The organism is Brevundimonas sp. TWP1-3, assembly GCF_049896085.1.
Classification (GTDB): Bacteria; Pseudomonadota; Alphaproteobacteria; order Caulobacterales; family Caulobacteraceae; genus Brevundimonas.
In genome coordinates this window covers 1-53,750 of sequence record NZ_JAFCTP010000001.1, presented here as the reverse complement: position 1 = coordinate 53,750, position 53,750 = coordinate 1, and the positions used below count along the sequence as shown (strand labels likewise).

The 53,750-nt window shown below is 66.3% G+C and carries 58 protein-coding genes and 3 tRNA genes; 35 read left to right on the top strand and 26 right to left on the bottom strand.

Annotated elements, in window-relative coordinates; all coding sequences use genetic code 11:
- The first annotated feature begins 8 nt into the window (after positions 1-8).
- Positions 9-575: a hypothetical protein gene (locus ACP693_RS00305; RefSeq protein ID WP_426016284.1), complete on the top strand. Its 567-nt coding sequence runs from the start codon at positions 9-11 to the stop codon at positions 573-575.
- 3 nt (positions 576-578) lie between these two features.
- Here ACP693_RS00305 and ACP693_RS00300 read toward each other — a convergent pair whose 3' ends face one another.
- The 3 genes from ACP693_RS00300 to rnr are packed head-to-tail and all read right to left on the bottom strand — an operon-like array spanning position 579 to position 4,055.
- Positions 579-992 carry a DUF5990 family protein gene (locus ACP693_RS00300; RefSeq protein WP_426016285.1) on the bottom strand — a complete coding sequence of 138 codons (414 nt, stop codon included), beginning with the start codon at positions 990-992 and terminating at the stop codon, positions 579-581.
- A gap of 1 nt (position 993) precedes the next feature.
- Positions 994-1,698 carry an NUDIX hydrolase gene (locus ACP693_RS00295; protein WP_426016286.1) on the bottom strand — a complete coding sequence of 235 codons (705 nt, stop codon included), beginning with the start codon at positions 1,696-1,698 and terminating at the stop codon, positions 994-996.
- A 41-nt stretch (positions 1,699-1,739) separates the two neighbouring features.
- A complete protein-coding gene (rnr, locus tag ACP693_RS00290) occupies positions 1,740-4,055 on the bottom strand; it encodes a ribonuclease R (RefSeq protein WP_426016288.1) in 2,316 nt (771 codons plus the stop codon).
- A gap of 116 nt (positions 4,056-4,171) precedes the next feature.
- On the opposite strand from rnr, the gene ACP693_RS00285 reads away from it, so the two are divergent.
- On the top strand, positions 4,172-5,572 hold the full coding sequence (locus tag ACP693_RS00285) for a pyridoxal-phosphate dependent enzyme (RefSeq protein WP_426016289.1): 1,401 nt from the start codon (positions 4,172-4,174) through the stop codon (positions 5,570-5,572).
- 4 nt (positions 5,573-5,576) lie between these two features.
- Entirely contained in the window at positions 5,577-6,740 is a 1,164-nt protein-coding gene (locus tag ACP693_RS00280; RefSeq protein WP_426016290.1) for a cystathionine gamma-synthase, read from the top strand.
- Between the two features lie 2 nt (positions 6,741-6,742).
- Here ACP693_RS00280 and ACP693_RS00275 read toward each other — a convergent pair whose 3' ends face one another.
- The 5 genes from ACP693_RS00275 to ACP693_RS00255 all read right to left on the bottom strand — a co-directional run bounded on the left by ACP693_RS00275 (position 6,743) and on the right by ACP693_RS00255 (position 9,311).
- Positions 6,743-7,000, bottom strand: coding sequence for a hypothetical protein (locus tag ACP693_RS00275; protein WP_135195276.1), 258 nt, complete (start codon positions 6,998-7,000; stop codon positions 6,743-6,745).
- A 25-nt stretch (positions 7,001-7,025) separates the two neighbouring features.
- Positions 7,026-7,199 carry a hypothetical protein gene (locus tag ACP693_RS00270; protein WP_409715506.1) on the bottom strand — a complete coding sequence of 58 codons (174 nt, stop codon included), beginning with the start codon at positions 7,197-7,199 and terminating at the stop codon, positions 7,026-7,028.
- Positions 7,200-7,241: 42 nt separating this feature from the next.
- The gene (locus ACP693_RS00265) at positions 7,242-7,454 is read right to left on the bottom strand and encodes a cold-shock protein (RefSeq protein WP_008260450.1); all 213 of its coding nucleotides are present in this window, start codon (positions 7,452-7,454) and stop codon (positions 7,242-7,244) included.
- Between the two features lie 175 nt (positions 7,455-7,629).
- Complete coding sequence (locus ACP693_RS00260) at positions 7,630-8,340, bottom strand: TorF family putative porin (protein ID WP_426016292.1); 711 nt, start codon at positions 8,338-8,340, stop codon at positions 7,630-7,632.
- 38 nt (positions 8,341-8,378) lie between these two features.
- Positions 8,379-9,311 (bottom strand): NAD(P)H-dependent flavin oxidoreductase, encoded by a 933-nt coding sequence (locus tag ACP693_RS00255; protein ID WP_426016294.1) that lies wholly within the window; start codon positions 9,309-9,311, stop codon positions 8,379-8,381.
- Positions 9,312-9,820: 509 nt separating this feature from the next.
- Here ACP693_RS00255 and queF point away from each other — a divergent pair.
- Together queF and ACP693_RS00245 are read left to right on the top strand one after the other, a co-directional pair.
- Positions 9,821-10,282: a preQ(1) synthase gene (gene queF, locus ACP693_RS00250; protein ID WP_426016296.1), complete on the top strand. Its 462-nt coding sequence runs from the start codon at positions 9,821-9,823 to the stop codon at positions 10,280-10,282.
- Between the two features lie 164 nt (positions 10,283-10,446).
- A complete protein-coding gene (locus ACP693_RS00245; protein ID WP_426016298.1) occupies positions 10,447-11,334 on the top strand; it encodes a DUF817 domain-containing protein in 888 nt (295 codons plus the stop codon).
- Here the strand turns inward: ACP693_RS00245 and ACP693_RS00240 are convergent.
- On the bottom strand, positions 11,293-12,060 hold the full coding sequence (locus ACP693_RS00240; protein WP_426016299.1) for an EAL domain-containing protein: 768 nt from the start codon (positions 12,058-12,060) through the stop codon (positions 11,293-11,295). The genes ACP693_RS00245 and ACP693_RS00240 overlap by 42 nt on opposite strands.
- A 68-nt stretch (positions 12,061-12,128) precedes the next feature.
- On the bottom strand, positions 12,129-12,722 hold the full coding sequence (locus ACP693_RS00235) for a nitroreductase family protein (protein ID WP_426016301.1): 594 nt from the start codon (positions 12,720-12,722) through the stop codon (positions 12,129-12,131).
- A 45-nt stretch (positions 12,723-12,767) separates the two neighbouring features.
- Here ACP693_RS00235 and ACP693_RS00230 point away from each other — a divergent pair, with 45 nt between their 5' ends.
- On the top strand, positions 12,768-13,394 hold the full coding sequence (locus ACP693_RS00230; RefSeq protein ID WP_426016303.1) for an NUDIX domain-containing protein: 627 nt from the start codon (positions 12,768-12,770) through the stop codon (positions 13,392-13,394).
- Positions 13,395-13,414: 20 nt separating this feature from the next.
- A complete protein-coding gene (cysE, locus tag ACP693_RS00225; protein WP_426016304.1) occupies positions 13,415-14,242 on the top strand; it encodes a serine O-acetyltransferase in 828 nt (275 codons plus the stop codon).
- Positions 14,243-14,251: 9 nt separating this feature from the next.
- On the opposite strand, the gene ACP693_RS00220 is transcribed toward cysE, so the two are convergent.
- Complete coding sequence (locus ACP693_RS00220; protein WP_426016306.1) at positions 14,252-16,327, bottom strand: TonB-dependent receptor; 2,076 nt, start codon at positions 16,325-16,327, stop codon at positions 14,252-14,254.
- A 54-nt stretch (positions 16,328-16,381) separates the two neighbouring features.
- On the opposite strand from ACP693_RS00220, the gene ACP693_RS00215 reads away from it, so the two are divergent.
- The 3 genes from ACP693_RS00215 (at position 16,382) to ACP693_RS00205 (ending at position 18,840) form a co-directional block, all read left to right on the top strand.
- Positions 16,382-17,581, top strand: coding sequence for a DUF1624 domain-containing protein (locus tag ACP693_RS00215; RefSeq protein WP_426016307.1), 1,200 nt, complete (start codon positions 16,382-16,384; stop codon positions 17,579-17,581).
- 84 nt (positions 17,582-17,665) lie between these two features.
- On the top strand, positions 17,666-17,875 hold the full coding sequence (locus tag ACP693_RS00210; protein ID WP_135195287.1) for a DUF3126 family protein: 210 nt from the start codon (positions 17,666-17,668) through the stop codon (positions 17,873-17,875).
- Positions 17,876-18,138: 263 nt separating this feature from the next.
- The gene (locus ACP693_RS00205; RefSeq protein WP_426016310.1) at positions 18,139-18,840 is read left to right on the top strand and encodes an AIM24 family protein; all 702 of its coding nucleotides are present in this window, start codon (positions 18,139-18,141) and stop codon (positions 18,838-18,840) included.
- 98 nt (positions 18,841-18,938) lie between these two features.
- Here the strand turns inward: ACP693_RS00205 and ACP693_RS00200 are convergent, their stop codons facing one another.
- Together ACP693_RS00200 and ACP693_RS00195 are read right to left on the bottom strand one after the other, a co-directional pair.
- Positions 18,939-19,181, bottom strand: a complete 243-nt coding sequence (locus ACP693_RS00200; protein ID WP_426016312.1) for a DUF2164 domain-containing protein — start codon at positions 19,179-19,181, stop codon at positions 18,939-18,941.
- Positions 19,178-21,070, bottom strand: coding sequence for an ABC-F family ATP-binding cassette domain-containing protein (locus tag ACP693_RS00195; protein WP_426016314.1), 1,893 nt, complete (start codon positions 21,068-21,070; stop codon positions 19,178-19,180). The genes ACP693_RS00200 and ACP693_RS00195 overlap by 4 nt, the downstream gene beginning before the upstream one ends.
- A 150-nt stretch (positions 21,071-21,220) precedes the next feature.
- Here ACP693_RS00195 and ndk point away from each other — a divergent pair, with 150 nt between their 5' ends.
- Positions 21,221-21,640: a nucleoside-diphosphate kinase gene (gene ndk, locus ACP693_RS00190; RefSeq protein ID WP_426016316.1), complete on the top strand. Its 420-nt coding sequence runs from the start codon at positions 21,221-21,223 to the stop codon at positions 21,638-21,640.
- A gap of 158 nt (positions 21,641-21,798) precedes the next feature.
- The gene (locus ACP693_RS00185; RefSeq protein WP_135195296.1) at positions 21,799-21,999 is read left to right on the top strand and encodes a hypothetical protein; all 201 of its coding nucleotides are present in this window, start codon (positions 21,799-21,801) and stop codon (positions 21,997-21,999) included.
- Between the two features lie 81 nt (positions 22,000-22,080).
- Here ACP693_RS00185 and ACP693_RS00180 read toward each other — a convergent pair whose 3' ends face one another.
- From ACP693_RS00180 to purM, 4 genes are all read right to left on the bottom strand, one after another.
- Positions 22,081-24,138 carry a M13 family metallopeptidase gene (locus ACP693_RS00180; protein WP_426016318.1) on the bottom strand — a complete coding sequence of 686 codons (2,058 nt, stop codon included), beginning with the start codon at positions 24,136-24,138 and terminating at the stop codon, positions 22,081-22,083.
- A gap of 85 nt (positions 24,139-24,223) precedes the next feature.
- A complete protein-coding gene (gene purN / locus ACP693_RS00175; protein WP_426016319.1) occupies positions 24,224-24,817 on the bottom strand; it encodes a phosphoribosylglycinamide formyltransferase in 594 nt (197 codons plus the stop codon).
- Positions 24,817-26,202, bottom strand: a complete 1,386-nt coding sequence (locus tag ACP693_RS00170; protein WP_426016321.1) for a M20/M25/M40 family metallo-hydrolase — start codon at positions 26,200-26,202, stop codon at positions 24,817-24,819. Before ACP693_RS00170 ends, purN begins: the two co-directional genes overlap by 1 nt.
- A 4-nt stretch (positions 26,203-26,206) precedes the next feature.
- The gene (gene purM / locus ACP693_RS00165) at positions 26,207-27,244 is read right to left on the bottom strand and encodes a phosphoribosylformylglycinamidine cyclo-ligase (RefSeq protein WP_426016322.1); all 1,038 of its coding nucleotides are present in this window, start codon (positions 27,242-27,244) and stop codon (positions 26,207-26,209) included.
- Between the two features lie 79 nt (positions 27,245-27,323).
- Between purM and rnd the strand changes: the two genes are divergently transcribed.
- Positions 27,324-28,472, top strand: coding sequence for a ribonuclease D (gene rnd, locus ACP693_RS00160; RefSeq protein WP_135195300.1), 1,149 nt, complete (start codon positions 27,324-27,326; stop codon positions 28,470-28,472).
- A 163-nt stretch (positions 28,473-28,635) separates the two neighbouring features.
- On the opposite strand, the gene ACP693_RS00155 is transcribed toward rnd, so the two are convergent.
- The 4 genes from ACP693_RS00155 to ACP693_RS00140 all read right to left on the bottom strand — a co-directional run bounded on the left by ACP693_RS00155 (position 28,636) and on the right by ACP693_RS00140 (position 33,461).
- Positions 28,636-30,123 (bottom strand): Ppx/GppA family phosphatase, encoded by a 1,488-nt coding sequence (locus tag ACP693_RS00155; RefSeq protein ID WP_426016324.1) that lies wholly within the window; start codon positions 30,121-30,123, stop codon positions 28,636-28,638.
- Positions 30,123-32,339 carry an RNA degradosome polyphosphate kinase gene (locus tag ACP693_RS00150; RefSeq protein WP_426016326.1) on the bottom strand — a complete coding sequence of 739 codons (2,217 nt, stop codon included), beginning with the start codon at positions 32,337-32,339 and terminating at the stop codon, positions 30,123-30,125. Before ACP693_RS00150 ends, ACP693_RS00155 begins: the two co-directional genes overlap by 1 nt.
- Before the next feature lie 67 nt (positions 32,340-32,406).
- Positions 32,407-33,087 (bottom strand): chromosomal replication initiator DnaA, encoded by a 681-nt coding sequence (locus ACP693_RS00145; protein WP_426016328.1) that lies wholly within the window; start codon positions 33,085-33,087, stop codon positions 32,407-32,409.
- 86 nt (positions 33,088-33,173) lie between these two features.
- Entirely contained in the window at positions 33,174-33,461 is a 288-nt protein-coding gene (locus tag ACP693_RS00140; RefSeq protein ID WP_426016329.1) for a YciI family protein, read from the bottom strand.
- 164 nt (positions 33,462-33,625) lie between these two features.
- Here ACP693_RS00140 and aspS point away from each other — a divergent pair, with 164 nt between their 5' ends.
- From aspS to ACP693_RS00095, 9 genes are all read left to right on the top strand, one after another.
- A complete protein-coding gene (aspS, locus tag ACP693_RS00135) occupies positions 33,626-35,458 on the top strand; it encodes an aspartate--tRNA ligase (RefSeq protein ID WP_426016331.1) in 1,833 nt (610 codons plus the stop codon).
- A 165-nt stretch (positions 35,459-35,623) separates the two neighbouring features.
- Positions 35,624-35,758, top strand: coding sequence for a hypothetical protein (locus ACP693_RS00130; protein WP_426016333.1), 135 nt, complete (start codon positions 35,624-35,626; stop codon positions 35,756-35,758).
- Positions 35,759-35,854: 96 nt separating this feature from the next.
- Positions 35,855-37,189, top strand: coding sequence for a hemolysin family protein (locus ACP693_RS00125; protein WP_426016335.1), 1,335 nt, complete (start codon positions 35,855-35,857; stop codon positions 37,187-37,189).
- Positions 37,190-37,284: 95 nt separating this feature from the next.
- A tRNA-Trp gene (locus ACP693_RS00120) sits at positions 37,285-37,360 on the top strand.
- 70 nt (positions 37,361-37,430) lie between these two features.
- The gene (secE, locus tag ACP693_RS00115; protein ID WP_135193055.1) at positions 37,431-37,745 is read left to right on the top strand and encodes a preprotein translocase subunit SecE; all 315 of its coding nucleotides are present in this window, start codon (positions 37,431-37,433) and stop codon (positions 37,743-37,745) included.
- 13 nt (positions 37,746-37,758) lie between these two features.
- Complete coding sequence (nusG, locus tag ACP693_RS00110) at positions 37,759-38,334, top strand: transcription termination/antitermination protein NusG (protein ID WP_159844899.1); 576 nt, start codon at positions 37,759-37,761, stop codon at positions 38,332-38,334.
- 228 nt (positions 38,335-38,562) lie between these two features.
- Entirely contained in the window at positions 38,563-38,994 is a 432-nt protein-coding gene (gene rplK, locus ACP693_RS00105) for a 50S ribosomal protein L11 (protein ID WP_135193053.1), read from the top strand.
- 3 nt (positions 38,995-38,997) lie between these two features.
- Positions 38,998-39,687 carry a 50S ribosomal protein L1 gene (gene rplA / locus ACP693_RS00100; RefSeq protein ID WP_135193052.1) on the top strand — a complete coding sequence of 230 codons (690 nt, stop codon included), beginning with the start codon at positions 38,998-39,000 and terminating at the stop codon, positions 39,685-39,687.
- 105 nt (positions 39,688-39,792) lie between these two features.
- Positions 39,793-40,335, top strand: coding sequence for a DUF2059 domain-containing protein (locus ACP693_RS00095; protein ID WP_426016336.1), 543 nt, complete (start codon positions 39,793-39,795; stop codon positions 40,333-40,335).
- Positions 40,336-40,338: 3 nt separating this feature from the next.
- On the opposite strand, the gene ACP693_RS00090 is transcribed toward ACP693_RS00095, so the two are convergent.
- Positions 40,339-40,947 (bottom strand): NAD(P)-dependent oxidoreductase, encoded by a 609-nt coding sequence (locus ACP693_RS00090; RefSeq protein ID WP_426016338.1) that lies wholly within the window; start codon positions 40,945-40,947, stop codon positions 40,339-40,341.
- Positions 40,948-41,000: 53 nt separating this feature from the next.
- Here ACP693_RS00090 and ACP693_RS00085 point away from each other — a divergent pair, with 53 nt between their 5' ends.
- The 5 genes from ACP693_RS00085 to rplL all read left to right on the top strand — a co-directional run bounded on the left by ACP693_RS00085 (position 41,001) and on the right by rplL (position 44,442).
- Positions 41,001-41,417 (top strand): winged helix-turn-helix transcriptional regulator, encoded by a 417-nt coding sequence (locus ACP693_RS00085; protein ID WP_409718457.1) that lies wholly within the window; start codon positions 41,001-41,003, stop codon positions 41,415-41,417.
- A gap of 90 nt (positions 41,418-41,507) precedes the next feature.
- Complete coding sequence (locus ACP693_RS00080; RefSeq protein WP_426016340.1) at positions 41,508-42,581, top strand: AI-2E family transporter; 1,074 nt, start codon at positions 41,508-41,510, stop codon at positions 42,579-42,581.
- A gap of 123 nt (positions 42,582-42,704) precedes the next feature.
- The gene (locus ACP693_RS00075) at positions 42,705-43,154 is read left to right on the top strand and encodes an NUDIX hydrolase (protein WP_426016342.1); all 450 of its coding nucleotides are present in this window, start codon (positions 42,705-42,707) and stop codon (positions 43,152-43,154) included.
- 326 nt (positions 43,155-43,480) lie between these two features.
- Positions 43,481-43,996 carry a 50S ribosomal protein L10 gene (gene rplJ, locus ACP693_RS00070; RefSeq protein WP_409718444.1) on the top strand — a complete coding sequence of 172 codons (516 nt, stop codon included), beginning with the start codon at positions 43,481-43,483 and terminating at the stop codon, positions 43,994-43,996.
- A 62-nt stretch (positions 43,997-44,058) separates the two neighbouring features.
- Entirely contained in the window at positions 44,059-44,442 is a 384-nt protein-coding gene (gene rplL / locus ACP693_RS00065) for a 50S ribosomal protein L7/L12 (RefSeq protein WP_292120161.1), read from the top strand.
- A gap of 136 nt (positions 44,443-44,578) precedes the next feature.
- Here the strand turns inward: rplL and ACP693_RS00060 are convergent, their stop codons facing one another.
- Complete coding sequence (locus ACP693_RS00060) at positions 44,579-45,502, bottom strand: alpha/beta hydrolase family esterase (protein ID WP_426016343.1); 924 nt, start codon at positions 45,500-45,502, stop codon at positions 44,579-44,581.
- Positions 45,503-45,621: 119 nt separating this feature from the next.
- Here ACP693_RS00060 and ACP693_RS00055 point away from each other — a divergent pair, with 119 nt between their 5' ends.
- The 5 genes from ACP693_RS00055 (at position 45,622) to ACP693_RS00035 (ending at position 50,931) form a co-directional block, all read left to right on the top strand.
- Complete coding sequence (locus tag ACP693_RS00055; RefSeq protein WP_426016344.1) at positions 45,622-46,302, top strand: type 1 glutamine amidotransferase domain-containing protein; 681 nt, start codon at positions 45,622-45,624, stop codon at positions 46,300-46,302.
- 194 nt (positions 46,303-46,496) lie between these two features.
- A complete protein-coding gene (locus tag ACP693_RS00050; protein ID WP_425984827.1) occupies positions 46,497-46,895 on the top strand; it encodes a DUF1489 family protein in 399 nt (132 codons plus the stop codon).
- 63 nt (positions 46,896-46,958) lie between these two features.
- Positions 46,959-48,296, top strand: a complete 1,338-nt coding sequence (locus ACP693_RS00045) for an MATE family efflux transporter (protein ID WP_426016346.1) — start codon at positions 46,959-46,961, stop codon at positions 48,294-48,296.
- A 196-nt stretch (positions 48,297-48,492) separates the two neighbouring features.
- Positions 48,493-50,196 (top strand): methionine--tRNA ligase, encoded by a 1,704-nt coding sequence (gene metG, locus ACP693_RS00040; RefSeq protein ID WP_426016347.1) that lies wholly within the window; start codon positions 48,493-48,495, stop codon positions 50,194-50,196.
- Positions 50,197-50,217: 21 nt separating this feature from the next.
- Positions 50,218-50,931 (top strand): 2OG-Fe(II) oxygenase, encoded by a 714-nt coding sequence (locus ACP693_RS00035; protein ID WP_426016349.1) that lies wholly within the window; start codon positions 50,218-50,220, stop codon positions 50,929-50,931.
- On the opposite strand, the gene ACP693_RS00030 is transcribed toward ACP693_RS00035, so the two are convergent.
- From ACP693_RS00030 to rlmB, 3 genes are read right to left on the bottom strand one after another with little or no spacing between them, the layout of a single operon-like run.
- Positions 50,932-51,270 (bottom strand): rhodanese-like domain-containing protein, encoded by a 339-nt coding sequence (locus ACP693_RS00030; RefSeq protein WP_426016350.1) that lies wholly within the window; start codon positions 51,268-51,270, stop codon positions 50,932-50,934.
- The gene (locus ACP693_RS00025) at positions 51,267-52,088 is read right to left on the bottom strand and encodes a YjbE family putative metal transport protein (RefSeq protein WP_426016352.1); all 822 of its coding nucleotides are present in this window, start codon (positions 52,086-52,088) and stop codon (positions 51,267-51,269) included. Before ACP693_RS00025 ends, ACP693_RS00030 begins: the two co-directional genes overlap by 4 nt.
- Before the next feature lie 31 nt (positions 52,089-52,119).
- Positions 52,120-53,004, bottom strand: a complete 885-nt coding sequence (gene rlmB, locus ACP693_RS00020; RefSeq protein ID WP_426016353.1) for a 23S rRNA (guanosine(2251)-2'-O)-methyltransferase RlmB — start codon at positions 53,002-53,004, stop codon at positions 52,120-52,122.
- Positions 53,005-53,152: 148 nt separating this feature from the next.
- Here rlmB and ACP693_RS00015 point away from each other — a divergent pair.
- The 3 genes from ACP693_RS00015 to ACP693_RS00005 form a co-directional block, all read left to right on the top strand.
- Positions 53,153-53,236 (top strand) — tRNA-Tyr (locus ACP693_RS00015).
- A gap of 80 nt (positions 53,237-53,316) precedes the next feature.
- Positions 53,317-53,390 (top strand) — tRNA-Gly (locus tag ACP693_RS00010).
- Between the two features lie 52 nt (positions 53,391-53,442).
- Positions 53,443-53,750 (top strand): GTP-binding protein (locus ACP693_RS00005; RefSeq protein ID WP_426050110.1); only part of this gene is annotated, 308 nt, incomplete at its 3' end.

Genomic DNA, 53,750 nt, shown 5'->3' with positions numbered 1-53,750 from the left:
CTGAGCATATGAAAATCGCATCCTTGCTGGCCGCTGCGGCCCTGGTTTCCCTGTCGTCAGCCGGCGTTGCGGCTGCTGCGCCGGATCCTGCGCAAGACGCGTTCCTGGCGCGGCTGAACGCCCTGTGCGGCCAGCGATTCGAAGGCCGGGTCGTCACGACCGACGCCGCCGACGCCAAGTTCGCCCGCGAGCGGCTGATCATGCACGTCCGCAACTGTTCGGCGGACGAGGTGCGCATTCCCTTCGCGGTCGGCGACGACCGCTCTCGCACCTGGGTCGTGACGAAGACGGACACAGGGCTGCGCCTGAAGCACGATCACCGGCATGAGGACGGCACGACCGACGTGCTGCACTGGTATGGCGGCGACACGGCCAACGCGGGCACGGCCGAGCGGCAGGAGTTTCCCGTCGACGCCGAATCGATCGCCCTGTTCAACGCCAATGATGCGGCGGTCTCGACCACCAATGTCTGGGCGATGGAGGTCCATCCCGACCGCATGTTCGCCTATGAACTGCGCCGCCCCAACCGCCATTTCCGCGTCGAGTTCGATCTGACGAAGCCGGTCGCCGACTAAAGGTCAGACGACGCGCCAGGACTGAAGCGGCCGCACGGTGGCGCAGGCCGGGCCGCCATCCTTCGCGCGGCCGGGCAGGACGACCTCCAGCAAGCGCCCCTCACGCGCCTGAACCAGCAGATCGGCGGGGATGTCGTGGACGTCGATCTTGGCGCGTCGGCTCCATTCGCCGGCGTGCTGGCCCGCAGAAGTGCCGATGGCGATATAGACGAACCGCCGCGACGGCCCCTCGCGCCGCACGAACGTGCCGGTCAGTCGTCCGTCGTCGGACAGGGTGATCGGCGCATCGAAGCTGATCGGGCCGTCACCGGCGATGCGCGGCTCGACCGGCATATTGGCCTTGTCCTGCAGGCTGTAGGCGACGCCTGCGACCGGATCGGCGATGGTCAGGCGCAGGGTGATCGTCGATCCGGCCATGTCAGTCCCTGTGTTCGACCGTGTGGCGGCCCCGCACCATCTGCACGAAGGGCAGGGGACGATCCGGGTGTTCCAGTCTCTCCGCCAACTCCCCCAGCACGAAACGGGTGATGGCGGGCAGGTCCAGGCTGCGAGCCTCGTCCAGCGGCAGCCAGGCGATCTCGTCCAGTTCGCCTGACCCGGCGGTCGGTTCCGGGCTCAGCAGAGCCTCGGCCGGCGCCATGAAGAACCGGGCGTCGAACCGCCGTGTGCGGCCCGGCGGCGTGATGGCGCGGGCGATGTAGGACAGGACCGACAGATCGGGCAGGGCGCCCGCCTGACGATACTCCCGCCACGGTCCGGCGACTGAGGCGCTCGGCGCGGGCCGCCCCAGGATCAGCCCGGTCTCCTCAAAGGTCTCGCGCACCGCCGTCAGGGCCAGGGCGCGCGCGCGGCGGGCCGGCAGTTCGCCTTCCAGCCGCCGCACGACATCGGAGGGCAGGTCGCCTGTCGCGGCGGCGGTAAAGTCGCTCCGGTCGATCCGCCCGCCCGGAAACACCCATTTCGACGCCATGAACACATGACCCGGGGCGCGGCGGCCCATCAGCACCTCGGGCCGCGAGCCGCCCCGCGTCAGGATCAGCGTCGCCGCATCTTTCGGCCGCTGGACGCCGCCGACGCGCGGGGCGTCGGCCAGATCCTGTGCGGCGTCGAAGGGAGCGGTCACGACAATCCTCCCCCATCGGGGGAGGATTAGGAGGGCTTTCGTCACTTCCGCTTGCCCTTGCGCACACCCTTCAACCCGCCTGAGGGCCTGCCGCCCTTTGCTGGCTTGGGACCGCCTGGGCGACCCTTGCCGCGCATCGGCGGGCCGTCGCCGCCGCGTCCACGCACGCCGTAGCGCGGGGCCGGGGCGTTAGGATCGCGGGGTTCGGGCTCGCTGAGCATTTCGAACACCAGGCCGCCGGTGACGGGGGTGGCCTCCATCAGCTTGACCTCGACCTTGCGGCCCAGGGTGAACCGTTTGCCGGTGCGTTCGCCGACCAGGGCGTGGGCGCGGTCGTCGTGGGCGAAATATTCGCTGCCCAGGGTCGAGACGGGGACCAGGCCGTCGGCGCCCGTCTCGTCCAGCCGGATGAACAGGCCGAAGCGGGTCACGCCGGTGATCCGTCCGGTGAAGGTCGCGCCGACCCGGTCTTCCAGGAAGGCGGCGATATATCGGTCCATTGCGTCGCGTTCGGCGGCCATGGACCGGCGCTCGGTCATGGTGACGCCCTCGGCGATGGCCGGCAGTTCGGCGATCTCGCGGTCCGTCAGCCCATCCTTGCCCAGGTTCAGCGCCCGGATCAGGCCGCGGTGGACGATCAGGTCGGAATAGCGCCGGATCGGCGAGGTGAAGTGGGCGTAGCGGTCCAAGTTCAGGCCGAAGTGGCCGATGTTCTCGGGGCTGTAGATCGCCTGCATCTGGCTGCGCAGAACCACTTCGTTGACCACGTCAGCGTGTTCAGTGTCGCGCGTCTCGTCCAGCAGTTTGTTGAACCGCTTGGTCGTGCCCGGCTCGCCCTTGTTCCACGGCTTGCCGATGGTCGAGAGGAAGTCGGCCAGGTTGAAGATCTTCTCCTGGCTGGGCGTGTCGTGGATCCGATAGATCAGCGGCGTCTTCTTCTGCTCCAGCGTCTCGGCGGCGCAGACATTGGCTTGGATCATCATCTCCTCGATCAGCCGGTGCGCCTCCAACGAGGCGCGCTTCTCGATAGAGGCGATACCGCCATCCGGAGCCATGCGGATGCGGCGCTCGGCCGATTCGATCTGCAAAGGACTGCGCTTCAGCCGGCCCTTCAGCATGGCGTGGTAGGCGTTCCACAACGGATAGAGGATCGCCTCCATGATCGGGCCGGTGGCGTCATCCGGTTGCCCGTCGATGGCGGCCTGGGCCTGTTCGTAGCTGAGCTTGGCGTGCGACCGCATCAGGCCGCGCACGAACTTGTGGCCGGTCTTTCGGCCGTCCTTGTCGAACACCATCCGCACGGCCAGGCAGGCGCGGTTCTCGCCTTCCTTCAGGCTGCACAGGCCGTTCGACAGCACCTCCGGCAGCATCGGTTCGACACGGTCGGGGAAATAGGTCGAGTTGCCCTTGTCGCGGGCCTCGCGGTCCAGATGGGTTCCAGGGCGGACATAGGCGGCGACATCGGCGATGGCGACCCAGACGATCCAGCCGCCTTCGTTCTTCGGATCCTCGTCGCGGGCCGCATAGACGGCGTCGTCGTGGTCGCGCGCATCGGCGGGGTCGATGGTGATGAAGGGAACCTCGCGCAGGTCCTCGCGCCCCTTCAGCGTCGGCAGGGCCTGATCCTCGGCCTCGCGCTCGACGGCTTCGGAGAAGCCGGTCGGCACACCGTGAGCGTGGATGGCGATCAGGGAGGCGGCGCGGGGATCGTCCTCCTTACCGATATGTTCCAGAATCTTGCCGCGCTTGGGACCATAGCGCTGCTCGCCCTTTTCTATGGCGGCCAGGACCAGGTCGCCGTCACGCAGGTCGCCGGACTGGGCCTGGGGCACCAGCAGCACGTCCTTGGAACGACGATCGACGGGCTCGACGCGGGTCTCGCGCGCCGACTTGCGGATCACGCCCAGGACGCGGTTCGTACCCACATCCAGCTTCTTGATCAGCCGGGCTTCCCAGCCGTCCGCGCCGCGCTGGAACTTGACCAGCACCCGGTCGCCCAGACCGGGCGCGGGGCCGGGCTTGGACTTGTCGGGCATCAGGATGGCGCGGGGCGCATCGGCGCTGGCCTCGACCAGGCGGACATACAGTTCGCCGTCGCCGTCGCGTTCGACCACATCGGCGACGCCGACGGGAGGCAGCGCGCCGGCCTCGGAAAAGCCCTTGCGACCGCGCTTGCCCAGTTTTCCTTCTTCTTCCAGCTCGCGGATCATTTCGCGCAAGGCCCGGCGGTCGCCGCCCTTCAGCCCGAAATGGCGTGCGATATCGGTCTTCTCGGCCGATCCGGCCTCGCGCAGGAAGGCGAGGAGGGTGTCTTTGTCGGGCAGGCCGGCGGGCGGCCTCTTGGATGAATTGGTCATTATGTCTTTCGTAGCGCGGAACCGCGCCCTTGGGTAAATCTTGAGGTCAAATCTTGCGTGAGTTGACCGAGTGAATGCGGGGCTTCAGCTTCCGCCGTCCCCGAATGGAGTCTTCGATGTCCCTGCATGCCCCCGCCCTGAGCGCGACTGTGAAGTCGCCGCTGGATCTGATCGGCAAGACGCCGATGGTGGAGGTGACGAAGATCGACACCGGCAAGTGCCGCCTGCTGCTCAAGCTGGAGTCCCAGAACCCCGGCGGCTCGATCAAGGATCGGATCGCGGTCGAAATGCTGGACGCGGCCGAGAAGGAAGGCTGGCTGAAGGAAGGCGGCACCATCGTCGAGGCGACAGCGGGCAATACGGGCCTGGCGCTGACGCTGGTCGGCCGGGCGCGGGGATATAAGGTGCTGCTGGTCATTCCGGACAAGATGTCGAAGGAAAAGATCCAGCATCTCAGAGCCATGGGCGCCGATGTTCGCCTGACCCGTTCGGACGTGCCGCACGGACACCCCGAATATTACACCGACATGGCCGAGCGTCTGTCCCAGGCCATTCCGGGCGCCTATTACGTCAACCAGTTCGCCAACCAGTCGAACGCCGACGCCCACGTGAAGACGACGGGGCCGGAGATCTGGGAGCAGACGGGCGGCGACATCGACGCCTTCGTCGCTGGCATCGGATCGGGCGGGACCATCACCGGCGTGGCGCGCTATCTGAAGAGCGTCGGCTCCAAAGCTCAGATCATCCTGGCCGACCCGGTGGGTTCGACCCTGGCCGGGATCGTCAACGACGGCGTGCCGGGGCCGGACGGCAGCTATACCGTAGAAGGCATCGGCCAGAACTTCGTGCCCGACACGGCGGACATGAGCCTGATCGACAAGGCCTATTCCATTCCGGATGCGGAGGCGATCGCCACCGCGCGCGAACTGCTGCTGAAGGAAGGCATTCTGGCCGGTTCGTCGTCGGGCACCCTGATCGCCTCGGCCCTGCGCTGGTGCCGCGAGCAGACCGAAGCCAAGACCTGTGTCACCTTCGTCTGCGACACCGGGGCCAAGTATCTGTCCAAGGTCTACAACGACGCCTGGCTGGCCGATCAGGGTTTGGGCGAGCGTGAGCTGCACGGCGACCTGTCGGACCTGATCAACCGCAAATACGAGAAGGGCGACGTGGTAGTGGCCGGACCGGGCGACACCCTGGACACCGCCTTCAAGCGGATGAAGGGCGCCGACGTGTCCCAGTTGCCGATCATCGAGGACGGCCGCCTGGTCGGCATCCTGGACGAAAGCGACCTGATCCAGGTGATGAACACCGACGAGATCACCCGCAAGGAACGGTTCGCCAAGCCGGTGGCCTCGGCCATGACGCGCGATCTGGACACGCTTCAGGTCAAGGAGCCGCTGGACGCCCTGATCCCCGTCTTCGACCGCGACCGCGTGGCCATCGTGCTGGACGGCGAGACGTTCGTCGGCCTGATCACCCGCACCGACCTGATCAACCACCTCAGCCTGAACCGGTAATCCCATGGCCGACAAGAAGAACAGCCAGGGTTTCTCGACCCGCGCCATCCATGCGGGCCAGCATCCCGACCCGACCACGGGCGCGGTGATGACGCCGATCTACGCCACCTCGACCTATGCCCAGGAAAGCCCGGGCGTGAACAAGGGGTATGAGTATGCGCGGGGCAAGAACCCGACGCGCGAGGCGTTCGAGGCCTGTATCGCCGACCTGGAGGGCGGCACGCATGGGTTCGGCTTCGGCTCGGGCATGGCGGCGACCTCGACGGCGCTGGAGTTGCTGGACGCGGGCGATCACATCGTCACCGGCGATGATCTGTACGGCGGCTCTTGGCGGTTGTTCGAGCGGGTGCGTCGGCGCACCATGGGGCTGGACTTCGCCTATGTGGACCTGAGCGACATTGCAGCGGTCGAGGCGGCGATCACGTCCAAGACCAGGATGCTGTGGGTCGAGACCCCGACCAATCCGCTGATGAAGCTGGCCGACATCGCGGCGCTGTCGAAGGTGGCCAAGGCGCATGGCCTGCTGCTGATCGTGGACAACACCTTCGCCACGCCGTTCTGCCAGCAGCCGCTGAGCCTGGGGGCGGACGTGGTCATGCACTCGGCGACAAAATACCTGAACGGCCATTCGGACATCATCGGCGGAGTGCTGGTGACCGCCGACGCCGATCTGGCGACGCGGATCAAGTTCCTGCAGAACTCGGTCGGCGGCATCATGGGGCCGTTCGACGCCTTCCTGGCCAACCGGGGGCTCAAGACCCTGGCGTTGCGGATGAAGGCGCACTGCGAGAACGCCCTGACCGTCGCGCGCTGGCTGGAGACCCGCAAGGGCGTGGCCAAGGTCATCTATCCCGGCCTGATCGCCCATCCGCAGCACGAGCTGGCCGCGCGCCAGATGAGCGGCGGCTACGGCGGCATGGTGACGGTGATTCTGGAAGGCGACCTGGAGCGCACGAAGCGCGTGCTGGAGCGGGTCGAGGTCTTCACCCTGGCGGAGTCGCTGGGCGGGGTCGAGAGCTTGGTGAACCACCCGGCGATCATGACCCACGCGAGCGTGCCCAAGGACGTCCGCGAGGCGGGCGGCGTGACCGACAACCTGATCCGGCTATCGGTCGGGGTCGAGAACGTCGAGGACCTGATCGCGGATCTGGATCAGGCCCTGGGCTGATCTCAGCTGGAGGGAAGGGCGGTCTGGTGGCCGGTGACGGGCGGCAGCTTCTTCTTGGGAGCGGCGCGTTTCACCGGCGCCTTGGCGGCCTTGGGCAGGGCGGCGCGGCGGGCGATCTCGGTGTCGATCACAGGCAGGATATCAGCGGCGGCCATCACCTGAGTGGAGGCGCCGGTTTCGGCCAGTCGCGTGGCGTTGGCGCGCAGGCTGTTGAGGTCGGCGTCGGTCATCGTCGGGATTTTTTCGGCGAGGGTCGTCATGGGTCACGTCCTGATGGAACGGGCTTCAGGGCCGGCGCGCGAGGCGCCAGCCCTTCAGCTGATTGAAGGCGATCTCGACCACGACGCGGTCGCCCAGCACGGATAGGCCTTTAGGCGAACCGAGCGAGGGCAGGACCGAGACGACGTGGCCGTTGTCCAGGCGGACCTTACGGCCGCCCAGAGGCAGGTGCTTCGTCACGACGCCATTGAAAGCGATGGCGTGCGTGTTGAGAAGCGTGTCCTACTCTGCCGCCGTAAGGCGACCAGCGGATTCCTTGCCGGAGCGCGAGTCACGTTCGATTTCGTAGGAAATCTTCTGGCCTTCGTTCAGCGAACCAACGCTCGAAGTTTCGACGGCCGAGGCGTGGACGAAGACGTCCTTGCCGCCGTCATCGGGAGCGATGAAGCCGTAGCCTTTGGTGGGGTTGTACCATTTTACAGTGCCGGTAGCCATTTGGAGACCTCCGTCTGGCGTTGACCGCAGGGAGGGATCCCTGGTCGGCCTGTCGGGTCTGAATGGGATCGGCTTTTGGACCTCGGTGCGTGATGCAAAGGGAGCAGCGGCGTTACGCAGAGAGATCGACAGCCCCTATATGGGCCTCCAGCGCCCTTTGTGCAAGGCGCGGAGCTCAGAACGCGTAGGCGACCTTGGCGACCAAGGCGTCTTCGTACTGTTCGCCGAAGGTGTGGGCGTTGGTGTCGTAGTAGCGCAGGTCCAGCTCGATCGCGTCCGTCAGGGCGTAGGTCGCACCGGCGTTCCAGCCTGTGTAGTCGGGCGCATTGTCCTGCTCGCGCCGGCCCAGCGCGACCGTGCCGTTCAGACGATTGGTGAAGTCCCAGCCCACCCGGCCTTCGATCCAGGTGAAGGCTTCGGTCGAGCCGGCTGCGTCCGGCGAATACTGGATCTGCAGGCGCGCACTGGCCGGGCCGATGGAGCGGCTGGCGTTGCCGGTGAACTCCCAGGCGTCCTCGTCGTAACCCGCCTCGGCGTCGAGGCGGTTCTTGTAGGCGACGTTGAAGTCGAAGCTGTAGCCGAACGCCTCGGGCTGATAGCCGGCGACGAACTCGGCCTCGACGTTGGAACCGCCCGACTGGATCGTTTCGAAGCCGGGGCCGACATAGAACAGGCCGTCCGCGCTTTCCCAGGTCGCCGAGCCGAAGGCGTAGCCGTCGTTGCCGGACTTGGACGCGTTCTTGGAACGGTTGTCCGTCCCGGCGCCCAGTTCGAACGACCAGGAGTCGCGTGCGGACGACGCCGGGGCGGATTGGGCCGCTGCTGGGGTAGCGACAGCGGCGGCCAAGGCGGCGGAAAGGGCGGCGAGGACGGTCGTGCGGATCATGGCGGCTCCAACGCGCGAGATACGGATTGGCGCCGCCTTTAGCGCGCTCCGGCCTTGATGGCGAATTCATCCGTGGCCTGAGCGAACTCTTGTCGCAGGCGCGCGACCAGTTCGGCGGTCGGCAGGATGTCGTGGATGGCGCCCGCGCCCTGGCCGGCGGACCAGACGGTCTTCCAGGCCTTGGCCTCGTCGCCCATGTCCAGCTTGTGTTCGGGTAGGTGCTTCGGATCGATGCCGTTCTCGATCAACGACTTGCTCATGAAGTTGGCCGGGATGCCCGACACCGCCGGGGTATGGACGATGTCGGTCGCGCCGCTGTCGATGACCATCTGCTTGTAGGCGTCGGCGGCCATGGCCTCGGTCGTGTTGATGAAGCGGGTGCCCATATAGGCGAAGTCGGCGCCCAGCATCAGCGCCGCCGCGACATCTTGCCCCGTCGAAAGGGCGCCCGACAGGATGATGGTCCCCTTGAAGAAGCTGCGGACCTCGTTGACCAGGGCGAACGGGTTGATGATGCCCGCATGGCCGCCGGCGCCGTTGGCGACCAGGATCAGGCCGTCGACCCCGGCCTCGGCCGCCTTGCGCGCATGGCGGATGTTGGCGATGTCATGGAAGACCTGACCACCATAGCCATGGACCGCATCCACCACGTCGCGCACGGCGCCCAGCGAGGTGATGATCAGCGGCACCTTCTCCTCGACCGACACCATCATGTCGGCCATCAGCCGGGGATTGGTCGGGTGGACGATGTGGTTGACGCCGAAGGCGGCGGCGTCTGGCTTGAGCCGGCCCTTGATCTCGTGAATCCAGTCGCGATAGCCCTCGGTCGTGCGCTGGTTCAGCGACGGGAAGGTGCCGATCACCCCCGCGTTGCAGGCCTCGACCACCAAATCCGGCCCGGAGACCAGGAACATGGGCGCCGAAATGATCGGCAGGATCAGACCTTTTTGCAGCGAAGCGGGAATGGCCACGGGCGTCTCCTGGAGTTTTCTTTCGCTACGCTTAGCGGGCTGTCGCGGGGGAAGGCAATCGGGAGGATTTCAGACGGTGGGGCAAAAAACAGAGTCTAATTCGTCTAATCTCGGGGGTAAGGGGCATCGGGCAGGGTTGAAATCGGCAAGGGTCCGGCGTTGTCGGAAAACCGGCCATCCTACGACGGTTGTGACGGGTGGTCGGTCGATTGACGCTGGTCGGTGTGAAGGCGTTGAAATCGAAAACGAAGTTTTCGAGAAATAGGATGGGTGGCCAATGCCTTTCCTTCTCCCAGTGGGAGAAGGTGGCCCGAAGGGTCGGATGAGGGTCGGGCGGTGGGCCAAGTGGCACTATCCGACCCTCACCCTTTGGCTGCTTCGCGCCGCCCTACGGGTCGCGCCAGAACGACGGCTTTCGCCGACGTGCGCTCAAGCCCTCTCCCAACGGGAGAGGGGCGCGGACTGCGGGGAGGATTTTCAAGCCGGTCGCAAGCGCCTAAATGCGCCCCATGACCCACTATACCGACAACCTCAGCCAGCTCGGCGCCCAGACCGCCGCCCCGACCAGCCCCGAGACGGCCGTGCTGGAGCGGGTGCCGAACCCACATGCGGACACCCTGTATCTGGCCCGGTTCACGGCGCCCGAGTTCACCAGCCTGTGCCCGGTGACGGGCCAGCCGGACTTCGCCCACATCGTCATCGACTATGCGCCGGGCGAGTGGCTGGTCGAGTCCAAGAGCCTGAAACTGTACCTGACCAGTTTCCGCAACCACGGCGCATTCCACGAGGACTGCACCGTCGCCATCGGCCGGCGACTGGCGGACCTGCTGGAACCGAAGTGGCTGAGGATCGGGGGGTATTGGTATCCGCGCGGGGGGATACCGATCGACGTCTTCTGGCAGACGGGCGTGGCGCCGGAGGGGCTGTGGCTGCCCGATCAGGGCGTGCCGACCTATCGCGGGCGGGGGTGAATGCTTGCGTCCTTCTCCCCTTGCGGGAGAAGGTGGCCGAGCGGAGCGAGGTCGGATGAGGGGTTGTTCGGTCTCGCCGCCTGTTCTCCCATTCCCGTCGAGGTTTGTGTGACCCCTCATCCGTCGGCCTGCGGCCGCCACCTTCTCCCGCAAGGGGAGAAGGAATGAACCACCGCCTACCGCTCGAAGCCTGGGGCCGTCGTCTGATGGCGCGGGCCGAGACCTGGGCCGACCAATCCCGCCCTCGTCTCTACGCCTACGAATTCCTCTGGTTTGGGCTGAAACAGGGGTGGGCGTGTCTGTTCGGGGGGCTGATGCTGGGCTTGATCCTGGCGACCTTCCTGTTCTGGCCGGATCAGGCGCCGATCTCGCGGTATGATTTTCTGGCGGTCGGGGCGGTGGTGATCCAGGCGGCCATGCTGGCGTTCCGGCTGGAGAGCTGGGAGGAGGCGCGGGTGATCTTCCTGTTCCATGTGGCGGGGACGATCATGGAGCTGTTCAAAACCGCGCACGGGTCGTGGATCTATCCCGAGGACAGTCTGCTGAGGCTCGGGGCGGTGCCGCTGTTCTCGGGCTTCATGTATGCGGCGGTGGGCAGCTATATCGCGCGGGTGCAGCGGATCTTCCATATCCGGGTGCGAGGGTATCCGCCGCTGTGGACGACCTGGGTGCTGGCGGCGGCGATCTATGTGAACTTCTTCGCCCATCACTGGCTGCCGGACGTGCGGATCGCGCTGTTTGCGGCGACCGTGCTGCTGTTCGGGCGGGGGTGGTTCTATTTCACGGCGGACCGGCGCAGGCGGTCGATGCCGCTGCTGCTGGGATATGGGCTGGTCGCGCTGTTCATATGGTTCGCGGAGAACCTGGGCACGCTGGGGCGGGCCTGGGTCTATCCGGGACAGGAGGCGGGGTGGGAGATGGTGTCCCTGGCCAAGCTGGGCAGTTGGTTCCTGCTGATGATCATATCCGTGGTGCTGGTGTCGCTGGTCCACCGGCCGGAGGAAGAACCGTCAGGCGGTGTGGGCCAGGGGCTGGGTCGCGCGGGGCCATGAGACGGGCGACAGGGCCTCGACCGCCGGTTTGGCCAGCAGATAGCCCTGCATCAGGGTGACGCCCAGGTCGCGCAGGAAGTCGTGTTCGGCAAGGGTCTCGACGCCTTCGCAGACCGGCTCGACGCCCAGGTCGCGCAGCATGTTCAGGGTGTTGCGCACGATGATGCGTTTGACCGGATCCGTGTCGATGTCGCGGATCAGGGCCATGTCCAGCTTGACGATGTCGGGCTGGAACAGGGCCAGCAGGCCCAGGCCCGCATAGCCGGCGCCGAAGTCGTCGATGGCCGTCTTGAACCCCATGGCCCGATAGGACCGCAGGATGTTCAGGATGTGGGCGGCGTCCATCGCCTCGCTCTCGGTGAACTCGAAGATGATCCGGTCCAGCGGGAAGTTGGTGCGCATCGCCGCCGCCAGGGTGGCGCGGATGCAGGCGCGCGGTTCGTAGACCGCATTGGGCAGGAAGTTGATCGACAGGCTGGCGCCGTCGGCCGTCATGTCCAGACCGGCCGCCAGGTCGATGGCGGTGGTCCGGCAGACTTGGTCGAAGGCGTAGCGATTGTCTGGCGAGACCTGCGACAGAACATGGCCGGCGCCGGCGCCGTCCTTGCCGCGCACCAGGGCCTCGTAGGCGAAGACGGTCTGGTTCGCGACATCGACGATGGGCTGAAACGCCATGGTGATCGGCAGGTCGAACCCGGCCCCGTCTTTACAACCCACACAGGACATCGGCCGCCACGTCTCCAGTCAAGGCGCTGATGTTAGGGAGGAAAGATTAATATCCGCCACTGCTCCGCTTAAGGCAGGCGCGTGACCTTGGCGGCCATGTCGGGGCGGGGACGCTCCAGAGGCGGCTCGGTCAGGGTTCCGATATGGATGAAGCCGGCGACGGTTTCACCGTCTGTCAGGCCGAACAGGGTCGTGGCCTGAGGGTCGTAGCTGTACCAGTCGGTGATCCAGCTGGACGCGTAGCCGAAGCCGGCGGCCGCGTGTTCCAGGTTCATGCAGACGGCGCCGGCCGACAGCTGCTGCTCCCAGATCGGCTTGGCGGCGCGAACGGGGGTCGAGACGACCAGGATGGTGAGCGGGGCGGCCGTAAGCTTGGCCAGGACCGCCTGATCCTTGGCCGGTCGGTTGTGCAGTTCGGCCAGCACCGCCAGCCGCTCGGCGATTTCGGCGCGCGATTGCGGCCCCATGACCACGAACCGCCAGGGGAACAGCTTGCCATGGTCCGGCGTGCGGGCGCCCAGGGTCAGGATCTGCTCCAGCTCCGCCTCGGACGGGCCGGGCGCGACCAGGGCCTGGGCCGGGGCCGAACGGCGCGTCGCCAGACGGTCGAGAAAGGCCTGTGACGGAACGGGCAGGGGTAGGGGTTCGTTGAGGGCGACCATGCCGTCTAGCTAGGCTTTCATCCGCGTCTTCGCCATAGGTGAGCCATGCGCAATTCCGACGAACCGAAATGGGCTGAGGGCCTGTCCAAGCCGCCGGCGTGGCGCAGCGACGGAACCGAGACCGTGTTCGACAGCCCGTGGATGACCCTGACCCGACATCCGGCGACGGCGCCGACGGGGCATGCGGCCGACTACGCCGTGGTGCGGTTCAAGAATGTCGGGACCGGCGTCCTGCCGGTGCATGACGACGGCACGGTGACCCTGGTGGGTCAGCAGCGGTTCGCCCTGGCCAACTATTCGTGGGAGATGCCCGAGGGAGGCGCGCCGCTGGACGAGGATCCGTTCGACGGAATCCGGCGCGAGCTGGCCGAGGAGGCGGGGCTGAAGGCTGAGCATTGGCTGCCGGCGCTGAAGGTGGAGATGTCGAACTCCATCACCGACGAGATGGGCATGACCTGGATCGCGTGGGGACTGGCGCCTGCGCCCGTCGCGCCGGACCCGACCGAGATCATCGCCGTGGTGCGCGTGCCCTTTCTGGATCTGCTGGACGAGATCGGGCGCGGGACGGTGCGTGACAGTTTGACGGTGGCGACGGCGTACAAGGCCTATCATATGGCCCAGAACGGCGAACTGCCGCCGGCGCTGGCGCAGGCCATGCTGGGGCGGGTATGATGTCGTCGAAGGAGCCTGTCATGGCCAAGCTTGAAGTCGTCGCGGAAACGGAAGTCGACAGCGTATGGCGCCAGTTGCGCGCCTCGGCCGAGGCCGCCTCGCGCGAGGAGCCCCAGCTGGGGTCGCAAATGAATGCGGTCATCCTGTCGCACGACGATTTAGCCGGCGCGCTCAGCTTCCAGATCGCGCGCAAGCTGGCCGACGGGGAAATGAGCGCCATGTCGGTGCGTGAGGTCTGCCTGTCGGCGTTCAAGGCCGATGCGACCATGGTCGAGGCGGCGGAAGCCGATCTTCAGGCGGTGGCCGAGCGTGACCCGGCGATCCGCAATCTGTTGCAGCCGTTCCTGTATTTCAAAGGCTTCCAGGCGTTGCAGGGCTGGCGCGTGGCGCACTGGCTTTGGGGGCAGGGGCGCGAGACCCTGGCCTTCCACTTCCAGAGCCGGATTTCCGAACTGTTCCAACTGGACATCCATCCGGCCGCCCAACTGGGCAAGGGGCTGTTCCTAGACCACGGCACCGGCATCGTCATCGGCGAGACGGCGGTGGTCGGCGATGACGTGTCGATGCTGCACAATGTGACCCTGGGCGGGACAGGCGCCGAGCGCGGCGACCGCCATCCCAAGATCGGCAAGGGCGTGCTGCTGGGCGCCGGGGCCAAGGTGCTGGGCAATATCCACGTCGGCGACTACGCCAAGGTCGCCTCGGGCTCGGTGGTGCTGAAGGACGTGCCGTCCGGTTGCACTGTGGCGGGGGTTCCGGCGCGGCTGGTCAACTGCCCGACCAACGCCGAACCGGCCAGGACGATGGATCACACCCTGGCCGAGGTCGTCTACGACTTCGTCATCTGAGCCGTCGCCTCACAGCGCGATCCTGAGCGAGGCGCGCACGCTGCGGGGTGCGCCGGGGAAGATCCATAGGGCGCTGTAGGAGCTGGCGGCGTATCGCTCGTCGAACAGGTTGTCGACCTCGATCCGGGCCGTGACCTGGGGCGTCAGGCCGTACTCCAGCGCCGCCTTGGCCTTCCAATAGGCGGGCAGGCGCACAGGATTGAGTGTCAGGGCGCCAGCCCGGTCCCCGACATAGGCGGCGCCGGCCATCACCGACCAGGTCGTGCCGTGCGCCGTGGCGAACCGGCCGATGGCGAACAGCGAGCCGGAATGTTCGGGCACGTTCAGCACGGCGTCTGTGGCGAAGGCGCTGTCGTCGGCCGTGGCGTCGGTCCAGCCGTAGTTGGCCACCACCTGCCAAGCGTCGTCGATCCGCAGGGACCCGTCCAGCTCGATCCCGCGCGTCGTCAGCTTGCCGACCGGAGCCAGGTAGTTGGGGTCGACCGGGTCGGTGGTCAGGATGTTCGACTTCTCGATGTCGAAGACAGTGGCGGCCAGGTCCAGCCCGTCCCAAGCGCCGGCCAGGCCGATCTCGTAACCCTTGCCGTCTTCGGGCGCGAAGCCCGCATCATTGCGACCCGTCCCTGAGTTCAGCACGAACGATTGGCCATAGCTGGCGTGGGCGGTCAGGTTGTCGGTCAGGCGATAGCGGGCGGCGAAGCGGTATTTCAGCGGCGTATCGCTGGCCTCGCCGATGGCGCCGGTGCGGTTGTTGCGGATGGTCTGGTCGTAGTCGTCGAACCGCAGCCCGGCCAGCAGGCTGAGACGGTCGTTCACCTCCCACAGGTCCTGGGCATACAGGGTGACGACCTCGCGGGTTTCCAGATTGTCGGTAAAGGGCAGGGGCGTCGGCGGCGTCACCGCGCCATAGACGGGGTTGAAGACGTCGATCGGATAGGGATTGGCGGCGGTCGGATTGATGCGCAGCCACTTCTCGCCATAGGTCAGCTGATAGGCCTTCACCCCGAAGCCGAGGTTGTGGACGCCCAGGCCGGTCGAGACCACGCCGTTCAGCTCCAGCCGGGCCGACAGGTCCTCGACGGTGAAGTCGCGGCCCCGGCGTTGACGCCACAGCTGGTCTCCAACCAGGCGGGACTGGTCGCTGGACAGGCCCTTCAGCGAGCCGCCGCGCCAGGCGATTCCGCCGTTCACGCTCCAGCCGTCGTTGATCCGGTATTCGCCGGTGATCTGGTGCCGTTCGTTGCGGAACCGGGTCACGCCGTCGCCCGGCTCGCCGTAGTAGTTCGATTCCGGCAGGGCCAGGGCGTCGCCGTCGATCGCCGGCATCCCCCGGTCGAACAGGGTGGTGAAGGTGGTGAACTCGCCCACATAGGTCAGGCGCAGGTCGTCGTTGGGCCGCCAGGTCAGGGACGGTGCGATCACCGTGCGGTCCAGGCCGACATGATCGCGCCAGCCGCTTGACGTCTCGCCCGCGACCACCAGCCGCCCGGCCAGGGTGTCGTTGATGGGCCCCGTCAGGTCCAGTTCGCCGCGCCGTAAACCGAACGAGCCGACCGTGCCGGTGAAGGCGGCGCCGGTCGCGAAGCGCGGGGTCTTGGACACGATGTTGACGCGTCCCGCCGGGTCGATGTCGCCGAACAGAGCGCCGGACGGCCCCTTCAGCACCTCGATCCGCTCGGCCGTGGCCGGGTCGCGCGGCGGGGCCATACCCCGGTTGGCCAGGAAGCCGTCGACGTAATATTCCGCGCCGCCGTCGGGCGTGCCAAGGAAGCCGCGGATGGCGAAGTTGTCCATCACCCCGCCCCGATTGTTCTGCTGGCTGACGCCGCTGACCAGTTCCAAAGCGTCGGCCAGGCGGGTCGCGCCCACAGCCTTGATCAGGTCGTTCTCGATGGAGCGGCTGGACGGCGACATCGCCTCCGTCACCGGCCCGGCGCCCAGGGTCAGGTCGCGCGGCGCCTGACGGCGACCCAGAACCACGATCTCGCCCACCGTCTGGGGCTCGACCGCCTCGACGGGGGCAGGGGCGGGGGCGTTGGCGGCGACCAGCAGGCAAGCGCCGGCGCAGCTCATGAGGAGGGACAAGGCAGACTCCGTTTGAAACGTTATAATATATCGGCTATCCGCTCCGGCATGACGATGTCAACCACTGCAACGCCTGTTCCCGCCTTCGCCTCTTCGACCGCCGCCCCGATCCGGGCGGGCGGTCGGATCCGATCCGTCGACGCCCTGCGCGGGCTGGTCATCCTGCTGATGCTGGTCGATCACACGAGAGAGTTCTTCTTCTTCCACGCCCAGGTGCCGGACCCGATGAACGTCGCTGAGACGTCGCCCGATCTGTTCTTCACCCGGCTGTCTGCGCATTTTTGCGCGCCGATCTTCGTCGCCCTGACCGGACTGGGGGCTTGGCTCTATGGGAACAAGCAGGCGGTGGGCGAAAATGGTGCCAGGGCTGCGTCCGGCTTCCTGTTCAAGCGCGGGCTGTTTCTGGTTGTGCTGGAGTTGACGGTGGTCAGCTTCGCCTGGAGTTTTTCATTCACGCCAGAGATCATCTATCTGCAGGTGATATGGGTCATCGGCCTGTCGATGATCGCCCTGGCCGCCTTGGTGCATCTTCCGAAATGGGCGCTGATCGCGGTCGGCCTGACCCTCGTGCTGGGCCACAATCTGCTGGACCCAATTACCATCGCGGCGGGCCAGCCAGGGCATCTGGTGTGGGCCGTTCTGCATGACCGCAGCCTGATGGACATGCCGTGGGGCGGGCAACTGCGCACCTCCTATCCGCTGTTGCCGTGGATCGGCGTGGCGGCGCTGGGTTACGCCATCGGGCCATGGTTCGTGGGCGAGCAGAGGACACGACTGCGGCGACTGGTGCTGCTGGGGTTGGGCGCGCTGGCGCTGTTCGCCGTACTGAGGGCGATCAACGTCTATGGCGATCCGACGCTGTGGGCCGTGCAGGCGACGCCGATCCAGACGGTGATGAGCGTGCTGAACCTGACCAAATATCCGCCGTCGGCCGACTTCCTGCTGCTGACGCTGGGCGTCGGGGCGCTGGTTTTGGCCGGGCTGGAGAAGGCGCCGGATCGACTGATCGGTCTGCTTGCCGTGTTCGGCGGGGCGCCGCTGTTCTTCTATCTGATCCACCTCTACGGCCTGCATTTGCTGAACCTCGCGGCCCTGGCGGTGTTCGGCGCCAATCAGGGCGACGGCTTCGGCTTGCCGGGCGTGGCCTGGCTGTGGTTGCTGGCGGCCATCGTCGCCGTGCCGTGCTGGTTCGCCTGCCGATGGTTCGCAGGCGTGAAGCGGCGCAGTTCGCACTGGTGGATGCGCTATCTCTGAAACGGGAAAATGCGCATCGCCGGTTTCCCTGAACGGCCGATGTCTCTAGGGTCCGCCGCCAACCTTCAGACCATGAGGCCCCCCGTGAAAGACACCGACCTGAAGCGCATCGAGGCCCACCTCAAGCGCACCTTCAACACTGGCGGCATCATCCTGAAGGCCCGCCCGAAACAGAACGACTCGGCCGAAGTCTATGTCGGTGACGAGTTCATCGGCATCGTCTTCGAGGACGAGGACGAGGAAGGCTCGTTCATGTTCGAAATGGCGATCCTGGCCGAAGACCTGCCGGAATAGGCTTTCGTTCCAAGACGTGATCGCCCTGCCTCGACCGACGCGGGGCGATCACGGCACGACCGGCTTTCAGGCGGACGGGGTTTCGTACATCTTCGCTGCTCTGCCCTCGCGTGCGCCGGACAAAAGGCATTAGTGGCCATCCACCGGCATCTGCGCCTCGAACACTGCCAGGTCACGCAGATAGGTTTGCAGGATTATGGCCTTGCGCGACCGACAGTTGGTCGCTCACGCTGACCTTTCAAGAATCCTTGTTTGAGGTTCCCATGCCCGTGAAAACCGTCGCCGAGTTTGTCGCCGCCTACAAGGAGAAGGACGTCAGCACCGAAGCCTTCGAACTGGAGAACCAGTATCTGCTGGAGGTGCGGCTGAACGGGTCGGTCTGGGCCAAGTCCGGGACCATGGTGGCGCGGACTGGTCAGGTGAAGTTCACGCGTCAGGGCCTGATGGAGCAGGGCCTCGGCAACCTGCTGAAGAAGGCCGTCAGCGGTGAGGGCATGGTGCTGATGAAAGTGGAGGGGCAGGGGCGCGTCTATCTGGCCGACACGGGCAAGAAGATCACCCTGCTGCGGCTCGACAACGAGACCATCTTCGTCAACGGCAACGACGTGCTGGCGCTGGAAAACGGCGTCAGCAACCAGATCACCATGATGAAGCGGGTCGCGGGCATGATGTCCGGCGGCCTGTTCAATGTGAAGCTGAGCGGCAGCGGCATCGTCGCCATCACCTCACACTATGACCCGCTGATCCTCAAGGTCAGCGCGGCGACCGGCCCGGTCTTCACCGATCCGAACGCCACCGTGGCCTGGTCGGGAAGCCTGTCGCCGGAGATCGCCACAGACATCTCGTTCAAGACCCTGGTGGGCCGTGGCTCGGGCGAGAGCATCCAGATGAAGTTCGCCGGCGAGGGTTGGGTCGTGGTCCAGCCCTATGAGGAAACCTACATGCAGGCCGCCAGCGGGGGCTGAGGACTACCCCTCCAGCCGTCATCCTCGCCCTTGGGCACAAGGCCCAGGATGACGGACGATACGGGGATGGGGAGGGACTGGCGTCGCGCCCGGCGGCATCACTCCGCGCGTTCCAGCCCCGCAATGGCTTCGCTGATGTCGTCCGCCTTCTTCTTCAACACGGCCTGGGCGTCATAGAGGGCGCGGTTGTAGAAGAAGGGGCCGATTTCGCGGGCGAGGAAATCGATCAGCATCTCGGCCGGAAGATCACGCAGTTCGACGTCCAGCTCGTCCCGGAAATAGGGGCGCAGCTTCGCCGTGATGGCGGCAGTCTCCTCACGGCTGAAGCGGATGGGTTTCACCCCGCGACCTCGGCCAGGGCTTCCTCCGCTGCGACCCAGGCGGCCTCGGCCGTCGCGAGGTCGGCTTCGGTCTTGGCGCGCGCGCGGGTCAGGCCCTCCAGGGCTTTCGGATTGTTGACCGAGGCGGTCGCCATGTCGTCGTCGATGCGGGCGATTTCGGCGGTCAGGCGGGTCATGTTCTCCTCCGCCTTCTTGACCGCGTGACGCAGGGTCGAGGGCGAGGGGCCTGATTTCTTGTCGTTCTTGCGATTCTTGTTGTTCTGAGCGGGGGCGGCGGCCGCAGCCTCTTCCTTCTTGATCTGGCTGGGCTTGGATATGGCGGCCTTGGCGCGGTCGAGGACGAATTTGGCGTAGTCCTCCATGTCGCCGTCATAGGGTTTCACCGTGCCGTCGGCGGCCAGCCACAGCCGGTCCGCCACCATCTCCATCAGCGACCGGTCGTGGGTGATCAGGATGACGGCGCCGGTGTACTCGTTCAGCGCATCCAGCAACGCCCGGCGGCTGTCGATGTCCAGGTGGTTGGTCGGTTCGTCCAGGATCAGAACGTGGGGCGCATCCATGGCTACCATGTTCAGCAGCAGGCGCGCGCGCTCGCCGCCCGACAGGCTGTCGACCGTGGTCTCCTGCTTCTCGTAGCCTAGGCCGAACTGGGCCAGTTTGGAGCGGCGGGCGCTTTCGGGCGCATCCGGCATGGCGCGGCGGATGATCTCCAGCGGCGTATCGGTGGGGTCCATCGCCTCGATCTGGTGCTGGTGGAACCAGCCCACGCGCATCTTCTTGTCCCGGTGCAGTTCGCCCTCGGAGACGTTGAGGGCGCCGGCGATCATCTTGGCGAAGGTCGATTTGCCGGCGCCGTTGACGCCCAGCAGGCCGATACGGTCATCCAGGTCCATCCGCAGGTTCAAATTGCGAAGGATCGGCTTGCCGACGTCATAACCCACATTGGCCCGCTCCAGCCGGATCAGCGGCGGCGCCAGCGGGCGCGGCGGCGAGGGCAGGGTGAAGGGGGCGACGCGCTCCTCGATGGTGGTGGCCACGGGCTGCATCTTCTCCAGCCGCTTCATGCGCGACTGGGCCTGGGCGGCCTTGGAGGCCTTGGCCTTGAACCGGTCGACGAAGGACTGCAGGTGGGCGCGTTCGGCGTCCTGCTTGGCCTTGGCCGACAGCTGCAGGCGAGCCTTCTCGGCGCGGGCTTTTTCGAAGGCGTCGTAGTTGCCGGTGTAGAGGGTCAGGGTGTGGTTCGCGAGGTGCAGGATATGGGTGCAGACCTCGTTCAGCATCTCGCGGTCGTGGGAGATGATCAGGGCCGTGTGCGGATATTTCTTCAGCCGCGCCTCAAGCCACAGGGCCCCTTCGAGGTCGAGGTAGTTGGTCGGTTCGTCGAGCAGCAGCATGTCCGGCTCGGCGAACAGGGCCGCCGCCAGGGCGACGCGCATGCGCCAGCCGCCCGAGAACTCGGACATCGGCCGGGCCTGGTTCTCCTGGTCGAAGCCCAGGCCGACCAGGATTTCAGCGGCGCGCGCAGGGGCGGCGTCGGCGTCGATCTCGATCAGGCGGGCCCAGATCTCGCCCATCTCTTCGGGCGGCGCAGTCTCCAGCCGGCCCAGGAGGGTGTGGCGTTCGACGTCGGCTTCCAGGATGGTGTCGATGACGCTGACGGGGGTGGCCGGGTGTTCCTGATCGACCGAGCCGATGCGGGCGGTCTTGGGCAGGCTGATCTCGTCGCCGGCGGCATGAAGCTCGCCCAGGATCAGCTTGAACAGGGTGGACTTGCCGATGCCGTTGCGACCGACCAGACCGACCTTGGCGCCGGGCGGCAGGCTGACGGAGGCGTCCACGAGGAATTTGCGGCCCCAGGCGTTGAAGGTCAGGTCGGTGATCTGGAGCATTGCGACGAAGGTTCTTCGATTGAGCGACATCCCTCAATCGGCAAGTCTGCGTGCGACGTGCGTCAGGGATGCAAAAGGGACAGTTGGAAACTCGGGAGGTCGTCGCTATAAGCCCGCGACACTCAATCTCCCAACAAGAAGTCACTTTCCATGACCGAACGCACATTCTCGATCATCAAGCCCGACGCCACGCGCCGCAACCTGACCGGCGCGATCAACGCCGTGATCGAAGGCGCCGGCCTGCGCATCGTCGCCCAACGCCGCGTCAAGCTGTCGACCGAGCAAGCCCAGAAATTCTATGAAGTTCACGCCGAGCGTCCGTTCTACGGCGAACTGGTCGAGCAGATGACCGCCGAGCCGGTCGTCGTTCAGGTGCTGGAAGGCGACAACGCCGTCGCCGCCTATCGTGAAGTCATGGGCGCCACGAACCCGAAGGACGCCGCTGACGGCACGATCCGCAAGCAGTTCGCCCTGTCGATCGGCGAGAACTCGGTCCACGGCTCGGACAGCCAGGACAACGCCAAGATCGAGATCGCCCAGTTCTTCACCGACGACCAGATCGTCGGCTAAGCGCATCGCGCTCAAGTCGCGAGGGACCGCGTCCCTAGCGTAGCGCAAAGAGGATCCGTCCTCTTCAGATAGCGTGACTATATAGGCCCGCGTCCGGAACCGGACGCGGGCCTTGTCGTTTGAGCTTCATCGATTCATCCCTCTCCCGGAGAAGACCCATGAAGACCATGATCAAGCTGGCCCCCGTCATCGGCGTTGTCGCCCTGCTGGCCGCCTGCGGCCAGACGATGGAACAACGCGCCGCCACGGGCGCCCTGGGCGGCGCCGTCGCCGGTCAAGTCGTCGGAGGCAACACGGGTTCGACCGTCGCCGGCGCCGCCATCGGCGCTGTCGCCGGTGCGGCGACCACGCCCCGCTAAATCCAGGGCGAAAGCCCAGGATGACAAAAAGGCCCGGAGCGTTCGCTCCGGGCCTTTTCTGCGTCTGACGACCAGCGCCGCTTACCAGATGCGAGCGCGGGCGTCGGGCGCGATATACTCCTTCTGATCCGGCGAGACGCCGAAGGCCGCATACCAGGCGTCGATGTTGCGCGGCGAGGTGGCGGCGCGGACCGAACCGGGCGAGTGCGGATCGGTGGTCAGCTGCTCCTTCAGGGCCGCCTCGCGCGACTTCTCACGCCAAACCTGGGCCCAGCCCAGGAAGACGCGCTGGTCGCCCGACAGGCCGTCGATCACCGGGGCCGGCTGGCCGTTCAGCGACTTGTGGTAGGCGTCCAGCGCCAGCAGCAGCCCGCCCAGGTCGGCGATGTTCTCGCCCATCGTCAGGTCGCCGTTGACGCGGACGCCGGGCAGGGGCTCCAGCGAATTATAAATGTCGCCCAGCACCTTGGCGCGCGCCTCGAAGCGGGCGGCGTCTTCCGGCGTCCACCAGTCGCGCAGCACGCCGTCGCCATCGGACTTGCGGCCCTGGTCGTCGAAGCCGTGGGTGATCTCGTGGCCGATGACCGCGCCGATGCCGCCGTAGTTGACCGCCGGATCCGCGTTCGGATCGAAGAAGGGCGCCTGCAGGATGGCGGCCGGGAAGACGATCTCGTTGCGCGGCGGGTTGTAGTAGGCGTTCACCGTCTGGGGCGTCATGCCCCATTCCAGCGGATCGACCGGCTGGCCGATCTTGCCGCGCTTGTAGGCCCACTCGAAGGCCGATGAGCGCTCGACGTTGCCGTACAGGTCGTCTGCCGTCAGCTCCAGCCCGTCATAGGACCGCCACTTGTCGGGATAGCCGATCTTCACCCCGAACTTGGACATCTTGTAGAGGGCCTGTTCGCGCGTGGGCTCGCTCATCCAGTCCAGGGTCTTCAGCCGCTCGGTCATGGCCGCGCGGATGTTGCCGACCAGGTTCTCCATCTGGGCCTTGGACGAGGCGGGGAAGTGCAGGCGAACGTATTCCTGGGCCAGGACCTCGCCCAGTTGGCCGTCGACCAGGGCCACGCCCCGGTTCCAGCGCGGACGGTTCTCGGGCTGGCCGCGCAGGGTCTTGCCACGGAAGTCGAAGCGGGCGTCGACGAAGGCCTTGGACAGATAGGGGCTGGCCTGATCGACCACATTGAACGCCTGCCAGGCCTTCAGCGTCTCGATGGGGGTGTCGGCGAACACCTGAGCAATGCCGGGGATGGCGGTGTTTTCCATCAGCACCAAGGTGTCGACATCCGACACCTGGGCGCCGGCCAGGAAGCCGGACCAGTCGAAGCCGGGGGCCAGGGTCGCCAGGTCCGCGACCTTGGTGGGGTTGTACAGCTTGTCGATCTGGCGACGTTCGACCGTGGTCCACTGCTTGTCCGCGACCTTGGTCTCGAAGGCCAGGATGTCGGCGGCGGTCTTGGCCGGGTCGGCCCAGCCGATGGCGGTCAGGGTAGTGGTCAGATAGGCGAGGTAGGCCTCGCGCTGGGCGGCGAAGTCGGGCTTCAGATAGTAGTCGCGGTCCGGCAGGCCCAGCGATCCCTGACCCAGATAGGCCGAGTTCAGGTCGGGCTTCTGCAGGTCTTCGAAGACGTCGATGCCGAACAGAGAGGCGCCGAAGCCGGAGTGGCTTTCGCCCATCAGACGCGCCATTCCGGCATGATCGCTCACGGCCTTGACGGCGGCGAGGTCGGCGGCCAGCGGCGTGGCGCCCAACTGCTCGATCTTCGCCTCGTCCATGAAGCTGGCGTACAGGGCGCCGACCTTCTGGGCGTTGGCGTTGGTCGGGTTGGCGGCGCTGGTCTCGATGATCGACTTCAGCTGGGACTGGGCGTTCTCATACAGGACATCGAACGGGCCGAAGCGGGCCTTGTCGGCCGGGATATCGGTGGTGCTGAGGTAGGTTCCGTTGGCGTATTCGTTGAAGTCGTCGCCCGGCTTCACCGCCGTGTCGCGGCCCGCGAGGTCGAAGCCCCAGGGCGTGATGCCTGGCGCGCCGTGTGAATGGCCTTGGGGCGAATGGTCCTGGGCCGAGGCCGCGCCGCCGGTCAGGGCGACGACGATGCAGGCCGAGCAGGCGGCCATCAGACGAATGCGATTCATGGAAGACTGGTCCCCATTTTTATCGGCGGCACCATCGCGCCGGTGCGGCGGTCTGTCGCATGACGTTTTTGTAATCTTCGGGCCGTCAGCCCCGTTCCAAATCCCGGCAGAAGGCGCCCAACACCTGCGGATAAAGCCCGTGCTCCGCCGTCTTGACCCGTTCGGCCAAGGTTTCCGGCGTGTCACCCGGGACGATCGGCACGCGGGCCTGGCCCAGGATCGGGCCTTCATCCACGCCCTCGGTCACCAGATGCACGGTGCAGCCGGCCTCGGCGTCGCCGGCGGCGAGGGCGCGGGCGTGGGTGTCCAGACCGGGATAGAGGGGCAGCAGGCTGGGGTGGATGTTCAGCATCCGCTCACGCCAGCCGCCGACCAGCCAGGGCGTCAGCACGCGCATGTATCCGGCCAGGGCGATGACCTCGACGCCAGCGTCGTGCAGGGCCTCGTCCACGACGCGCTCGTGCGCCTCGCGATCCTTGCCGAAAGGCTTGTGCGGGATGGCGACGGTCGCGACCCCCTTGGCCGCCGCAATGGCCAGGCCGCCTGCGCCCTCGACGTTCGACAGGACCAGAACGACCTCATAGCCGCTGTCGGGCGCCTCACCGGCGTCGATCAGGGCGGCCATGTTGGAGCCGGCCCCGGAGATCAGGACGGCGACGCGGGTCTTGGGGCTGGGCATCACTCGGCGGGCGGCATGGCGGGTGCTTCGAACGAACCGGGCGCACCGGGGAAGACCACGGGGCTTTCATAGCCGTCCGCCGACACGGCGGAGACGCCGAAGAACCAGTCGTCGATGACGATGTTGGGCAGGACCAAGGTCGTCGCATCCGCAGGCGCAGCGCGGCTGAAGGTCCATTGCGGGGCCGTGGTCGCGCGCCACCAGACGCGGTAGCTGGCGGCGCCGGGGACGGCGGTCCAGGCGATGGTGGTGTCCGGCTTGACCGCGCCCTCGATCGTTACGCCGGTCGGGGCGGCGGGGGCCGAGGCCAGGGCGGCCATCGTCACCGTGTTCAGCCGCGCCACTTGGCCCAGATAGTCGAAATCGACGCCGTCGATGGTGTCGCCGTAGTGGATGCCGTTCTCGACCCGCAGGTCCTGGTGCTGGCGATCATAGTTCTCGGCGCCCTCGCTGATGCGCACGGCGGGGAAGCCGGCCTTGAGCATCTCGACCTGGTCGCCGCCGCGGCCGTAGCGGTCGGTGCGATAGATCATCTCGACGTCGAAGTTGGTCAGATAGCGGTCGGCGATTCCGTCCACGAACCGGGCCAGGTTGCGCGACGAGGAATCGACCTCTCCCCCGTTATAGCGACGGCGTTCGGCCTGTTCCGGGGTCTCGACCGTCTTGGTGCCTTCGGAGAAGACGCGGACGCGGGTGGTGTCGCGCACGCCGTTCTGGCCTTCGGAGTTGCCGACGATGTCGTTGTTCAGATTGGCCTCGACCTTCCAGCCCTGGGCTGCGGCGTAGTCGGCCAGGATCTTGCCGCCCAGCAGGCCCTGCTCCTCGCCCGACAGGACAGCATAGACCAGGGTGGCGGCGAACTTTTGCTTGGACAGGACGCGGGCGGCCTCCAGTACGGCGGCCACGCCCGAGGCGTCGTCGTTGGCGCCGGGCGCGTCGGAGGTGAAGTCCATCACGTCGGTAACGCGGCTGTCGATATGGCCCGAGATGACGATGACGCGGTCGGGATCGGTCGTGCCCCGCTGGATGGCCAGGACATCGACGACTTCCGTCGGGCTCGGCACGCGACGGCCGGTGACGGTGTCGGCGGGAAGGGCGATGGTCAGGCAGCCGCCGCACTCAGCGGCCATGGCGCGGAACTGGCGTTCGGTCCAACGGCGGGCGGCGCCGATGCCGCGCGTGTCGGACTGGGTTTCCGACAGGGTGTGGCGCGTGCCGAACCCGACCAGGGCCTCGATGTCGGCACGCATGCGGTCAGGCCGGATGTCGGCGGCGACGCCGTGCAGCAGGGGCTGCTCTACTGCGGCGGGCATCTGGGCCTGCGCCGCCCTCGTCGTCAGGGCCAGGGTGAGGACGGCGACGGAGGCGAGCAGGGCGGTGCGCATGGGATCAGGCCGCTTCCAACTGTCCGCAGACGAAGGCGACTTCGCCGGCGTTGAGCAGGGCGGCGAGGACCGGCTCGGCGTTTTCGGGCGAGACGATCAGCATGAAGCCGACGCCGCAGTTGAAGGTGCGGCGCATCTCGTGGTCGCTGATGCCGCCGGTCTCGGCCAACCATTGGAAGACGGCGGGCATGGGCCAGGCGTCCCAGTCAAACGACGCCTGCAGGCCCTCGGCGATGCAGCGGGGCGGGTTCTCGATCAGGCCGCCGCCGGTGATGTGGGCCGCGCCCTTGATCAGGCCCGCCTTCATCAGCGGCAGGACCGGCTTCACATAGATGCGGGTCGGCTCCATCAGGGCCTGAGCCAGCGAGCGGTCCTTGGCGAAGGGGGCGTCGTCGCCCCAGGCCAAGCCGGACTTCTCGACCACCTTGCGCACCAGCGAATAACCGTTGGAGTGCGGGCCGGACGATCCCAGGCCGATGATGATGTCGCCGGCCGCCTGGCGATCCAGATAGGGCAGGGCGTGGCCGCGCTCGACCGCGCCCAGGCTGAAGCCGGCCAGGTCATAGTCGCCGTCGGTGTACATGCCCGGCATTTCGGCGGTTTCGCCGCCGACCAGGGCGCAGCCCGCCTGGCGACAGCCCTCGGCGATGCCGGCGACGACGCGGCGGGCGGCGTCGATCTCCAGACGGCCGGTGGCGTAGTAGTCGAGGAACAGCAGGGGCTCGGCGCCTTGCGCCAGCAGGTCGTTGACGCACATGGCGACCAGGTCGATCCCGACGCCGTCATGACGGCCGGTCTCGATGGCGATCTTCAGCTTGGTGCCCACGCCGTCGGTGGTGGTGACGATCAGCGGGTCTTCGAACCCGGCGGCCTTGAGGTCGAACAGGGCGCCGAATCCGCCCAGCGAAGGCTCCGATCCGGGGCGCGCCGTCGATTTCGCCAGCGGCTTGATATGTTCGACCAGCAGTTCGCCGGCGTCGATGTCCACGCCCGCATCGGCGTAGGTCAGGCCGTTTTCGAGAGGCTTTTGGGTGTCGCTCATGAGATCTCGGGCCTGAATCGGGGCGGAAATGCAGCGCGGCTCTTGCCACAGGTAGGATGCGGGGGGCTATAGCATCGGAATGACGCCGATCACCACCACCGAGGCGCTGGCCGAATTCTGCGCCCGCGTAGCCACAGCCCCCTTCATCACGGTCGATACCGAATTCATGCGGGAAACGACCTACTGGCCCAGGCTGTGCCTGATCCAGGCGGCCACGGCCGAACACGCCGCGATCATCGATCCGATGGCGGAAGGGCTGGATCTTGAGCCCTTCCTGGCGCTGCTGCGCGACGAGAAGATCATCAAGGTCTTCCACGCCTGTCGCCAGGACGTCGAAATCTTCGTGCGCCTGGGGGCCATGCCCAAGCCGATGTTCGACACCCAGGTCGCCGCCATGGCCGCCGGATTCGGTGAACAGGTGGCCTATGATTCGCTGGTGCGGCAGATGCTGCGCATCGAGGTGGACAAGGGCAGCCGCTTCACCGACTGGGGCCGTCGTCCCTTGTCGGACAGCCAGCTGGTCTATGCGCTGGGCGACGTGACCCACCTTGCGGCCCTGTATCCCAAGCTGCGTGATCGGCTCAGCAAGGAAGGGCGGCTGGATTGGGTGATGTCGGAGATGGAGAGCTTGGTCGATCCGGCGCTCTACGACACCAATCCCGAAAACGCCTGGAAGCGGCTGAAGCCCAAGAAGTTCTCGGCCAAATATATGGCGGCGTTCAAGGCGGTCGCCGTGTGGCGCGAGCGTGCGGCGCAGGAGCGGGATCAGCCGCGCGGTCGTATTCTGAAAGACGAGGGCATCGACGAGATCGCCCAGCAGACGCCGACGGATGTCGAGGCCTTCAACCGTCTGCGGTCGGTGCCCAAGGGCTTCGGCGGGTCGCGCCTGGGTCTGGAACTGGCCGAGGAGTTGAAGCGGGTTCTGGCCGATCCCGAATCGCACGCGCCCGACATGGAACGTCCGGCCCACCGCCAGCCGGCCCCGCCGTCGGTTGTGGAACTGCTGAAGGTGCTGCTGAAGGCCAAGAGCGACAACGCCGGCGTGGCGTCCAAGCTGATCGCCACCGTGTCCGACCTGGAAAAGATCGCCATCAGCGACGACGCCGATGTGGACGCGATGAAGGGCTGGCGCCGTCAGTTGTTCGGCGAAGACGCGCTGAAGCTGAAACGCGGCGAGATCGCCCTGGTGCTGAACGGCGCGCGGGTCGAGATCGTCGAGATCGAGTAGCTGCCAACGTCTCCTCCCCACTCGTGGGGAGGGGGACCGCGAAGCGGTGGAGGGGCTCTTGAAGTCCTACGGACGCTGGTGATGCGGTGAGAGCCCCTCCGTCACGGCGCGAAGGGGCGCCGCGCCACCTCCCCGCGAAGCGGGGAGGAGACAGCTTTCTCCCCTAAATCTTCAATCCCAGATCCATCGCCTCCGCCAGAGCCTTGGCGCGCTTTTTGGTCTGTTCGCCCAGCAGAACGTCGGCGTAGCCTTCGGTCGCCGTCAGGCGCAGGTCGCCGCCCTTCACCTTGGCCGTCGCATTGGCCAGCAGTTGCGGCGAGCGGCCCGACAGGTCGCAGGCCAGGCGGATGGCCAGGCCGATGGCGCGGGCGCGTTTGGCGGCGTCGCCGCTCAACAGCCGCTCGATGATCTCGGGCTGGGGCGTCGCCGGGCCGCCGCCATACCGGGCGTTCAGGGCACTGGCCAGGAAGGCGCGCTCGACGTGGCTTATGCCAGCGACGGGCGCGCGCAGCACCTGGTCGAACACCAGTTCCAGCCGGTGATCCGGATGCAGCCGGGCGCCCAGGTCCGCCAGGCGGCAGGCGGCGGCGACCAGGACCGCGTCACGCTCCTCGCCGAACACGGCGGGCAGGGCGGCGACGATCTCGGAAATCCAGCCGTTCAGCGCGCCGGGCAGGGCCGGAGCCACGCCCTGTCGTCCGCCCAAGGCCCTGCAGCCGGCCAGCAGCGGATCGGCCGTGCGCGTCGCCTCGTCCAGCGTCTCGAACAACAGGCCCTCGCGCACGCCCCAGGCGGACATCTCGATCGACTTCAGGCCCAGGTGCTGGATCAGCCCCTCCAGCACCAGTCCGGCATAGGGCAGGGTCTCGGCCCGTTTCTTGGACACGCCGGGCAGTTTGGCCAGGCTCGCGACCGACTGCTGGGCGACCAGCCGCGCGGTCTCCAGCGCGTCTTCGGCGGACATCTGATACTGATGCACCACCCTCAGCGGATAGGCTTTCAGCGTCATCTGCACCTGGGCCAGGGTGCGCCAGGCGCCGCCGACGGCATAGAGGCGGTCGCTCTGGAACTGGGCCGCGACGGGTTTCAGCGCCTGGTCGATCCGGGCCTTGATGCGCTCGGCGTCGAACCCCTTGCCGTCGGCCAGGGCGAAGGGACCCAACGGCAGGGTCAGGCCGTGCTCGACCCCATTTCCGTTCAGCCGCGTCAGCTCTAGGCTGGCCCCGCCCATGTCGGCCGAGACGCCGTGCGCCAGGGGGGCGCCGGCCAGCACGCCCATCGCGGCGTATTTCGCCTCTTCCTCTCCGCTCAGGACGCGGATGTTCAGACCGGTCTCGGCGGCGACACGCTGACAAAACTCCGGCCCGTCGATGGCTTCGCGCACGGCGGCGGTGGCGGCGATCAGGGTCGCATCAGGTCGCACGCCTTCCAGCACGGCGGCGAAGCGGCGCAGGGCGGTCATCGCCATGACGACGCCCTCGGGTGACAGCTTGCGCGTCGTCGGCAGGTCGCGGCCCAGGCCGGCCAGCACCTTCTCGTTGAAGACGGTCCAGATCGCCCGGCCCTCCAGCCGGTACAGAACCAGCCGCACCGAGTTGGAACCGATGTCGATCGCGGCGATGTCGCGGTCGGTAAGCGTGATGTCGGGCATCAGCGGCCGGGACGCTCGTAACGCAGGACGGCAGGCAGGCTCTTGGCCTTGCGGCCTCGGCCCGACAGGCTGGGATTGGTCATGAAATATTTGTGGGCCGAGAAAGGCCGCTCCGGGTCCGCTGGGGTGACGCGTGTATAGCGCCCTTCCGCGTCCAGAACCCAGCTTTGCGCATCATCCTTCAGATTGGCGACCATGATCTGGTCCAGCACCTGGTCGTGGACGGTGGCGTTGCGGATCGGCGTCATCAGCTCGACACGGCGATCCAGGTTGCGCGTCATCCAGTCGGCCGAGGAGATGAAGACCTTGGCCTTGTCATGCGGCAGGTCCTTGCCGTTGGCGAAACAGACGATGCGGCTGTGCTCCAGGAAGCGGCCGACGATGGACTTGACCCGGATGTTCTCCGACAGGCCTGTCACGCCGGGCCGCAGGCAGCAGATACCGCGCACGACCAGATCGATGCGCACGCCCCACTGGCTGGCGCGGTACAGGGCGTCGATGATCTCGACATCCACCAGCGAGTTCAGCTTGACCCAGATGGCGGCGGGCTTGCCCACGGCGGCGGCCGACATCTCCTTGCCGATCAGGTCGATCAGCGTGGATTTCATGTTCAGCGGCGAGACGACCACGGTCTCCAGATGGTCCGGCGTGGCGTAGCCGGTGATGTAGTTGAACACCTTGGTCGCATCGCGCCCCAGCACGGGGTCGCAGCTGAATAGCGACAGGTCGGTGTAAACCTTGGCCGTGACCGGGTGATAGTTGCCGGTGCCGAAGTGGCAATAGGTCTTCAGCGCCTCGCCCTCGCGCCGCACGACGACGCTGAGCTTGGCGTGGGTCTTGTATTCGACGAAGCCGAAGACGACGTGGACGCCGGCCCGTTCCATCGCCCGCGCCCAGCGCAGGTTGGCCTCCTCGTCGAACCGCGCCTTCAGCTCGACCAGGGCCGTGACGTTCTTGCCGTTCTCGGCCGCCTCGATCAGGGCGGCGACGATGGGGCTGTCCTTGGAGGTGCGGTACAGGGTCTGTTTGATGGCGATGACATTGGGGTCGCGCGCCGCCTGACGCAGGAACTGCACCACCACGTCGAAGCTCTCGAACGGGTGGTGGATTAGCAGGTCCTTTTCGCGAATGGCCGCGAAGACGTCGCCGCCGTTGTCGCGGACGCGTTCTGGATAGCGCGGCTCATAGCCCTTGAACTTCAGATCCGGGTGCCCGCCGCCGATCAGGTCCGACAGCTGGGCCAGGCCCAGCATGCCGTCGACCAGAACCACGTCCTGGGGCGCGGCCTCCAGTTCCCCGACGATGAAGTCGCGCAGGTCGGACGGCATGGACGCCTCGATCTTGACCCGCACGACCGAGCCCAGGCGACGCTGCTTCAGCGCCTCCTCGAACTCCAGCACCAGGTCCTCGGCCTCTTCCTCGATCTCGATGTCCGAATCGCGGATCAGGCGCAGCACACCCTTTTCCTGAACCTCGCAGCCGGGGAAGAGGTGGTCGATGAACAGCAGAAGCATGTTCTCCAGCGTGATGAACCGCTTGTGCCCCGGCGTGGACCGGCCGTCGGTGGGCAGTTGCCAGAACCGCTGCACCTGGGTCGGCACGGGCACCAGGGCGTAGAAGGTCTTGGTCTCGCCCTTACGCTTCAGCTTCAGCGCCAGGGAGAAACCCAGGTTGGGCAGGAAGGGGAAGGGGTGCGCGGGGTCGATGGCCAGGGGCGTCAAGACCGCGAACAGCTGGTTCAGGAACTCGGGCTCTAGCCGATCACGCTCGGTCTTGGTGATCTTCTGGCGATCGACGACCTCGATCCCGGCCGTGGTCAGTTCCTTCTTCAGCTGGCGCCAGCGCAACTGCTGTTCGGCCATCAGCTCGCCGGCGGCGATATTGATCTGCTCCAGCTGTTCGGCGGGCGTCAGGCCGTCGGCGGACAGGACGCGCACCCGCTCGCGCAACTGGCCCTTCAGACCGGCGACGCGGGTCATGAAGAACTCGTCCAGGTTATTGGCCGAGATGGACAGGAAGCGCAGCCGCTCCAGCAGCGGGTGATTGGGGTTGGCCGCCTCTTCCAGCACGCGCTCATTGAACGCCAGCCACGAGATCTCTCGATTGAAGAACCGGGTGGGCGAGGCCATCAGCTCTTCGCTCAGCGCCAGTTGAGGGGCGCGGGAGGCGGGGACTTCCTCGCCTCGGGTGTCGTCGTGGATGGCGGCGTCGGTCATGACCCGGTTCTCGCGCGCGTCTGTGACGGCCGCAAGCGGGTGCGTAGAAAATGTCGCGGGGCGACGTCTATTCGGCGGCGGCGTCCATCGCATCCAGCACCTGACGGGCAAGGACGCGGGTGACAGGGCGATGCAGGGCGTCCAGCCGCTCCACTACGGCGGCGGCCGTGTCCGCCGACCGATCCAGACGGCGCACCAGATAATCGATCACGTCGTCGGCCGGGGTGATGCTGCGCTCGGCGAAGCGGGCGCGAAGGATGGCCGACAGGACGGCGTCGTCGGGCGCCGCGATGGAGACGGCTCGCACGGCGTCCAGGCGCGAACGCAGATCGGGCAGGTCCACCGACCACTGACGCGGCGCCGACCGCGACACCAACAGCAGCGCGCCTCCGCCGGAATTGGCCAGGTTGATCAGGTGAAACAGGCTCTCGTCGTCCGCATCGGCCGCCCGGTCCAGCAGCACGGGCCGGCCTTCCAGCTCCAGCGGATCGATCAGGGCGGCCTCGGCGCCGTTCAGCGGCACGGCCCCGACCCGTTCGGCCCAGTCGGCGGCGAGGCGGCTCTTGCCCGATCCCGCCGGCCCATGCAGGGCCAGCACCGCCCCCGCGCCGTCGGGCCAGCGCGTCAGCACGCGCACCGCCTCGGCGTTGCTGTCCGAGGTCACGAAGGCCTCGCCCACGACATGACGCTCCAGCGGCAGACGCAGCTGTTCGGCGGTCGGACGGGGCAGGGCGCTCAGCGCGGTCATGACCTCGTCTTAGCAGAGGCCAGGGTTAATCGCGTCAGGCCCGCTCTGTTGGTTCCGGGGAGCGAACCTCGCCCCTGTGGATGGAATCAGGCGAATTCGGCCAGGGCGGGGTTCAGCTTGCCCGCCTTGAATTCTGTGACCTGATAGTCGGCCAGACCATGAACCTGGAACGGATCGGCCTTCAGCAGGGCCTCCAGCTCTTCCTTGGTCCCGCCGCTGCGCACCACCAGAATGCCGCCGGTGCGCGGAACCATCGGCCCGGCCAATAGGATCAGGCCGCTGGCCACATGCTGATCCAGCCACTCGCGATGCTCGACCGTCTTGGCCTCGATGGCTTTGATCGGCTGGGTGTAGGTGATGGTGACGATGAACATGGCGGCCTCGAGTGGGACAGGAGCGCCAGATATCATGGGTGGCGGCAGGCTTTGCAACGGCTGAAACCTTGACTTTCCGGGGCGATGATGCGCCCTACGCCGCTTCGATTTCGGGCGCCGACGGCGTCAGATTCCACCGCCAAAGTCTCCAGACGGTCTGTTCCATGCACGCCTACCGCTCCCATACCTGCGGCGCCCTGCGCGCCTCCGACGCCGGTTCCGCCGTTCGCCTGTCCGGCTGGGTGCACAGGAAGCGCGACCACGGCGGCCTGCTGTTTATCGATCTGCGCGACCACTATGGCCTGACTCAGCTGGTGCTGCACCCGGAGACGCCGGGCTTCGCCGCCGTCGAGCGTCTGCGCGCCGAGAGCGTGATCAAGATCGACGGCGAAGTGGTCGCCCGCGAGGCCGGCGTGGTGAACCCCAACCTGCCGACCGGCGAGGTCGAGGTGCGGGTGCAGGGCGTAGAGGTCCTGTCGGAAGCCGCCGAACTGCCGATGCCGGTCTTTGGCGATCAGGAGTATCCCGAGGATATCCGTCTCGCCAACCGCTTCCTGGATCTGCGTCGCGAGCGTCTGCACAAGAACATCGTCCTGCGCTCCAGGGTCATCTCCTCGATCCGCCAGCGTATGGTCGCCCAGGGCTTCCTGGAGTATCAGACCCCGATCCTGACCGCCTCGTCGCCGGAAGGCGCGCGCGACTTTCTGGTGCCGTCGCGTCTGCACCCCGGCAAGTTCTACGCCCTGCCGCAGGCGCCGCAGCAGTTCAAGCAACTGCTGATGGTCTCGGGCTTCGACCGTTATTTCCAGATCGCCCCCTGCTTCCGTGACGAAGACCTGCGCGCCGACCGGTCGCTGGAATTCTACCAGCTCGACGTCGAGATGAGCTTCGTGACCCAGGAAGACGTCTTCGCCGCCATCGAACCGCTCATGCACGGCGTGTTCGAGGAGTTCGGCGAGGGCAAGCCGGTCTCGCCCATCGACGGCGCCCATGTCTTCACCAACGACTTCGGCGAGACTTTCGAGCACAAGGGCTTCGAGCGCCTGACCTACGCCCAGTCGATGGCCTGGTACGGGTCGGACAAGCCGGACCTGCGCAACCCGATCAAGATGCAGGTGGTGTCCGACCACTTCCGCGACGGCGGTTTCGGCCTCTTCGCCAAGATCCTGGGCGCGGACGAGAAGAACGCCGTCTGGGCCATCCCAGCGCCGACCGGCGGATCGCGCGCCTTCTGCGACCGCATGAACAGCTGGGCGCAGGGCGAGGGCCAGCCGGGCCTGGGCTATATCTTCTGGTCCGACGACCAGGGCGCCTGGGGCGGCCCCATCGCCAAGAACCTGGGTCAGGAGCCGACCGAGACCCTGATGTCGTCGCTGGGCCTGGGCAAGGGCGACGCCGCCTTCTTCACCGCCGGCCTGCCGTCGGTCTTCGCCAAGTTCGCGGGCCTGGCCCGCACTCGCGTGGGCACCGAGCTGAAGCTGATCGACGAGAACCAGTTCAAATTCTGCTGGATCGTCGACTTCCCCATGTTCGAATGGTCGGAAGAAGAGAAGAAGGTCGATTTCAGCCACAACCCCTTCTCGATGCCGCAGGGCGGGATGGAGGCCCTGGAAAATCAGGACCCGCTGACCATCCGCGCCTATCAGTACGACATCGTCTGCAACGGCTATGAGCTGTGCTCGGGCGCGATCCGGAACCACAAGGCCGAGATCATGCTGAAAGCCTTTTCCATCGCCGGCTACGACGCCTCGGTGGTGGAAGAGCAGTTCGGCGGCATGCTGAACGCCTTCCGCTACGGCGCGCCGCCGCATGGCGGCCTGGCCCCCGGCATCGACCGCATCGTCATGCTGCTGGCCGGCGAGACGGCCATCCGCGAGGTCATCGCCTTCCCGCTGAACCAGCAGGGTGAGGATTTGCTGATGAACGCCCCGACCGAGGCTGAAGAGCGTCAGTTGAAGGATGTCCACATCCGCACGGCCCTGCCGATCAAGGTGTGATGCGCAAGGTCTGATCGGGCGGGCATCGCCGAACACGACAAAGGGGACGCCGCGAGGCGTCCCCTTTTTAGTTCACGCGCCATTCGCGTCGAAGGCGAGCGGGGTTGTCTGCAACTGCAAACCGAAGTCTACGTTCGACACGAACGTTAATCTTTCGGTAACCAAATGCGACGCGCCATCCGCCTGGGTCTTTTCATCGGCACGGTTCTGGGCATGAGCGCTTGCGCGACGCAGTATGACGCCGACGGTCGGCCGGTTTCGGGCGCCTATGGGTCGGTCGATGCGGGACGGGTGGGCTGAGGCTCAAAGGAAAACGTGGCGCTAGCCGCGATCCTGCCCTATCGTAGCGTCGCGGACGCCGGATGTTGCGCCGCGTCGGTCCCCACACCCCCCTAGATGTTACTCATCGCTATTGTCGTCGTTCTGCTCCTGGTGGTGCTTAACGGCTTGTTCGCCATGACTGAATTGGCGGTCGTCTCCTCGCGGAAATCCAAACTCCAGGCGAGGGCGGAACGAGGAGACCGGGGGGCCAGGGCGGCGCTGAAGCTGTCGGAAGAACCGACTCAGTTCCTGTCCGCCGTTCAGGTCGGCATCACCCTTATCGGCATTCTGGCGGGCGCCTATGGTCAGGCGACCATCGCGGGCGAGTTGGATCGTATTCTGGAAGTCAGTTTCCCAGCGCTGGCGCAATACACCGAAGTCTTCGCCACGGCCCTGGTGGTCGTGTGCATCACCTATGTGTCGCTGATCGTCGGCGAACTGGTGCCCAAGCGGATCGCCCTGATCTTCCCGGAAGCGGTGGCGTCCAAGATGGCGGGGCCGATCTCGAAGATGGCGATCGTGCTGAAGCCGTTCGTGCTGCTGCTGACCGCCTCGACCTCGGGCATTCTCAAGCTGCTGGGCGTCAAGGACCGCGACGGTTCGGACGTGACCCAGGAAGAGGTGGCGACCATCCTGGCGGAAGGCACCTCGGCCGGCCTGATCGAGCCCGAAGAACAGGTGATGATCGAGGAAATCCTGCGCCTGGGCGACCGTCCGGTGCGGGTGGCCATGACGCCGCGCCACGACGTCTTCTGGATCGCGCTGGACGACCCCGAGGAAGTCCTGCGCGAAGAGATTCGCACCTGCCCCTATTCGCGGATCGTGGTGGCGCGCGAGAGCGACGTCGATAATCCGCTGGGCGTGGTCCACAAGAAGGACCTGCTGGACAGCCTGCTGACGCACGGCAAGTTCGACATCGAGCCCCTGGTCGCGGAACCGGCCTTCATCCCGCAATCGACCTCGGTGCTGAAGGCGTTGGAGATCCTGAAGGGGTCCAAGGTCCATATGGCCTTCATCGTCGACGAATACGGCGCCTTCGAAGGCGTGGTGACGGCGACCGACATCCTGGAAATGATCGCCGGCGACTTCAACGAGGGTCACGACGAGGAACAGGCCTGGATCCATCAGCGCGCCGACGGCAGCTGGCTGGTCGACGGTCAGACGCACCTGGACGAACTGGCCGACAAGCTGGGCGAGGATTTCGGCGATCACGAGGGCTACCACACCGTCGCCGGCCTGATTCTGCACCAGCTGTCGCGCGTGCCGGACGAGGGCGAAGTGGTCCAGGTCGGCCGATTCGAGGTCGAGGTCGTCGACATGGACGACCGTCGCATCGACAAGCTGATCTTCAAGGAACTGATCCAGGCTCAGGAAGAGCGGGCCGCCATCGCCGCGCATCTGGAAGACTAGTCCGAAGTGTCATATCGCCCTTGAAATGCAGGGCGGTGTCGGGCATACGCCCCCCTCTGGCGAACGCACGGACCTGAGGGTTCGAGCGGTTGTCTAGGAGTTTAGCTCAGCTGGTAGAGCACCGGTCTCCAAAACCGGGGGTCGTGGGTTCGAGTCCCCCAACTCCTGCCAATCCCCCCTGTCGCTTCCGGATGGGACTTCCCATCTGGGGCGACAGGAACAATTGTGTGAAGAGCAACTGATGGCCAAGGCCAAAACTCCCGGCAAGCGGCCTCAGGGCAGCGCAAAGCCCCAGATGGGCGCCAAGCCCCAGGCGGCCGGCGCCGCCGCCATCACGGTCGATTCGCCCGAGCCCAAAAAGCCCCGCACCAGCCCCGGCCAGTTCTTCAGCCAGGTTCGCGCCGAGGGCCGCAAGATCGTGTGGCCCAGCCGCAAGGAGACCTGGATCACCTCGGTGATGGTCTTCATCATGGTGATCATCGCCGCGATCTTCTTCTGGATCGTGGACACCGGCCTGGGCTTCGCCTTCCGCTACATCATCGCTCTCGGATCCTGAGAAAGACGCGCCCATGACCGATGCAGCGCCCGCAAAACCCGCCAATCCGCGCCACAAGTGGTATATCGTCAACGCCTACTCGAACTTCGAGAAGAAGGTCGCCGAGCAGATCCGTGACCAAGCCAAACAGCAGGGCCTGGAAGACGCCTTCTCCGAAATCCTGGTTCCGACCGAGGACGTCGTCGAGATCCGTCGCGGCCGCAAGGTGAACTCGGAACGCAAGTTCTTCCCCGGCTATGTGCTGGTGAAGATGGAAATGACCGACCAGGCCTATCACCTGGTCAAGAACACCCCGAAGGTCACCGGCTTCCTGGGCGCCGCAGGCGGCACCAAGCCCCTGCCGGTCTCGGAACGTGAAGTCCAGAACATCATCGGTCAGGTGGAAGAAGGCGTCGAACGTCCCAAGCCCACCATCCGCTTCGACATCGGCGAGAAGGTCAAGGTCATCGACGGCCCGTTCGCCAGCTTCGACGGTTCGGTCGAAAGCGTGGACGAAGAACACGCCCGCCTGCGCGTCGCCGTTTCCATCTTCGGTCGCGCCACGCCGGTCGAGCTGGAATACGCCCAGGTGGAGAAGGTTTCGGGCTAAGGCCTACGCACCTCCCAGATTTGAAGCCGCGTCCGAAAGGGCGCGGCTTTTTCGTTTCGGCGTCGCGAGGACGTTGGCGCGTTGCCTTTCCACCCCCCCTCTGTTACACGCGCGCCTTCGCTCGGCGGGCCTCGGCTCGCGGGGCGGCAAATCCGTGGGAGGCAGCCATGCCGCACCACGGCTCACCGGCCCTGCGTTCAGTCGTCGGGTCGTTCATAGGAGAGACCAATGGCCAAGAAGATTCTCGGCTATATCAAGCTGCAAGTACCGGCCGGTTCGGCCACGCCTTCGCCCCCGATCGGCCCCGCTCTGGGTCAACGCGGCGTGAACATCATGGGCTTCTGCAAGGAGTTCAATGCGCGCACCGAGAAGGAAGCCAAGGGCACCCCGCTTCCGACCGTGATCACCGTCTATCAGGACAAGTCGTTCACCTTCCTGACCAAGACGCCGCCGGCGACCTGGTACCTGAAGCAGGCCACGGGCCTGAAGTCGGGCTCCAAGCTGGTCGGCCGCGAGACGGCCGGTACGGTCAAGGTTTCGCAACTGCGCGAGATCGCTGAAAAGAAGATGAAAGATCTGAACGCGAACGACCTCGACGCCGCGACCAAGATCATCGAAGGCTCCGCCCGCGCGATGGGCCTCGAAGTGGTGGAGGGCTAAACCATGGCCAAGCAAACCAAGGCTCAAAAAGCCCGCACCGGCGTCAGCCAAGACCTGCTGCCGTTCTCCGACGCCATCAAGCTGGCCAAGGAAAACGCCAAGTCGAAGTTCGACGAATCCCTTGAGATCGCCGTCAACCTGGGCGTCGATCCCCGTCACGCCGACCAACAGGTCCGTGGCGTGGTGAACCTGCCGTCGGGTACGGGCCGTGACGTTCGCGTCGCCGTCTTCGCCAAGGACGCGAAGGCCGCCGAAGCCACCGCAGCCGGCGCCGAACACGTCGGCGCCGAAGATCTGTACGAGAAGATCGCCGGCGGCTTCATGGAGTTCGACCGCGTGATCGCGTCGCCGGACATGATGGCCCTGGTCGGCCGTCTGGGTAAGGTGCTGGGCCCGCGCGGCCTGATGCCGAACCCGAAGGTCGGCACCGTGACCCCGAACGTGGCCCAGGCCGTCAAGGACGCCAAGGGCGGCGCCGTCGAGTTCCGCGTCGAGAAGGCGGGCATCGTCCACGCCGGCATCGGCAAGGTCTCGTTCACCCAGGACGCCCTGGAAGCCAACGTGAAGGCTATCGTGGACGCACTGGTGCGTTCCAAGCCGTCGGGCGCCAAGGGCACCTATGTGAAGCGCATCAGCCTGTCTTCGACGATGGGGCCGGGCATCAAGGTCGACCCGTCCTCGCTGGGCGCCTAAGACTAGACAACCGGTACTGAAGAACGGCGGGGAGCGATCCCCGCCGTTTTTTCTTGCCCGAATGTCGTCCCAGCCGTCAGGATGCGCCCCTATCTGGGGGATGACATGAAACAACTCATAGGCGGCCTGTGCATGGCCGTGACGCTGCTGGTTGCGCCGGGCGCCGCCCTGGCCGACGCACGTAGCGACGAGGCGGCGCGCCTGGCCCTGGCCAACAAGTTCGTCATGCTGATCCAGGGCGAGGAAATGACGACCGCCATGGGGCAGATGGTCGAGTCCATGATCCCGGAGTCCGATGAAGACCTAAGCGCCTCCGACGCCGCCGCGATTCGAGAGGTGGTCGTGGACATGACCCAGGCCATGATGCCTCGGATGTTCGAGGCCATGGCTCCCGTCTATGCCGATATCTTCACGCTGGAGGAGCTTCGAGCCATGGTCGCCTTCTATGAGAGCGATGTCGGCCAGAACCTTTTGGTCAAGAGCGTGCAGGCCATGCCGCGACTGAATGCGGCCGCCATGTCTGTGATGCCCGAGATGCTGGCCGGCATGGGCGACGCCATGTGCAGCCGCCTGAAATGCACGCCAGACGAACGTCGCGAGATGAAGGCCGCCATGGCCGAGGCTGCGCAGGGCATGGCGGCCCAATAGGCCTCAGTAGGCTGCGGTGAAGCGCGCGCGGCTGTGCTGGGGGTTTTCCAACTCGTCGACCATGGCGACGGCGTAGTCCGAGAAGCCGATCCTGCTCTCGCCCTTGTCGTCCACGACCAGTTGGTCTGTTCCGGTGCGGAAATGGCCCAGGCGGGGCGTTTCCTCGATGACGGCGGCGGGCGAGAAGAAGGTCCAGTCGATCTCCGTCTCGTGGCGCAGGGCGTCCAGGAAGACGATGCCGCCCTGGGCGAAGGCCTTCCACGCCTCGGGGAACTCGGGCGTGTCGATCAGGCGGACGCCGGGGGCGACCTCCAGGCTGGCGGCGCCGCCGGTGACGAGCAGGCGAGGGACGCCGGCGGTCTTGAGCGCGGTCAGGATGGTCTCGGCCGGCACGTCGAAGTGCAGGGCGCTGATGACGGCGTCCGAACCCTTGATCAGCTCCGCCAGTGCAGCGGCGTCCGAGGCGTCGCCCGCCACAGGCGTGACGCTGTTGGCGGCGGGGATGGCCTCGGGCTTGCGGGCGATGGCGGTGACGGCGTGACCGCGCGCGGCGAGTTCCCTGGTGATTTCCGAACCGGCGCGACCGCTGGCGCCGAGGACTGCGACTTTCATGGAAGGCTCCTTGAGGTATCCAATGGATACCAGGTGCGCTATGGGGTGCGGCCATGCAAGACGGCACCTTTCAGACACCTGGTCACCCGCAGGAAACCCGGACGCGCGGCGATGTGTTCGCGGCGAACTGTCCAACGCGGCAGTTGCTGGACCGGATCGCGGACAAGTGGAGCACTCTGATCCTGATCGTGCTGGGCGAGGGACCGATCCGGTTCAATGCGCTAAAGCACCGGGTCGATGGCGTATCGCAGAAGATGCTGAGCCAGACGCTGAAGTCGCTGGAGCGGGACGGTCTGGTGTCGCGATCCGTCGTGGCGACCGTGCCGGTGTCCGTAACCTATGCGGTGACGCCGCTGGGCTGCACCCTGATGGCGGCGATGCAGTCGATGATCGACTGGGCCGAGACGCAAATGCCCCAGGTCGCGGCGGCGCAGACGGCCTATGATCAGCGGTCATCCGAAGCCCACTGATTTTATTATCGCATGCGGCGAACGGCCACGCTCGACCTGCGTTCCTGTCGCGACCTTGAAGGGGGCGATATGTTCGGACTGGGAAGATTGATGGGCGATAAGGCTAATGTGGGCCTCGGCTCGGGTGGGGGCGATCCGTGGAAGGGGCGACTGGCGTTCGGCGCTATCGTGCTGGTCTCGGCCTATTTCGCCGTCCAACTGATCGTGACCCTGCAGACGCTGTGGCTGCTGATCTTCGGAGCCATCGTCGTCGCTGTGGTTCTTCGCGCCCTGGCCGATCCCCTCGTGCGCTGGCTGAAGGCGCCGGATCCGTTGGCGGTGTTTCTGTCCCTGCTGATCGTGGTCGGGGTTCTGGCGGGGATACTGACCCTTTTCGGCGCGCAGATCACCGAGCAGGTCGTGGCTCTGTCTGCCGTGGTGCCCCAGGGTTGGGACCAGGTGCAGTCCTGGATCCAGGCCCAGCCCTACGCCGCGCAACTGTTCGAGCAACTGCAGGGGTTGGGTGATCGGGCTGGCCAGGCGTTGCAGGTGGCGCAAAAATTCGCGCTGGGCTTCGCCTCCGGCGTGACCACCCTGGTTCTCGTCATCGTCGCCGGCGTGTTCCTGGCTATCGAACCGGCCAAGTCGCGCGAGGGTCTGCTGTCGATGGTTCCGATGGACCGTCGGGACCGTCTGCGCGAGGTGCTGAACAGCTGCGGCAAGGCGTTGAAGGGTTGGCTGAAGGCGCAACTATTCTCGATGGTGCTGGTCGGCACGCTGACGGGCGTCGGTCTGGCCATCATCGGCGTGCCCTCGGCGCTGGGCCTTGGGCTGCTGACGGGCCTTGCGCAGTTCGTGCCCATCGTCGGACCCATCGTCTCGACCATTCCGGCGGTTCTGGTGGGGGCGACCCAAGGGTGGGAGACCGCCGTGATGACGCTGGCCCTCTATGTCGTGGTGTCCCAGCTGGAGAGCAACTTCATCACGCCGATGGTTCAGAAGAACGTGGCCAACCTGCCGGTCGTGCTGGGCATCTTCGCCGTGGTCGGGATCGGCACCCTGTTCGGGCCGCTGGGCGTGCTGTTCGCCACGCCGCTGGCGCTGGTGCTGCATACCTTGATCACCATGCTCTATAGGCAGGACGTCCTGGGGGACCCCGATGCGAAGGCGCCCGGCGAAAAATAGGACGCCTGCGTCAGTTCGCTTGACGCAGGCGGCGCGATCACCTTTGGAACGCGCTGATCCTTTCGCTGGTGCAAAACGTCGCATGGCCTGTCTCAAGACTCGATCCTTTCGGAACCGCGCCTGATGGCTTCGGGAGTCAAACGCACCTCGCGATCCGAAACCCGTCAGGTCGCGGCCCTTCCGTGGCGGCTGACGGACGAGGGTCGTCAGATCCTGATGATCACCTCGCGCGAGACCCGTCGCTGGGTCATCCCCAAGGGCGGCCGGATGGTCGGCAAGACCGATCCCGAGGCGGCGGCCCAGGAGGCCATGGAAGAAGCCGGGGTGCGCGGCGAGATGGACCAGACCTCCATCGGCGTCTTCCGCTACGCCAAGGGTCTGAAGGATGGCGGCGTTCGCCAGTGCGTGGTCTCGGTCTATCCGCTTCAGGTGCTGGTCCAGTTGGGCGCCTGGCCCGAGGCGCACCAGCGCGAGCGGCGCTGGATGAGTATGAGCGAGGCGGCGGACCTGGTTCATGAACCCGACTTGGCCGCCCTGATCCGCGACTTCGACGCCACGCCCGTCACGGATTGACGTCAATCTTGGCAATCGAGTTGCATTCCCGGCGCTTCGACTGTAAAAGCGCCGCTTCCCGTCACAGGTTCATTCCTTTGGCGGTCCTGTCCGAGAACTTCGGGGCGTGGGGGTCACCCAGGCCATAACTGTCAGAGAGCCCTCTGACGCCGTGGGGAGATGGGGACGCGACCCTGCGCTGTCAGCCCGCATTCCGGGACGGACGCCGTCAGACGCATCCTTCGGACAATACGACCGGCTTTAACGCTTCGCGGCGACGCGGCGCGCTTTGGCCAATCCGTCGTCGGGAATAAGCCCGGCGGCGAATACCAAGACTGGAGACCGCAATGGACCGCGCTCAAAAAGCCGAGTCGATCGAAACGCTCAAGGGCGTATTCGCCGACGCCGGCTCCGTGGTCGTGACCCAAAACCTGGGTCTGACCGTTGCGGAAATGGAAGATCTGCGTGGTCGCCTTCGTAAAGAAGGCGGCGCGTTCAAGGTGGTCAAGAACCGCCTGGCGCTGAAGGCGCTCGAAGCCGAAGAAGGCAGCGAATTCCACGGCCTGTTCAAGGGTCCCGTGGGCATCGCCTATTCCGAGAACCCCGGTACGGCCGCCAAGGTCGCCACCGAGTTCGCCAAGGCCAATGATCGCTTCAAGATCATCGGCGGCTTCATGGGCGACACCGTCGTCGACCAAAAGGGCGTGGAAGTTCTTTCCAAGCTCCCGACGCTCGACGAAGTCCGCAGCCAACTCATCGGCCTGCTCAATGCGCCCGCGACCAAGATCGCCGGCGTGCTGCAAGCACCCGCCGGTCAGCTGGCTCGCGTGTTCAACGCCTACGCCACCAAGGAAGCCGCGTAAGCGGCCCAGCCTTTCATCTCTGCATCACTCTCTAAAACCAATCCTCCGAAGGAACACTGACAATGGCTGACCTCGCCAAGATCGTCGAAGACCTGTCCGCTCTGACCGTTCTCGAAGCTGCTGAACTGTCGAAGCTGCTTGAAGAAAAGTGGGGCGTCAGCGCCGCTGCTCCCGTCGCCATGGCCATGCCGGCCGGTGGTGGCGCTGCTCCGGCCGAAGCTGCCGAAGAGCAAACCGAATTCACCGTCGTCCTGCTGGACGGTGGCGACAAGAAGATCAACGTGATCAAGGAAGTCCGTGGCGTGCGTTCGGACCTGGGTCTGAAGGAAGCCAAGGACCTGGTCGAAGGCGCTCCGCAGAACGTCGTCGAGAACGTCTCCAAGCAGAACGCCGACGAAGTCGCCAAGAAGCTGACGGAAGCCGGCGCCAAGGTCCAGATCAAGTAAGATCTGACTTTCGGCATTTGCTGAATATCGGAAAGGCCCGGCGGGACACCGCCGGGCCTTTTTGTTTGCTGGGCCCTACCGCGCTTCGCGCTACTTGAGGCCGATGGACGGCACTACGGCTAGGGCTTGGTCTGTATCAGTTCTGCGGGCGCGTCCGCGTCGCGAAGAAAGCCCAGAGGGCGTCGTTGTCGGCGACCCAGCTGTGGCCGCCGCCGGCGGTGATGCGGCCCACCACGTCCGCGCCGTCGCGACAGGCGGCGTAGCCTTCCTCATAGATTTTGTCTGCGACCCAGCGGGTGTCGCGCACCTGGGTGCAGCCGTTTAACTGGGCCCAGCGCTGTTCGGCGGCGTGCATGGTGTAATGCCAGTAGCCTGCGCCGCCGCCCTGGATCGGGTTGGTCGTGTCCGCGTCACCGGCGAAGGCGATGACAGGCATGGGGCGCGAGGGGCGGCAGGTGGCGGTATCGGGTTCTTCCGGCCGGTCCTTGCGGGGGTTGCCGGCGCGCAGGCCCACGACCGGGGCGATGGCGGCGAAGCGATCTGCGGCGACGCATGCCAGCCAGGACGTCATCCGTCCGCCGCCCGATAGGCCCGTGGCGTAGACGCGGCTGTCATCGACGCAGCCCTGATCCGCGAGCACCCGGATGGCGGTCGTCAGATAGGCGACGTCGTCGGCATCGCCAGGGCCGGGCACGGCGCCGGTGATGGTCGGGACGCCCGGAATGTTCCAGACGAAGCCCTGCTCGACCGGAATGCCGGCGTCGGGCGCGGCGACGATGAAGCCGTGTCTGCCCGCCGCTTGCGCCAACCGAGACGAGGCCAGCATCTTCTCGCCCGTGCCGCCGCTGCCGTGCAGCAGGAAGACCAGGGGCGCGGGCGTGTTCGGATCGAAGCCGGCGGGCAGGTGGAGCAGCATCGTGCGGCCGGTCCGGCCGATGGCGACGGCCTGGGTCGCGCCCGCCTGGCCGATGCCGCAGGGCGCCGGAGATGAGGCCTGAGCCGCCTGGGTAAAGGCCATTAGGCCCAGCAGGGCCGCGATCATGCCGATCCAACGCTTCATGCGGTTCGTTCCTCGTGAAGAGAGCTGGCAGGGTGGGTGTTTTTCCATGCAGAGGCCAGCCTTGAGGCGCAGCGTGCGGCTTCCCATCTGTGGACACCCCAAGAGACGGAGCCTTCCTTATGAACATCCTGCTGGTGCTGACGTCGCACGATCAACTCGGCGACACGGGCAAGAAGACCGGCTTCTGGCTGGAAGAGCTGGCGGCCCCCTATTACGCGCTGAAGGATGCGGGCGCGCAGGTCGTGCTGGCCTCGCCCAAGGGCGGACAGCCGCCGCTGGATCCCAAGAGCGACGACGCGGACGCCCAGACCGACGACACGCGCCGCTTCAAGGCAGACGCCGAAGCGCAAGCCGCCTTGGCCTCGACCGTCGTTCTGTCCTCGGTGAAGGCCGATGATTTCGACGCCGTCTTCTATCCCGGCGGTCACGGGCCGCTGTGGGACCTGGCCAATGACGCGGATTCCATCGCCCTGATCGAGGCTTTCGCCAAGGCCGACAAGCCGACTGGCTTCGTCTGTCATGCACCGGGCGTGCTGAAGTCGGTGACCGGCGCAGACGGCAAGCCGCTGGTCAACGGCCGCAAGGTGACGGGCTTCACCAACTCTGAAGAGGATGCGGTGGGTCTGACGGACGTGGTGCCGTTCCTGGTCGAGAACGTGCTGATCGCCAATGGCGGCGACTATTCCAAGGGGCCGGATTGGGGGTCGTATGTGCAGACCGACGGAAAGCTGGTGACCGGCCAGAACCCGGGGTCGTCGCGTGAAGCGGCCGAGGCGCTGCTGGGGTTGTTGAAGGCGTAGCACGAAGGGGCTCCCAGTTTCAGGTAACACCACCTGTCGGTTGATCATCGGTAGATGAACCGCGGGCCGTCGTGGGCGCCGAAATCGTGGTCGCCAGTTCCGTGACCTGTCTGTAAGCGGTCCGCTGTTCCGCGAGACAAGCTCCTTTGATGAACAATCTGGCCAAGGCGCTTCTGGGCGACTACGTGGGCACCATGCCGCTTCACATGATCAAACTGGGCGTCGGGGTGCCGGATGTCGAATGGCTGGAGGCCCGCGCCGACAAGGGCGGGCCTCTGGTGGTCCACACGCGGATGACGCCTAAACGCGCGCCGGAAATCGAGGACGGCGGCTCGCTGTACTGGGTGGTGAAGGGTACCATCGTCTGCCGCCAGCCCGTGCTCGACATCGCCACCCTGGGGGAGGGCAAGCAGAGCCGGTGTGAAATCACCCTGGCGCCCCAGGTGATCCGCACCGCCCCCATGGCGCGGCGGCCCTTCCAAGGCTGGCGCTATTTCGAGCCCAAGGACACGCCGGTCGACCTGACCGAGCTGGATGCAGGCGAGGCGCCAGAGGAGTTGGTGCGCCAGCTTCGCGAACTGGGCGCCTGGTAGGCTGAACCCACAGAGTTTTTGGGTGTTGACCGCGACGGGTCCGCGTGGCCTGTGCCGCCTCCGATGATCGCGCTCAGCCCCCAGACCCGTACCGCCTTCCGAGACCTGCTCAACCTGGCTTGGCCGGTGATCCTGTCGCGCCTGGGAATCATGACCATGGGCCTGACCGACGCCATCGTGGTCGGGCGGTTTTCGAGCCAGGAATTGGCCTTCCACTCCCTGGCCTGGGCGCCGACCTCGATCGTGGTGACGACGGCGGTCGGGCTGATGCTGGGCGTGCAAGTGATGACGGCGCGGATGCTGGGCGAGGGGCGTCGGCACGCCGTCGGCTCGGTGCTGCGTCGGGGCATGACCTATTCGCTTCAGATCGGCGTGGTCTCGATGATCGCCCTCATCGCCGTCGGCCCCTGGGGGCTGGGTCAGATGGGGCTGGACGACGGTCTGGCCGAGGGGGCGGGACCGGCCCTGGTCGTCTTCGCCCTGTCCATGCCCTTCTATCTGATCTCGGTGACCGGGCAGTTCTTCCTGGAGGCCCTGGGGCGGCCCAAGCCCGGCATGGTCGCCATGTGGGTGGCGAACGGGGTCAATCTGGCGCTGAACATCGTGCTGGTTCCCGACCTGCTGGGCATCGGTTTCGACGGCGCCTTCGCCTCGGCTTGGGCGACGTTCGGGGCGCGGGCGGCGCTGGCGATCTTCCTGGTGGTCTATATCCTGCGCCTGCCCGAGGCGCGGTCGCTGGGCATATTCGACAAGCCCGAGCGTGATCCCAAGGCGGCGCGGGAACAGGTCAAGGTCGGCCTGGGCGCCGGCGCATCCTATTTCATCGAGGTCGGGGCCTTTTCCGGCTTCACCTTCTTCGCCGGTCAGATCGGCACGGCGGAGACGGCGGCCTGGGCGGTGGTGCTGAATGTCTCGGCCATCGTCTTCATGCTGCCCATGGGCCTGTCGTCGGCGACGGCGGTGCTGGTGGGACGCAGCTATGGGGCGGGCGACGGGCAAGGGGTGTTGAGGGCCGGTCTGGTGGGCTTGAGCGTCGTGACGGCGATGACCTTCATCGTCGCCCTGCTGGTCTGGCCCAGCGCGCATCTGATCGTGGGCGCCTACAATCGCGATCCGGTCCTGCTGGCCATCGCCGCCCCGGCCCTGGTGCTGGCGACCCTGTTCTTCGTCGCGGACGGAATCCAGGTGGTGGCGGCCCAGGCGAACCGCGCGGCGGGCGACGTCTGGTGGCCCACGATCATGCATTTCGTGGCCTATGGGGCGGTGATGATGCCGCTGGGCTGGGTGCTGGCGCACCGTATGGGCGTCGATGGTCTGGTCTGGGCGATCGTGATCGCCAGCTTGGCGTCTTCTGTCCTGCTGACGGGGCGGTTCGTCCGGGTGGCGCGGCGGCTGCCTTAGAATTCTCCCTCCCCTTCATGGGGAGGGGCGGCGAAGCGTAGCGCAGCCGGGGTGGGGAAGTTAGAACTCCGCCCAGGCCCATTCGGGCCCCACCCTGATCGCTGCGCGATCGTCCCTCCCCATGAAGGGGAGGGAGAGGTGACGTCGCCGCTTCCGCTCTCTATATCCCTGCGCTTCCCCGAACTCCTGGACGATCATGGCCCGCATCCTCATCACCTCGGCGCTGCCCTACATCAACGGCATCAAGCACCTGGGGAATCTGGCGGGCTCGATGTTGCCGGCCGACGTCTGGGCGCGGTTCAAGCGGGCCCAGGGGCATGAGGTCCTCTATATCTGCGCCACCGACGAACACGGCACCCCGGCCGAGCTGGCCGCCGCCGCCGCCGGCCAGGACGTGCGGACCTATTGCGACGAGCAGCACGAGATCCAGAAGGCCGCCGGCCAGGCCTTCGGCCTGAGCTATGACTGGTTCGGCCGGTCGTCGAATCCGCAGAACCATCGCCTGACCCAGCATTTCGCCGAGGCGCTGGAGAAGAACGGACTGATCGAGGAGCGGGTGGATCGGATGATCTACTCCATCGACGACGTGCGCTTTCTGCCCGACCGCTATGTCGAGGGGACCTGCCCCCACTGCGGCCATGTCGGCGCGCGCGGGGATCAGTGCGACAACTGCGGACGCCTGCTGGACCCCACGGACCTGATCGACCCCTATTCGTCGGTGTCGGGCTCCAAGAACCTTGAGGTGCGCGACACGCGCCACCTGTATCTGCTGCAGACTAAAATCGAGCCGCAGATCCGCGCCTGGGTCGATGGCAAGAGCGGCTGGCAGGTGCTGGCCAAGTCCATCGCCTACAAGCATCTGGACGAGGGGCTGATCGACCGGGGCATCACCCGCGACCTGGCCTGGGGCGTGCCGGTGCTGAAGGACGGCTTCCCGCGTCCGGGCATGGAGGACAAGGTCTTCTACGTCTGGTTCGACGCCCCCATCGAATATATCGCCGCGACCGAGGAATGGGCCGAAGCGACCGGCGGGTCGTGGCGCGACTGGTGGCGTCTGGACGAGGGGGCCGAGGACGTCCGCTATGTCCAGTTCATGGGCAAGGACAATGTGGCCTTCCACACTGTCAGTTTCCCGGCGACCATCATCGGCTCGGGCGAGCCGTGGAAGACGGTGGACCAGCTGAAGGCCTTCAACTGGCTGAACTGGTACGGCGGCAAATTCTCGACCAGCCAGAAGCGCGGCGTCTTCATGGACCAGGCGCTTGAACTGCTGCCGGCCGACTACTGGCGCTGGCGTTTGACGGCTTACGGCCCGGAACATGCGGATTCGGCCTTTACCTGGGAGGATTTTCAGGCCTCGACGAACAAGGACCTGGCCGATGTGCTGGGCAACTTCGTCAACCGGATCGTCAAATTCGCCGAGTCGAAGTTCGACGGCGTCGTGCCCGAAGGCGGCGAGGCCGGGCCTGTCGAGATCCAGCTGGAAGCCGACATCAAGGCGGGCATCGCCGAGGCGACCGAACAGTTCGAGGCCATGGAGTTCCGCAAGGCGGCCCAGGCCCTGCGCGCCGTCTGGGTGCTGGGCAACGAATATCTGCAGGTCGCCGCGCCCTGGACCGCGCTGAAGACCGACCGCGACCGCGCGGCGGTGGGCGTGCGGACGGGGCTGAATCTGGTGGCTCTGTTCGCCCGTCTGGCGGCGCCGGTCCTGCCGTTCTCGGCCGAGAAGATCGCGGCTTCGGTGGGATCAACCGACCTGAGCTGGCCGGGCGCGGACGAGAATGTGCTGAATAGTCTGGCCGTCGGTCAGGCTGTGGCGGCCCAGGGCGTGTTGTTCGCCAAGATCGAGGACGCCCAGGTGGCGGAATGGTCCGAACGCTTCGGCGGCGCGGACGCCTGATTGGGCGGGCGGGGATATGCGATGACGCCGACCTTGACGCTCTTGACCGACGAACGGCGCGCCGCGATTCGCGAGCGAATGGCGCGCACAGGCCGCACGCAGATCGAAGGCATCCTGGCTTTGAACGACGCTCAGGGACTGTATGAGGCGGCGACGACCGCCGACTACAATGTCGTGACGCGGCGCGGGAAGGGGCATGTCGATCTGCCCGCCGCCTGGCTGGCGTCGCTATCGCCGGATCAGAAACAGGCCTTGGGGCAGGCGGTGCAGGCGTCGGCCCAGACCGACTTTCAGTATCTGTACGACAACCACCCCATCTACGACCTGGTCGAGGCGGGGCAGGCGGCGCCGGTGTGGTCCGACCTGCTGGCCTTCCTGAACGACGAGGCTTTCCTGAATCTGATGCGCGATGTGACCGGCGAGCCGCGCATCGCCCTGGCCGACGCGCAACTGACCCGATATCGCCCCGGACATTTCCTGACCGAGCATGACGACCATGCGGACGGCAAGAACCGCTTCTTCGCCTATGTGCTGAACCTGACGCCGGCCTGGCGAATCGAATGGGGCGGCCTGCTGGCCTTCCACGGCGCCGACGGCAATGTGGCCGAGGCCTTCACCCCGCGCTTCAACACCCTGAACCTGTTGAAGGTGCCAGCGCCTCATTCGGTGACCCAGGTCGCCCTGTCGGCGGCGGCGGACCGGATATCGGTTACGGGGTGGTTGAGGGGCCTCTGATCAGGCCTGTTCCGCAACGATCACAGGCAGGCCGGCGGCGTGCCAGGCCTGGATGCCGCCAGTCAGGTTGAACAGGGGCTGGCCCTCCGGGCCGGTCGGGCCGACGAAGGCGCAGACCTGGTGGCTGCGGCCGCCCTTCAGGCACTGGACGACGATCTTCTTGTCGGCGGGCAGGTCCAGCGCCTCCCAGGAGGCCGGCATCTGGCTCAGCGGGGCCAGGATGGCGCCGTCGATGCGGGCTGCGGCGAACTCGTCCGGCTCGCGCACATCGATCAGGATCGCCTCGCCTGATTGGAGCCAGGCGGCGGCCTCTTCGACCGTGACCGTTGCGACCGTCATGCCGCAGGCGCCGCAGCCGGGGCCGTCGGTTCGGCGGGCGCCGGGGTCGGGCTGGTCTCGGTGCGCCTCTGGCCCAGGTGTTTGGCGGCTTCCTCGGGACTGATCTCGATGAAGGCCGGGGCCGAGGCGTTGAACTCGTCCATATGGCCGGTGCGGACCACCACCTGACGGGCGCCGTCCCAGATCATGTGGATGGCGACATACAGAACCACGACAAGGCCGACATAGCCGATCCAGCGGTAGCGGTGCAGCAGCTTGGCGATGAAGGTGGCGGCCAGACCCATCAGGGCGATCGACAGAATCAGGCCGAAGACCATGATCCAGGGGTGGTCGTGGGCGGCGCCGGCGACGGCCAACACATTGTCCAGCGACATGGTCAGGTCGGCGATCATGATCTGCAGCAGGGCGGCGCCGAAGGACTTGCGCTTCAGGCCCAGCTCCTCGGGCGACGGCCCCTTGCCGTGTTCGATGCTCAGGGCCAGTTCGAGTTCCCTCTCGGCCTCGGCCTGGTCGTGGGTGCGCTGTTCCTGCAGTTCGCGCCACATCTTCCAGCAAACCCACAGCAGCAGAAGACCGCCGGCCAACAGCAGGCCGACCAGGGCCAGAAGCTGGACCGTGATCAGCGCAAAGCCGATGCGCATGACGACGGCGGCGGCCAGGCCGATCAGAATGGCCTTCTTGCGCTGTTCCTGGGGCAGGGCGGCGGCGGCCAGGCCCACGGCGACGGCGTTGTCGCCGGCCAGAACCAGATCCATCAGAAGGACCTGGCCCAGAGCGGCGGCCTGGCTGGCGAATTCGGGAGACGAGAAAAATTCCATTTCCGCTCTCTAACGCCGGTGCGACCTTCTGTCAGCCGCGTTGAGCGCGAGACGCCTCATAAAGGGCGACGGCGGCCGCATTGGAGACGTTCAGGCTCTCGAATCCGCCCGGCATGGGGATCTTGGCCAGGACGTCGCAGTGCTCGGCGACCAGCCGACGGATGCCGTCGCCCTCGGACCCCATGACCAGGACGGTCGGCTGACGGTCCAGCGCCTCTTCCAGCGTCTGCTCGCCCATCCCGTCCAGACCCACGGCGCGCCAGCCCAGGTCGGCCAGCCGCTCCAGCGCGCGCGACAGGTTGGTCACCCGGGCGTGGGGCAGGCGTTCGGTCGCGCCGACGGCCGCCTTGGCCAGGGCGCCGGCCAGGGCGGGGGCATGGCGGTCCTGGACGATGATTCCCCGCGCGCCGAAGGCCAGGGCTGAGCGGAAGATGGCGCCGACGTTCTGCGGATCGGTCAGTTGATCCAGCATGACGATGATCCCTTGCGCCGGATCGGCCAGCTCTTCCAGCGACACGCCTTCCAATGGCTGGACCTTGAAGGCCAGGCCCTGATGAACGGCGCCGGGGGGCAGCATCCGGGTCAGGGCCTGGACCTCGACAACCTCGATCTTGTGACCGTGGGCCAGTTTGCCCTCTTCGATCTCGGCGGCGCGCTCGGCCGTGGCCAGGAGGCGACCCGTGCCGCGACGCGCGGGATTCGCCAAAGCGGCCAGGACCGGGTGACGGCCCCACAGAAAATTATCGGCGTCCGACTTGTTCCGATCCGGCGCACGGGGCGGGCGGGGCGCATCGTCGCGCCCGGAAAAGCCTTGCGCGGCGGGCTTTTGCCCCTTGTCGCGCGGCCCCTCAGGCCGGTTTCCGAAGACCGGTTTTTTACCGCTTCTACGGTCGTTGCGTTCTGTTTTCGACGACACTATAAGACGCCCTCCGATTTGGAGCCCCAAGGGCTTTCGGGTCTGGGCGCCCCCTCTATCCTAGAGGAGGCGACAAGCCGAAGGCTTTTGTTTCGTCCCGCCTCTTTATGGCGGAAACGAGGGGTCCGACGGTTCGACAAGGCGCGCTGGGGGAATGTCCCGAGTGGCAAAGGGGGGGGACTGTAAATCCCCTGCGTAAGCTTCGTAGGTTCGAGTCCTACTTCCCCCACCACGCGCCTTGACGGATACGACGGATCAGGACCCGAAGAGGATCGGCTGCGGCGTTCCTTCGCGAACTTCCGCAGTCCCCGCGCGGGTATAGCACAATGGTAGTGCAGCAGCCTTCCAAGCTGAGGATGTCGGTTCGATCCCGTCTACCCGCTCCAGGTTTTTTGATCAGCATCGCGCCCCTCAACCCGGGCCATCAGGAGTTTGGCCATGGCCAAGGAAAAGTTCGAACGGAACAAGCCGCACTGCAACATCGGCACGATCGGCCACGTTGACCACGGCAAGACCACGCTGACGGCTGCGATCACGATGACGCTGGCGAAGGCCGGTGGCGCTAAAGCTATGGCCTATGCCGACATCGACGCTGCGCCGGAAGAAAAGGCCCGCGGCATCACGATCAACACCGCGCACGTGGAATATGAGACGGCCAACCGTCACTACGCCCACGTCGACTGCCCCGGCCACGCCGACTATGTGAAGAACATGATCACCGGCGCCGCGCAGATGGACGGCGCGAT

Bases quoted from the DNA above. Each gene is read 5' to 3' on its own strand.
- ACP693_RS00305 (WP_426016284.1), top strand. From the start codon at position 9: ATGAAAATCGCATCCTTGCTGGCCGCTGCGGCCCTGGTTTCCCTGTCG.
- ACP693_RS00300 (WP_426016285.1), bottom strand. From the start codon at position 992: ATGGCCGGATCGACGATCACCCTGCGCCTGACCATCGCCGATCCGGTC.
- rnr (WP_426016288.1), bottom strand. From the start codon at position 4,055: ATGACCAATTCATCCAAGAGGCCGCCCGCCGGCCTGCCCGACAAAGAC.
- ACP693_RS00285 (WP_426016289.1), top strand. From the start codon at position 4,172: ATGTCCCTGCATGCCCCCGCCCTGAGCGCGACTGTGAAGTCGCCGCTG.
- ACP693_RS00280 (WP_426016290.1), top strand. From the start codon at position 5,577: ATGGCCGACAAGAAGAACAGCCAGGGTTTCTCGACCCGCGCCATCCAT.
- ACP693_RS00275 (WP_135195276.1), bottom strand. From the start codon at position 7,000: ATGACGACCCTCGCCGAAAAAATCCCGACGATGACCGACGCCGACCTC.
- ACP693_RS00265 (WP_008260450.1), bottom strand. From the start codon at position 7,454: ATGGCTACCGGCACTGTAAAATGGTACAACCCCACCAAAGGCTACGGC.
- ACP693_RS00260 (WP_426016292.1), bottom strand. From the start codon at position 8,340: ATGATCCGCACGACCGTCCTCGCCGCCCTTTCCGCCGCCTTGGCCGCC.
- queF (WP_426016296.1), top strand. From the start codon at position 9,821: ATGACCCACTATACCGACAACCTCAGCCAGCTCGGCGCCCAGACCGCC.
- ACP693_RS00245 (WP_426016298.1), top strand. From the start codon at position 10,447: ATGAACCACCGCCTACCGCTCGAAGCCTGGGGCCGTCGTCTGATGGCG.
- ACP693_RS00240 (WP_426016299.1), bottom strand. From the start codon at position 12,060: ATGTCCTGTGTGGGTTGTAAAGACGGGGCCGGGTTCGACCTGCCGATC.
- ACP693_RS00235 (WP_426016301.1), bottom strand. From the start codon at position 12,722: ATGGTCGCCCTCAACGAACCCCTACCCCTGCCCGTTCCGTCACAGGCC.
- ACP693_RS00230 (WP_426016303.1), top strand. From the start codon at position 12,768: ATGCGCAATTCCGACGAACCGAAATGGGCTGAGGGCCTGTCCAAGCCG.
- cysE (WP_426016304.1), top strand. From the start codon at position 13,415: ATGGCCAAGCTTGAAGTCGTCGCGGAAACGGAAGTCGACAGCGTATGG.
- ACP693_RS00215 (WP_426016307.1), top strand. From the start codon at position 16,382: ATGTCAACCACTGCAACGCCTGTTCCCGCCTTCGCCTCTTCGACCGCC.
- ACP693_RS00205 (WP_426016310.1), top strand. From the start codon at position 18,139: ATGCCCGTGAAAACCGTCGCCGAGTTTGTCGCCGCCTACAAGGAGAAG.
- ACP693_RS00195 (WP_426016314.1), bottom strand. From the start codon at position 21,070: ATGCTCCAGATCACCGACCTGACCTTCAACGCCTGGGGCCGCAAATTC.
- ndk (WP_426016316.1), top strand. From the start codon at position 21,221: ATGACCGAACGCACATTCTCGATCATCAAGCCCGACGCCACGCGCCGC.
- ACP693_RS00185 (WP_135195296.1), top strand. From the start codon at position 21,799: ATGAAGACCATGATCAAGCTGGCCCCCGTCATCGGCGTTGTCGCCCTG.
- ACP693_RS00180 (WP_426016318.1), bottom strand. From the start codon at position 24,138: ATGAATCGCATTCGTCTGATGGCCGCCTGCTCGGCCTGCATCGTCGTC.
- purN (WP_426016319.1), bottom strand. From the start codon at position 24,817: ATGCCCAGCCCCAAGACCCGCGTCGCCGTCCTGATCTCCGGGGCCGGC.
- ACP693_RS00170 (WP_426016321.1), bottom strand. From the start codon at position 26,202: ATGCGCACCGCCCTGCTCGCCTCCGTCGCCGTCCTCACCCTGGCCCTG.
- purM (WP_426016322.1), bottom strand. From the start codon at position 27,244: ATGAGCGACACCCAAAAGCCTCTCGAAAACGGCCTGACCTACGCCGAT.
- rnd (WP_135195300.1), top strand. From the start codon at position 27,324: ATGACGCCGATCACCACCACCGAGGCGCTGGCCGAATTCTGCGCCCGC.
- ACP693_RS00155 (WP_426016324.1), bottom strand. From the start codon at position 30,123: ATGCCCGACATCACGCTTACCGACCGCGACATCGCCGCGATCGACATC.
- ACP693_RS00150 (WP_426016326.1), bottom strand. From the start codon at position 32,339: ATGACCGACGCCGCCATCCACGACGACACCCGAGGCGAGGAAGTCCCC.
- ACP693_RS00145 (WP_426016328.1), bottom strand. From the start codon at position 33,087: ATGACCGCGCTGAGCGCCCTGCCCCGTCCGACCGCCGAACAGCTGCGT.
- ACP693_RS00140 (WP_426016329.1), bottom strand. From the start codon at position 33,461: ATGTTCATCGTCACCATCACCTACACCCAGCCGATCAAAGCCATCGAG.
- aspS (WP_426016331.1), top strand. From the start codon at position 33,626: ATGCACGCCTACCGCTCCCATACCTGCGGCGCCCTGCGCGCCTCCGAC.
- ACP693_RS00130 (WP_426016333.1), top strand. From the start codon at position 35,624: ATGCGACGCGCCATCCGCCTGGGTCTTTTCATCGGCACGGTTCTGGGC.
- ACP693_RS00125 (WP_426016335.1), top strand. From the start codon at position 35,855: ATGTTACTCATCGCTATTGTCGTCGTTCTGCTCCTGGTGGTGCTTAAC.
- secE (WP_135193055.1), top strand. From the start codon at position 37,431: ATGGCCAAGGCCAAAACTCCCGGCAAGCGGCCTCAGGGCAGCGCAAAG.
- nusG (WP_159844899.1), top strand. From the start codon at position 37,759: ATGACCGATGCAGCGCCCGCAAAACCCGCCAATCCGCGCCACAAGTGG.
- rplK (WP_135193053.1), top strand. From the start codon at position 38,563: ATGGCCAAGAAGATTCTCGGCTATATCAAGCTGCAAGTACCGGCCGGT.
- rplA (WP_135193052.1), top strand. From the start codon at position 38,998: ATGGCCAAGCAAACCAAGGCTCAAAAAGCCCGCACCGGCGTCAGCCAA.
- ACP693_RS00095 (WP_426016336.1), top strand. From the start codon at position 39,793: ATGAAACAACTCATAGGCGGCCTGTGCATGGCCGTGACGCTGCTGGTT.
- ACP693_RS00090 (WP_426016338.1), bottom strand. From the start codon at position 40,947: ATGAAAGTCGCAGTCCTCGGCGCCAGCGGTCGCGCCGGTTCGGAAATC.
- ACP693_RS00085 (WP_409718457.1), top strand. From the start codon at position 41,001: ATGCAAGACGGCACCTTTCAGACACCTGGTCACCCGCAGGAAACCCGG.
- ACP693_RS00080 (WP_426016340.1), top strand. From the start codon at position 41,508: ATGGGCGATAAGGCTAATGTGGGCCTCGGCTCGGGTGGGGGCGATCCG.
- ACP693_RS00075 (WP_426016342.1), top strand. From the start codon at position 42,705: ATGGCTTCGGGAGTCAAACGCACCTCGCGATCCGAAACCCGTCAGGTC.
- rplJ (WP_409718444.1), top strand. From the start codon at position 43,481: ATGGACCGCGCTCAAAAAGCCGAGTCGATCGAAACGCTCAAGGGCGTA.
- rplL (WP_292120161.1), top strand. From the start codon at position 44,059: ATGGCTGACCTCGCCAAGATCGTCGAAGACCTGTCCGCTCTGACCGTT.
- ACP693_RS00060 (WP_426016343.1), bottom strand. From the start codon at position 45,502: ATGAAGCGTTGGATCGGCATGATCGCGGCCCTGCTGGGCCTAATGGCC.
- ACP693_RS00055 (WP_426016344.1), top strand. From the start codon at position 45,622: ATGAACATCCTGCTGGTGCTGACGTCGCACGATCAACTCGGCGACACG.
- ACP693_RS00050 (WP_425984827.1), top strand. From the start codon at position 46,497: ATGCCGCTTCACATGATCAAACTGGGCGTCGGGGTGCCGGATGTCGAA.
- ACP693_RS00045 (WP_426016346.1), top strand. From the start codon at position 46,959: ATGATCGCGCTCAGCCCCCAGACCCGTACCGCCTTCCGAGACCTGCTC.
- metG (WP_426016347.1), top strand. From the start codon at position 48,493: ATGGCCCGCATCCTCATCACCTCGGCGCTGCCCTACATCAACGGCATC.
- ACP693_RS00035 (WP_426016349.1), top strand. From the start codon at position 50,218: ATGACGCCGACCTTGACGCTCTTGACCGACGAACGGCGCGCCGCGATT.
- ACP693_RS00030 (WP_426016350.1), bottom strand. From the start codon at position 51,270: ATGACGGTCGCAACGGTCACGGTCGAAGAGGCCGCCGCCTGGCTCCAA.
- ACP693_RS00025 (WP_426016352.1), bottom strand. From the start codon at position 52,088: ATGGAATTTTTCTCGTCTCCCGAATTCGCCAGCCAGGCCGCCGCTCTG.